Annotated in this window: 59 protein-coding genes and 1 tRNA gene (1 of these 60 only partly in view); 41 read left to right on the top strand and 19 right to left on the bottom strand. The window is 68.1% G+C overall.

Annotated elements, in window-relative coordinates; translation table 11 throughout:
• Positions 1-714 carry the 5' portion of a methyltransferase domain-containing protein gene (locus tag TPR58_RS13970; RefSeq protein ID WP_346247306.1) on the bottom strand. The gene continues 57 nt to the left of window position 1, outside the view, so the window shows 714 of its 771 coding nt (coding positions 1-714); the start codon lies at positions 712-714; its stop codon lies off the left edge, out of view.
• A 531-nt stretch (positions 715-1,245) separates the two neighbouring features.
• On the opposite strand from TPR58_RS13970, the gene TPR58_RS13965 reads away from it, so the two are divergent.
• Positions 1,246-1,656, top strand: coding sequence for a PRC-barrel domain-containing protein (locus TPR58_RS13965; protein WP_346247305.1), 411 nt, complete (start codon positions 1,246-1,248; stop codon positions 1,654-1,656).
• A gap of 50 nt (positions 1,657-1,706) precedes the next feature.
• Here the strand turns inward: TPR58_RS13965 and TPR58_RS13960 are convergent, their stop codons facing one another.
• From TPR58_RS13960 to TPR58_RS13950, 3 genes are all read right to left on the bottom strand, one after another.
• A complete protein-coding gene (locus TPR58_RS13960; RefSeq protein ID WP_346247304.1) occupies positions 1,707-2,057 on the bottom strand; it encodes a DUF3060 domain-containing protein in 351 nt (116 codons plus the stop codon).
• A gap of 101 nt (positions 2,058-2,158) precedes the next feature.
• A complete protein-coding gene (locus TPR58_RS13955) occupies positions 2,159-3,493 on the bottom strand; it encodes a sensor histidine kinase (protein ID WP_346247303.1) in 1,335 nt (444 codons plus the stop codon).
• Complete coding sequence (locus TPR58_RS13950) at positions 3,484-4,158, bottom strand: response regulator (protein ID WP_346247302.1); 675 nt, start codon at positions 4,156-4,158, stop codon at positions 3,484-3,486. Before TPR58_RS13950 ends, TPR58_RS13955 begins: the two co-directional genes overlap by 10 nt.
• Positions 4,159-4,263: 105 nt before the next feature.
• On the opposite strand from TPR58_RS13950, the gene TPR58_RS13945 reads away from it, so the two are divergent.
• From TPR58_RS13945 to TPR58_RS13935, 3 genes are all read left to right on the top strand, one after another.
• A complete protein-coding gene (locus TPR58_RS13945) occupies positions 4,264-4,965 on the top strand; it encodes a hypothetical protein (RefSeq protein WP_346247301.1) in 702 nt (233 codons plus the stop codon).
• Between the two features lie 75 nt (positions 4,966-5,040).
• A complete protein-coding gene (locus tag TPR58_RS13940) occupies positions 5,041-6,156 on the top strand; it encodes a helix-turn-helix domain-containing protein (protein ID WP_346247299.1) in 1,116 nt (371 codons plus the stop codon).
• Positions 6,157-6,199: 43 nt separating this feature from the next.
• Complete coding sequence (locus tag TPR58_RS13935; protein ID WP_346247297.1) at positions 6,200-7,648, top strand: S41 family peptidase; 1,449 nt, start codon at positions 6,200-6,202, stop codon at positions 7,646-7,648.
• Between the two features lie 207 nt (positions 7,649-7,855).
• Here the strand turns inward: TPR58_RS13935 and TPR58_RS13930 are convergent, their stop codons facing one another.
• Together TPR58_RS13930 and TPR58_RS13925 are read right to left on the bottom strand one after the other, a co-directional pair.
• Positions 7,856-8,455, bottom strand: a complete 600-nt coding sequence (locus TPR58_RS13930) for a DUF3558 family protein (RefSeq protein ID WP_346247296.1) — start codon at positions 8,453-8,455, stop codon at positions 7,856-7,858.
• Between the two features lie 132 nt (positions 8,456-8,587).
• Positions 8,588-8,674, bottom strand: a tRNA-Tyr gene (locus TPR58_RS13925).
• A 122-nt stretch (positions 8,675-8,796) separates the two neighbouring features.
• On the opposite strand from TPR58_RS13925, the gene TPR58_RS13920 reads away from it, so the two are divergent.
• From TPR58_RS13920 to TPR58_RS13910, 3 genes are read left to right on the top strand one after another with little or no spacing between them, the layout of a single operon-like run.
• The gene (locus TPR58_RS13920; protein WP_346247295.1) at positions 8,797-10,431 is read left to right on the top strand and encodes a M20/M25/M40 family metallo-hydrolase; all 1,635 of its coding nucleotides are present in this window, start codon (positions 8,797-8,799) and stop codon (positions 10,429-10,431) included.
• Positions 10,431-11,177 carry a 23S rRNA (guanosine(2251)-2'-O)-methyltransferase RlmB gene (gene rlmB, locus TPR58_RS13915; RefSeq protein ID WP_346247294.1) on the top strand — a complete coding sequence of 249 codons (747 nt, stop codon included), beginning with the start codon at positions 10,431-10,433 and terminating at the stop codon, positions 11,175-11,177. Before TPR58_RS13920 ends, rlmB begins: the two co-directional genes overlap by 1 nt.
• Positions 11,178-11,202: 25 nt before the next feature.
• Positions 11,203-11,952: a hypothetical protein gene (locus tag TPR58_RS13910; RefSeq protein ID WP_346247293.1), complete on the top strand. Its 750-nt coding sequence runs from the start codon at positions 11,203-11,205 to the stop codon at positions 11,950-11,952.
• 365 nt (positions 11,953-12,317) lie between these two features.
• Here the strand turns inward: TPR58_RS13910 and TPR58_RS13905 are convergent, their stop codons facing one another.
• A complete protein-coding gene (locus tag TPR58_RS13905) occupies positions 12,318-12,635 on the bottom strand; it encodes a 2Fe-2S iron-sulfur cluster-binding protein (protein ID WP_110152024.1) in 318 nt (105 codons plus the stop codon).
• A 63-nt stretch (positions 12,636-12,698) separates the two neighbouring features.
• Between TPR58_RS13905 and TPR58_RS13900 the strand changes: the two genes are divergently transcribed.
• Positions 12,699-13,322 (top strand): DNA-3-methyladenine glycosylase family protein, encoded by a 624-nt coding sequence (locus TPR58_RS13900; protein ID WP_346247292.1) that lies wholly within the window; start codon positions 12,699-12,701, stop codon positions 13,320-13,322.
• Positions 13,323-13,389: 67 nt separating this feature from the next.
• The gene (locus TPR58_RS13895) at positions 13,390-14,172 is read left to right on the top strand and encodes a TVP38/TMEM64 family protein (protein ID WP_346247291.1); all 783 of its coding nucleotides are present in this window, start codon (positions 13,390-13,392) and stop codon (positions 14,170-14,172) included.
• On the opposite strand, the gene TPR58_RS13890 is transcribed toward TPR58_RS13895, so the two are convergent.
• Entirely contained in the window at positions 14,064-14,942 is an 879-nt protein-coding gene (locus TPR58_RS13890) for an ROK family protein (protein WP_346247290.1), read from the bottom strand. The two genes, TPR58_RS13895 and TPR58_RS13890, sit on opposite strands and share 109 nt — an antisense overlap.
• A gap of 129 nt (positions 14,943-15,071) precedes the next feature.
• Between TPR58_RS13890 and TPR58_RS13885 the strand changes: the two genes are divergently transcribed.
• The 5 genes from TPR58_RS13885 (at position 15,072) to TPR58_RS13865 (ending at position 18,452) form a co-directional block, all read left to right on the top strand.
• The gene (locus tag TPR58_RS13885) at positions 15,072-16,577 is read left to right on the top strand and encodes a PAS domain-containing sensor histidine kinase (protein WP_346247289.1); all 1,506 of its coding nucleotides are present in this window, start codon (positions 15,072-15,074) and stop codon (positions 16,575-16,577) included.
• Positions 16,574-17,197, top strand: coding sequence for a response regulator transcription factor (locus TPR58_RS13880; RefSeq protein ID WP_346247288.1), 624 nt, complete (start codon positions 16,574-16,576; stop codon positions 17,195-17,197). Before TPR58_RS13885 ends, TPR58_RS13880 begins: the two co-directional genes overlap by 4 nt.
• Positions 17,194-17,496: a DUF3253 domain-containing protein gene (locus tag TPR58_RS13875; RefSeq protein ID WP_346247287.1), complete on the top strand. Its 303-nt coding sequence runs from the start codon at positions 17,194-17,196 to the stop codon at positions 17,494-17,496. Before TPR58_RS13880 ends, TPR58_RS13875 begins: the two co-directional genes overlap by 4 nt.
• Positions 17,497-17,877: a reverse transcriptase-like protein gene (locus tag TPR58_RS13870; RefSeq protein ID WP_346247285.1), complete on the top strand. Its 381-nt coding sequence runs from the start codon at positions 17,497-17,499 to the stop codon at positions 17,875-17,877. It abuts the gene before it with no gap.
• A 176-nt stretch (positions 17,878-18,053) separates the two neighbouring features.
• The gene (locus TPR58_RS13865; protein WP_346247284.1) at positions 18,054-18,452 is read left to right on the top strand and encodes a response regulator; all 399 of its coding nucleotides are present in this window, start codon (positions 18,054-18,056) and stop codon (positions 18,450-18,452) included.
• Between the two features lie 407 nt (positions 18,453-18,859).
• Here the strand turns inward: TPR58_RS13865 and ada are convergent, their stop codons facing one another.
• On the bottom strand, positions 18,860-19,900 hold the full coding sequence (ada, locus tag TPR58_RS13860; protein WP_346247283.1) for a bifunctional DNA-binding transcriptional regulator/O6-methylguanine-DNA methyltransferase Ada: 1,041 nt from the start codon (positions 19,898-19,900) through the stop codon (positions 18,860-18,862).
• Between the two features lie 49 nt (positions 19,901-19,949).
• The gene (locus TPR58_RS13855; protein WP_346247282.1) at positions 19,950-20,378 is read right to left on the bottom strand and encodes a VOC family protein; all 429 of its coding nucleotides are present in this window, start codon (positions 20,376-20,378) and stop codon (positions 19,950-19,952) included.
• 179 nt (positions 20,379-20,557) lie between these two features.
• Between TPR58_RS13855 and TPR58_RS13850 the strand changes: the two genes are divergently transcribed.
• Both TPR58_RS13850 and TPR58_RS13845 read left to right on the top strand, forming a co-directional pair.
• Complete coding sequence (locus tag TPR58_RS13850; protein WP_346247281.1) at positions 20,558-21,847, top strand: MFS transporter; 1,290 nt, start codon at positions 20,558-20,560, stop codon at positions 21,845-21,847.
• The gene (locus TPR58_RS13845) at positions 21,844-23,478 is read left to right on the top strand and encodes a glycoside hydrolase family 43 protein (RefSeq protein WP_346247280.1); all 1,635 of its coding nucleotides are present in this window, start codon (positions 21,844-21,846) and stop codon (positions 23,476-23,478) included. Before TPR58_RS13850 ends, TPR58_RS13845 begins: the two co-directional genes overlap by 4 nt.
• Positions 23,479-23,485: 7 nt before the next feature.
• Here the strand turns inward: TPR58_RS13845 and TPR58_RS13840 are convergent, their stop codons facing one another.
• Positions 23,486-23,863 carry a PilZ domain-containing protein gene (locus TPR58_RS13840; RefSeq protein ID WP_346247279.1) on the bottom strand — a complete coding sequence of 126 codons (378 nt, stop codon included), beginning with the start codon at positions 23,861-23,863 and terminating at the stop codon, positions 23,486-23,488.
• Between the two features lie 311 nt (positions 23,864-24,174).
• Here TPR58_RS13840 and TPR58_RS13835 point away from each other — a divergent pair, with 311 nt between their 5' ends.
• From TPR58_RS13835 to TPR58_RS13760, 16 genes are all read left to right on the top strand, one after another.
• Positions 24,175-25,815 carry a DEAD/DEAH box helicase gene (locus TPR58_RS13835; RefSeq protein WP_346247278.1) on the top strand — a complete coding sequence of 547 codons (1,641 nt, stop codon included), beginning with the start codon at positions 24,175-24,177 and terminating at the stop codon, positions 25,813-25,815.
• Positions 25,816-26,037: 222 nt separating this feature from the next.
• On the top strand, positions 26,038-26,664 hold the full coding sequence (locus tag TPR58_RS13830) for a response regulator transcription factor (RefSeq protein WP_346247277.1): 627 nt from the start codon (positions 26,038-26,040) through the stop codon (positions 26,662-26,664).
• A 110-nt stretch (positions 26,665-26,774) separates the two neighbouring features.
• Positions 26,775-27,380, top strand: a complete 606-nt coding sequence (locus tag TPR58_RS13825) for a hypothetical protein (protein ID WP_346247276.1) — start codon at positions 26,775-26,777, stop codon at positions 27,378-27,380.
• A 499-nt stretch (positions 27,381-27,879) separates the two neighbouring features.
• Positions 27,880-28,824, top strand: coding sequence for a hypothetical protein (locus TPR58_RS13820; protein WP_346247275.1), 945 nt, complete (start codon positions 27,880-27,882; stop codon positions 28,822-28,824).
• A 144-nt stretch (positions 28,825-28,968) separates the two neighbouring features.
• Positions 28,969-29,526 carry a hypothetical protein gene (locus tag TPR58_RS13815; RefSeq protein WP_346247274.1) on the top strand — a complete coding sequence of 186 codons (558 nt, stop codon included), beginning with the start codon at positions 28,969-28,971 and terminating at the stop codon, positions 29,524-29,526.
• 252 nt (positions 29,527-29,778) lie between these two features.
• Positions 29,779-30,336: a hypothetical protein gene (locus TPR58_RS13810; protein WP_346247273.1), complete on the top strand. Its 558-nt coding sequence runs from the start codon at positions 29,779-29,781 to the stop codon at positions 30,334-30,336.
• A gap of 346 nt (positions 30,337-30,682) precedes the next feature.
• A complete protein-coding gene (locus TPR58_RS13805; protein ID WP_346247272.1) occupies positions 30,683-31,240 on the top strand; it encodes a hypothetical protein in 558 nt (185 codons plus the stop codon).
• Positions 31,241-31,512: 272 nt separating this feature from the next.
• Entirely contained in the window at positions 31,513-32,070 is a 558-nt protein-coding gene (locus TPR58_RS13800; RefSeq protein ID WP_346247271.1) for a hypothetical protein, read from the top strand.
• Between the two features lie 68 nt (positions 32,071-32,138).
• Positions 32,139-32,297, top strand: a complete 159-nt coding sequence (locus TPR58_RS13795) for a hypothetical protein (protein ID WP_346247270.1) — start codon at positions 32,139-32,141, stop codon at positions 32,295-32,297.
• A 471-nt stretch (positions 32,298-32,768) separates the two neighbouring features.
• Positions 32,769-33,326 (top strand): hypothetical protein, encoded by a 558-nt coding sequence (locus tag TPR58_RS13790; protein ID WP_346247269.1) that lies wholly within the window; start codon positions 32,769-32,771, stop codon positions 33,324-33,326.
• Positions 33,327-33,378: 52 nt separating this feature from the next.
• Positions 33,379-33,552 (top strand): hypothetical protein, encoded by a 174-nt coding sequence (locus TPR58_RS13785; RefSeq protein ID WP_346247268.1) that lies wholly within the window; start codon positions 33,379-33,381, stop codon positions 33,550-33,552.
• Between the two features lie 150 nt (positions 33,553-33,702).
• Positions 33,703-34,461, top strand: coding sequence for a fimbrial biogenesis chaperone (locus tag TPR58_RS13780; RefSeq protein WP_346247267.1), 759 nt, complete (start codon positions 33,703-33,705; stop codon positions 34,459-34,461).
• Positions 34,462-34,482: 21 nt separating this feature from the next.
• Positions 34,483-36,966 (top strand): fimbria/pilus outer membrane usher protein, encoded by a 2,484-nt coding sequence (locus tag TPR58_RS13775; RefSeq protein WP_346247266.1) that lies wholly within the window; start codon positions 34,483-34,485, stop codon positions 36,964-36,966.
• A gap of 65 nt (positions 36,967-37,031) precedes the next feature.
• Positions 37,032-39,182 carry an ATP-binding protein gene (locus tag TPR58_RS13770; protein WP_346247265.1) on the top strand — a complete coding sequence of 717 codons (2,151 nt, stop codon included), beginning with the start codon at positions 37,032-37,034 and terminating at the stop codon, positions 39,180-39,182.
• Positions 39,179-39,547 carry a response regulator gene (locus TPR58_RS13765; RefSeq protein ID WP_346247264.1) on the top strand — a complete coding sequence of 123 codons (369 nt, stop codon included), beginning with the start codon at positions 39,179-39,181 and terminating at the stop codon, positions 39,545-39,547. Before TPR58_RS13770 ends, TPR58_RS13765 begins: the two co-directional genes overlap by 4 nt.
• Complete coding sequence (locus TPR58_RS13760) at positions 39,544-39,831, top strand: Hpt domain-containing protein (protein ID WP_346247263.1); 288 nt, start codon at positions 39,544-39,546, stop codon at positions 39,829-39,831. The genes TPR58_RS13765 and TPR58_RS13760 overlap by 4 nt, the downstream gene beginning before the upstream one ends.
• Before the next feature lie 4 nt (positions 39,832-39,835).
• Here TPR58_RS13760 and TPR58_RS13755 read toward each other — a convergent pair whose 3' ends face one another.
• The 5 genes from TPR58_RS13755 to TPR58_RS13735 are packed head-to-tail and all read right to left on the bottom strand — an operon-like array spanning position 39,836 to position 42,849.
• Positions 39,836-40,555 (bottom strand): OB-fold protein, encoded by a 720-nt coding sequence (locus tag TPR58_RS13755; protein ID WP_346247262.1) that lies wholly within the window; start codon positions 40,553-40,555, stop codon positions 39,836-39,838.
• 28 nt (positions 40,556-40,583) lie between these two features.
• Positions 40,584-41,228, bottom strand: a complete 645-nt coding sequence (locus TPR58_RS13750; protein WP_346247260.1) for a hypothetical protein — start codon at positions 41,226-41,228, stop codon at positions 40,584-40,586.
• A 43-nt stretch (positions 41,229-41,271) separates the two neighbouring features.
• Positions 41,272-41,892, bottom strand: coding sequence for a TetR/AcrR family transcriptional regulator (locus TPR58_RS13745; protein ID WP_346247259.1), 621 nt, complete (start codon positions 41,890-41,892; stop codon positions 41,272-41,274).
• 38 nt (positions 41,893-41,930) lie between these two features.
• Positions 41,931-42,407, bottom strand: a complete 477-nt coding sequence (locus tag TPR58_RS13740) for a DUF5991 domain-containing protein (protein ID WP_346247258.1) — start codon at positions 42,405-42,407, stop codon at positions 41,931-41,933.
• Positions 42,408-42,456: 49 nt separating this feature from the next.
• Complete coding sequence (locus TPR58_RS13735) at positions 42,457-42,849, bottom strand: hypothetical protein (protein WP_346247257.1); 393 nt, start codon at positions 42,847-42,849, stop codon at positions 42,457-42,459.
• A 184-nt stretch (positions 42,850-43,033) separates the two neighbouring features.
• Between TPR58_RS13735 and TPR58_RS13730 the strand changes: the two genes are divergently transcribed.
• Positions 43,034-43,318 (top strand): hypothetical protein, encoded by a 285-nt coding sequence (locus tag TPR58_RS13730; protein WP_346247256.1) that lies wholly within the window; start codon positions 43,034-43,036, stop codon positions 43,316-43,318.
• Positions 43,319-43,348: 30 nt separating this feature from the next.
• On the opposite strand, the gene TPR58_RS13725 is transcribed toward TPR58_RS13730, so the two are convergent.
• Positions 43,349-44,029, bottom strand: a complete 681-nt coding sequence (locus TPR58_RS13725; protein ID WP_346247255.1) for a dienelactone hydrolase family protein — start codon at positions 44,027-44,029, stop codon at positions 43,349-43,351.
• A 301-nt stretch (positions 44,030-44,330) separates the two neighbouring features.
• Here TPR58_RS13725 and TPR58_RS13720 point away from each other — a divergent pair, with 301 nt between their 5' ends.
• From TPR58_RS13720 to TPR58_RS13700, 5 genes are all read left to right on the top strand, one after another.
• Entirely contained in the window at positions 44,331-44,885 is a 555-nt protein-coding gene (locus tag TPR58_RS13720) for a F0F1 ATP synthase subunit delta (protein ID WP_346247254.1), read from the top strand.
• Between the two features lie 2 nt (positions 44,886-44,887).
• Complete coding sequence (atpA, locus tag TPR58_RS13715) at positions 44,888-46,417, top strand: F0F1 ATP synthase subunit alpha (RefSeq protein ID WP_346247253.1); 1,530 nt, start codon at positions 44,888-44,890, stop codon at positions 46,415-46,417.
• An 87-nt stretch (positions 46,418-46,504) separates the two neighbouring features.
• Positions 46,505-47,389 (top strand): F0F1 ATP synthase subunit gamma, encoded by an 885-nt coding sequence (locus TPR58_RS13710; protein WP_346247252.1) that lies wholly within the window; start codon positions 46,505-46,507, stop codon positions 47,387-47,389.
• Between the two features lie 25 nt (positions 47,390-47,414).
• On the top strand, positions 47,415-48,941 hold the full coding sequence (gene atpD, locus TPR58_RS13705; protein ID WP_346247251.1) for a F0F1 ATP synthase subunit beta: 1,527 nt from the start codon (positions 47,415-47,417) through the stop codon (positions 48,939-48,941).
• A 176-nt stretch (positions 48,942-49,117) separates the two neighbouring features.
• Positions 49,118-49,369, top strand: coding sequence for an ATP synthase F1 subunit epsilon (locus TPR58_RS13700; RefSeq protein WP_346247250.1), 252 nt, complete (start codon positions 49,118-49,120; stop codon positions 49,367-49,369).
• A gap of 92 nt (positions 49,370-49,461) precedes the next feature.
• Here the strand turns inward: TPR58_RS13700 and TPR58_RS13695 are convergent, their stop codons facing one another.
• Positions 49,462-49,941: a DUF6265 family protein gene (locus TPR58_RS13695; RefSeq protein WP_346247249.1), complete on the bottom strand. Its 480-nt coding sequence runs from the start codon at positions 49,939-49,941 to the stop codon at positions 49,462-49,464.
• A gap of 197 nt (positions 49,942-50,138) precedes the next feature.
• Between TPR58_RS13695 and TPR58_RS13690 the strand changes: the two genes are divergently transcribed.
• Positions 50,139-51,623 carry a hypothetical protein gene (locus TPR58_RS13690; protein ID WP_346247248.1) on the top strand — a complete coding sequence of 495 codons (1,485 nt, stop codon included), beginning with the start codon at positions 50,139-50,141 and terminating at the stop codon, positions 51,621-51,623.
• 66 nt (positions 51,624-51,689) lie between these two features.
• On the top strand, positions 51,690-53,231 hold the full coding sequence (locus TPR58_RS13685) for a TadA family conjugal transfer-associated ATPase (protein WP_346247247.1): 1,542 nt from the start codon (positions 51,690-51,692) through the stop codon (positions 53,229-53,231).
• 10 nt (positions 53,232-53,241) lie between these two features.
• On the opposite strand, the gene TPR58_RS13680 is transcribed toward TPR58_RS13685, so the two are convergent.
• Positions 53,242-53,403 carry a hypothetical protein gene (locus tag TPR58_RS13680; RefSeq protein ID WP_346247246.1) on the bottom strand — a complete coding sequence of 54 codons (162 nt, stop codon included), beginning with the start codon at positions 53,401-53,403 and terminating at the stop codon, positions 53,242-53,244.
• A gap of 80 nt (positions 53,404-53,483) precedes the next feature.
• On the opposite strand from TPR58_RS13680, the gene TPR58_RS13675 reads away from it, so the two are divergent.
• The gene (locus TPR58_RS13675) at positions 53,484-54,296 is read left to right on the top strand and encodes a class I SAM-dependent methyltransferase (RefSeq protein ID WP_428835718.1); all 813 of its coding nucleotides are present in this window, start codon (positions 53,484-53,486) and stop codon (positions 54,294-54,296) included.
• Positions 54,297-54,444 lie beyond the last annotated feature (148 nt).

The following is a 54,444-nucleotide window of genomic DNA, read 5'->3' as shown; positions in this document are numbered from 1 at the left end:
TAAAACGCCATCATAGCGCGTACCATCGATGGTGAAGCCGATCTCGACGCCGTGCAGCCGCGCGTCGCGGAAGGGGCGGTCGTCTAGGGTGCCGGTGATCGCGCTGTAGCGTTGTTCGATCGTCAGACGCGACACGGTCCCGTCGGCGCGGGTCAGGCGCCAGTCGCCGCCGGCGGTCGCGGGGATGGTCCACAGATAGACCTGGCGCTCGGCGATCGAACGCGCGACGTCGGGCGGCCAGTCGCCCATGTCGAAGGCGTGGCTGACGACGCGCGCGCCGGGACGCAGTTCGTTCAGAAGCTTGGGCTTCAGCTTCTCGTTCACATCGGGCAGCAGATACAGCGTCACGACATCGGCATCGCGTAGCGACACGGTGAACAGGTCGGCGCGCAGGAAGCGGGCGCGGGCGGACTGATCGGCGATCTGCGCCAGGCTGCGCGCGCGCGTCACCAGCCGGTGATCGATCTCGACGCCGAGCGCGGTCGCGCCGCGCCGGGCGGCCGCGATCGGGATGCGGCCGTCGCCCGACCCCAGGTCGACCAGCCGCTCGCCCGCCTTCAGCTCGGCGAGGTCGAGCATGCCGGCGACCACCTCGGGCGGGGTCGGGACATAGGGGACGTCCAGGTCCTGCGCGGTAGCCCGCGCGACCATGGGCAGCAGCGCCGCGCCTGCCGCGCCGAGCAGGAAGGCGCGTCGATCGTGTCCATCCACCATGATTGCGACTGTGACGGGCGCGCCGCCGAGGCACAAGCGGGGTGGCGCCGGGACATCCAATTGGTATCATACGGTCCGCCCCACCACCCCCGTCACCCGGGCTGAAATGCCGGGGTCCACCCATCCTCCATCCCGGAGCCGATGGTGCGCGCGTCGGCTGCCCCGCGGCGGCGCATGCGTTCGAAGCCTCGCGTCCGGGATGTGCTGCACGGTGGACCCCGGCATTTCAGCCGGGGTGACGGGCAAGTCCGGGGATTGGTGTCGAAACACCGCCAGCTTTTCAGGCCTTCGTGTCTTCGTGTGAGACTTCCTGAAGTGACCGCATGTGGAAGCCGGGCCTGGGGAGCACACAAAGACACGAAGGCACAAAGGGAAGCCAGCCGGGGTGACGAGTGGTCGTGCGGGTGTCCAGTCACTCACCACCATGCGCCACGCGGAACATCGGCACCGTTCCGGCGTCTATCCCTGGATGACGAGAGTTGCGTTCGGCGAACGCGTCCCGTCCATGCCATCGAACCAGGATCAACGATCATGAGCGACGCCATTTCCGACACCAGCGATACCGCAGCTGCAGTGCCCGCGGCCGATCTGCCCAATCTGCTGATCGCATCGAACAAGATCGACGGGACCAAGGTGGCGACGCGGGACGGCGACTCCCTGGGGTCGGTGTACAGCTTCATGATCAACAAGCGCACCGGCGGGGCGACCTATGCCGTGCTGCGGCTGGGCGGGTTCCTGGGCATGGGCAAGAGCTATTACCCGCTGCCGTTCGAGATGCTGTCCTACGACCCCGCGACCGATCGCTATGTCGTGACGATCGACCGCCGCCTGCTGGAAGGCGGGCCGAGCTGGGCGAACAATCCGCCCGAATTCAACCAGGCCTATGCCGACCGCGTGTCCAACTATTATGGCGTCGCGCCGGTCGACCTGTCGCTGAGTTGAGCGCGACGGGCAAGGGGGCGGCGATGCCCTGCCCCCTTGCCCGGCGCCGATCAGCGCAGTTGCGAGATGCGGTTGCCCGCGCCGACGATCGAGGTGCGCGGCTTTGCGGTGCCCGGCGCGCGCCAGCGGATCTGGTTCCCCGCGCCTTCGACCCGGATCGAGGATGCCGCGGCCAGTTCGACGGTGATCCGGTTGCTGGCGCCGCTGACGGTCAGACGGGTGCAGTCGCCGGTGATGGTCAGCGTGTTGCTGGCACCCTCGACGCTGACCGCGCCGCCGTCGCAATCAAGCTCGGACTCCTCGCCCGCGCCGGTGAACACGGTCTGCGCCTGGGCGGGCAGCGCGAGAAAAACTGCCGCCGCGCCAAGGCCTCCCAGCACGACGTTCCGCAAATTGAGCATAGGTCCCTCTTCCTCGTTACGCACTCGCAAGGATACGCGGAACGAGGGGACGGGGTTCCTTCACATCGGTGAACCGACAGGCGCCAGCGCCGTGCCGAAGCCTATTCGTCGCGCTCCGCCGCGATCGGCAGCCGGACCGTCGCCATCAGTCCGCCGCCCTCGGCGCGGGCAAGCGTCAGCCCGCCGCGATACAGTTCCGACAATTCGCGTGCGATCGCCAGGCCGAAGCCATGCCCCTCGCCGCGCTCGTCCAGCCGAACCCCGGGCTGGATCGCGCGCGCCATCTGGTCGGGCGCGATGCCGGGGCCGTCATCGGTGACGGCGATCGACACCTCGGCACCGATTCGCGCGGCGGTGACCGCCACCTTCCCCTCGGCATGGCGCACCGCATTTTCGAGGAGGTTGCCGACGATCTCGTCGAAATCGGCCGGATCGACCGCGACCGCCAGGCTCGGCGCGACCGTCGTTGCGATGTCGACCGGCGGACCGGCGTTCAGTCGCGACACGGTTCGTGCCAGATCGGCCACCGCCGGCGCGACCAGGACGCGCGCGTGGCGATCGGTGACGCGTTCGCGCGCGCGCGACAGATGGTGGCGGATCGTCGCGTCGATCCGCTCGACCTGACGGGCATGTTCCGGGTGATCGCGCAGCTCGATCGCCAGCGTGGCGACCGGCGTCTTCAGTGCGTGAGCCAGATTTGCGGCGGAGGCCCGTGCGGTTTCGAGCGCGGCCTGGTTATCGCGGCCCAGCGCGTTGAGTTCCTGGGCCAGCGGCTGCAATTCGGCGGGCTGATCCTCGGGCACCGCACGCATGCGCCCGGCGCGGATATCGGCGACCGCATCGCGCAGCGCGCGCAGCGGGCGCAGGCCATAGCGGATCTGGACCAGCGCCGCCGCCGCGAGCAGCAGCGACAGGAGCGCGAGCAGGCCGAGCAGCGGCACCGCGGCCTCGCGGATCGGGCGCTGGATCACCGAATTGGGTGCGGACGCGCTGAGCGTCACGGCGCCGGCGGGTGTCGACAGCGTCACCTGGCGGGCATGGACCGGGGTGCCGTCCGCCTCGCTGCCCTCGCGCGGGCGCGGCGGGCCGCCGCGATCCCCGCGTTCGCCATGCGGTCCCGGCGGGCCGAGCTCCAATGCCGGGAAATCGGCCGAGCCCAGGGTGCGATCGGGCGTCACGATCTGCCAGCGCCAGCCGGGCCCCGCCTCCAGCGCACCGCGAAGCCCGTCAAGCCGGGTGCGGTCGATGCTGCCATCGTCGCCGACCGCGGTCGCGAGCAGCGCGATCTGGGCGTCGAGACGCCGGTCGACGCCCTGGGTCACCACCCGCCCCAGCACCGCGGCGATCAGGAAACCGGCGACGAGCAGCGCGACGAGCGTCGCCACCGCCGACAGCGCGAGCATCCGCCCGCGGATCGATCCCGGCATCAGCCGCATGCCGCCTCGCCCGCGGTCAGCCGGTAGCCGCGACCGCGCACCGTCTCGATCAGGCTGGCGCCGATCTTCTTGCGCAATCGGCCGACGATCACCTCGAGGCTGTTCGAGTCGGTATCGGCATCGCCTTCATAGACGCGCTCGAGCAGCGCCAGCCGCTCGATCACCATCTCCTTCGCCAGGATCAGCGCGGACAGGACGCGCCATTCCAGCGCGGTCAGGCGCAGCGGGAAGCCGTCCAGCTCGAACTGGCCGCTCTGGCTGTCGAAGGACAGCGGGCCGCAGTCGATCCGGGTCGCGGCATGGCCGGCCGAGCGGCGGACGATCGCGCGCAGCCGCATCACCAGTTCCTCGACCCGGAACGGCTTGGTCAGGAAATCGTCGGCGCCCGCCTTGAACCCCGCAACCTTGTCGGACCAGGCATCGCGCGCGGTCAGGATCAGCACCGGCAGCGGCCGATCGGCATCGCGCCATGCCTTCAGCACCGACAGCCCGTCCATCTGGGGCAGGCCCAGGTCGAGCACGGCGGCGTCATAGCTTTCGGTGTCGCCCAGATGCGCGGCATCGACACCGTTGGTCGCCAGGTCGACGGCGAAGTTCTCGCCGCGCAGCGCCTTGGCGATCGACTGGCCGAGATCGGCATCATCTTCAACGAGCAGGATCCGCATGGGCCGTCGCTACCTTTCCCACCTAAACCGAATCTGAACCGCCGGGTTCAGCGTGCCGTGGGTGCGACTCGCTAGAACAGCATCATCAACCCAAGGAGTATGACAATGTCCCGGCTGAACGAACGACTCACCAATATGTCCAAGGGCGCACGCATCGCCGCCGCCGCAATGCTGCTGGCCGCCGGCGCGGCAGGCGGTGCCGGCGCCGCATCGTTGACCCGCCCCTCGATCGAGATGGCGCCGACCAATGCGACGCCGATCGCCAAGCTGGCCGACAGCAGCGGCATCGTGACGGTCAAGGGGCGGATCGCCGAACTCTATGGCGACCGCGCCGTGATCGCCGACGGCAGCGGCCGGACGATGGTCGACCTGGGCCGCGAGGGCAGCGCGCGCGTGGCGGTCGGCAACGACGTGCAGGTGCAGGGCCGCTATGACGATGGCCAGCTGCGCGCATCCTATCTGGTCGGCCCGAACGGGCAGGTCGAGGCGATCGGGCCGGGCCCGCGCGGCCCCGGCGGTCCTGGCGGTCCTGGCGGTCCGAAGGGTCCCGGCCCCGACGGTCCTGGTGGCCCCGGTGGCCCCGGTGGCCCAGGTGGTCCCGGCGCCTGCCCGCCGCCCCCGCCGCCGCCGGCACCCGGCACCGATGTCCCGCCGGCGCCTGGCGCGCCGGGCGCGCCCGCCCCGGGTGTCGTCCCGCCGCCGGCCCCGGGCACGGCACCGGCTGCGCCCCAGGGTGCCCCGGTCCCCGCACCGGCTGCGGGCCAGCCTGCCCCCCAGACAGCGCCCGCCGCGCGCACCGCACGCTGACGAACAGGGGCGGCCCGTCTTCGGACGGGCCGCCCGCCCCCGGTCCCCGAACCCTGCGGCGGGCAAGGAAGGGGGTTGGACGGTCTGGTGTTCGGGTGGCGCACGGCAGTGTTCAGCATGGCGATCGCCCAGTTGCTGGCGATCGCCATCGCCTTGACCCGGCCGATCGCCAACCGCACCGCCAATCGCACGCTGGCCGCCTTGCTGGTGGTGCTGGCCGGGATCGTCACCCCCTGGGCGATCGGTTTCGCCGGCTTTTACGACCGGTGGCAGTGGCTGACCTTCGCACCCTTTGCCATCACCCTCGCGGTCGGCCCGCTGCTCTGGCTCTATGGCCATGCGCTGATCGAGGGCAGCTGGCCGCGGCGGGGCTGGCGCCATCTGGTCCCAGCGATGGCACAATTGCTGTTCCTGACCGCCGGCTTCCTGTTGCCGCTGCCGCTCAAGTCGGATTGGGCATCTGTCGCATTGCCGCCCTATGGCATCGTCACTAATCTGGGCACCGTGATCGGACTGGTGCTGTACGGCGCCGCCGGGCTTCGGCTCCTCGCCCGCTACCGCGTCCGCCTGGCAGAGCAGCGCAGCGACGATGGCCGCTTCGCCTCGCGCTGGCTCAGCCGGTCGATCGGCGCGACCCTCGTGCTGGTGCCGGTCTGGGCGGGCTATGCGCTGTACGATGCGATCCAGCCGCTGGGCTATCTCCGGCTGATGGGGCTTCATCTCGCGATCGCGGGCTTCGCGCTGTATCTGGCGATCGAGGGCTGGCGCCATGCCGCGCTGCCCTTTCCGCGGCTGGCGGAGGCCCCGGCCGAGCCCGAGCCCGTGCCGCTGCGCGACTGGCGCGCGCTGGGCGAACAATGGGCCGAGCAGACCCGCGCCGCGGGCTGGGCGTCGGACCCGGAACTGACGCTGGCGCGGCTGGCGCGGCATCTGGGCACCAACAGCAGCTATCTCTCGCGCGCCCTGAACGAGGGGCTGGGCCTGGGCTTCTCCGCCTTTGTCAACCAGCTGCGCAGCGCGACCGTGGCCGAGGCGTTGAAGGCCGGCGATCGCCGCGACCTGCTCGAACTGGCGTTCGATGCGGGCTTCGCGTCCAAGGCGAGCTTCAACCGCGCCTTCCGTGCCGAATATGGCATGAGCCCGAGCGCCTATCGCCGCGCCTCAGAAGCGGAATCATCGCCCGACGCGTGAATTTGAGGCGCGCCGCCCGGGCGGTCGCGGCAAGCGCAGCGCCATGAACCGACGACACGCCATGGCCGCCATGACCGCCTGGGCAGCCCTGCCCGCCGCCGCCCCCGCGGCCACTGCCGTCACGGCCGGCGACCTGCGCGACGACATCGCCATCCTCCGCCAGGCGCTGGCGCTGCATCCGGGCCTCTATCGCTATGCGTCGCCGCGCGAGGTGGCGGAGCGGATCGACCGGCTGGAGCAGGTCTTCCTCGCCGCGCGCTCGATCGAGGCGCGCTATCTGGCGCTCTCGCGCTTCCTCGCCACGATCCGTTGCGGCCACAGCTATTGCAACTTCTTCAACCAGTCCGACGCGGCGGCGCGGACGCTGTTCGACCGGCCGACGCGGCTGCCCTTCCGGTTCGAGTGGATCGGCGGGCGGATGATCGTGACCGACGCGTCCGCAGCCGACCTGCCCGCTGGCAGCGAGGTCGTGACGGTCAACGGCCTGCCCGCCGGCCGGATGCTGGAGGCGCTGATCGGCTATGCCCGGGCGGACGGGCATAATGATGCCAAGCGGATCGCGCTGCTCGGCGTGTCGGGCAGCGACCGGATCGAATATTTCGACGTGTTCCACGGCCTGGTGTTCGGGGCGCCGCGGGACGGCGTGCATCGGCTCGACGTGCGGATGCCCGACGGGCGCGAGCGGACGGTTGCGGCACCGGCGATCGGCCTCGCCCAGCGGCAGGCGCGAATGGCGATTCCCGCCGAGCGCGGCGATCGTCCGGCCTGGACCTGGTCGATGGGCGCCGACGGCATCGCCGTGCTGACCATGCCGGACTGGGCATTGTACGACAGCGCATGGGACTGGCGCGCTTGGCTGGACGAACGGCTCGGCACGCTTGGCGGGGCGCGCGGCCTGATCGTGGATCTTCGGGCGAACGAGGGGGGGCTGGATTGCGGCGACGCGCTGCTCGCCCGGCTGAGCGACCAGCCGATCGTCGATCCGCGCGAACGGCGGCTCGTCCGATTTACCCGCACGCCCGAGGCGATCCGGCCCCATCTCGACACCTGGGATCACAGCTTCCACAGCCTGGGCGTCGGTGCCCGGCCGGTCGGCAACGGGTTTCTCCAGCTGGTCGGCGATCGCGGCGAGGACGTGATCGCGCCCGTCGGGCCACGCATCACCGTGCCGGTGGCGGCGCTGATCGGTCCGGTCAACAGTTCGGCGACCTTCCAGTTCGCGCAGAAGGCCAGGCGCACGGGGCTGGTGCGGCTGTTCGGCGAGACCAGCGGCGGCAACCGGCGCGGCATCAACGGCGGCTGCTTCTTCTTCGTCCGGCTGCCGGCCAGCGGGATCGAGTTCGACCTGCCGCTGATCGGCTATTTTCCGCCCGGCCTGCCGCCCGATGCGGGGATCGAGCCCGACGTGCGGGTCCTGCGCAGCGCCGCCGACATCGCCGCGGGCCGCGATCCCGCGCGGGAGGCGGCGGCGGCCTGGATTCGGCGGGCGTGATCCGGTGGGTGGGTTTGCGCGCCGCACACACCAACGCTCGCGGGAGGGTGCGGGGGGGGGGGCAAGCGCGCCTGTCCCACTCACACCCGTTCGCCCTGAGCTTGTCGAAGGGCACCTGTCCCCACGGGCCGAATCTCGCGTGGGCAGGCGGGCTTCGACAGGCTCAGCCCGAACGGGGATGAAGGCAGGCACGGTTTCCCGCGCCCCTCACGGCAGCTTCGCCAGCACCCTCTCCGCGACCTTCTGGGCGATGGCGCGCTTTTCGTCCTTCCCGACCAGCGGATAGCCCGAATGGCTGGCGGGATCGTGCATCAGCGGGGGCACGACCTCGACAAAGGCGTCGCCCTTGCGGACCGACAGGGTGGTGTTCATGCCCCAGGCCGCCTCGTCGCCCAGTTTCGGCACGGCGGTCTTGTCCTTCTTCGTCAGCACCGCGACGTCGGCGCCCGCGCCGCCCTTGTCCGCGACCGATGCGCCCATGCCGCCCAGCACCTCGGCGGTGCGGTGGACGACCTGCATCTGCTTGGCGCCGCCGCTGGCCATCACGGTCAGCTGCACCCCGTCATCGGGATCGCTGTGATAGGTGCAGACCTGGCCGTCGCGGCTGGTGCGCTTGACCGTGTCAGTAGTGATCGCGCTCATCTCCTGCGCGCTGATCAGGCTGCACGGATCGATTCCGGCAGCTTCGGCCGCGGCCGTTTCGCCCTGTTCCGCCGCGCCGCCCGCCGCAGCATCATTGCCGCCGCCACCGCCACATCCCGCCAGCATCAGCGCCACCGCGACGCCCGCCACGCTCATCATTCGCATTGTCCGCCTCCCATGATCTCGCATCGGGAAGAAAGACGACAAACCGGTGCGAAACCGGACAGACGCCAATAGAATGGGGGGAAATGGCGGGAAGTTCAGCGTCTTGCGAAGAACTTCCCGAGCGGGCTTGCGTGGTGGACAGGGCTGGATTCGAACCAGCGTACGGGAAACCCGGGCAGATTTACAGTCTGCTGCCTTTAACCACTCGGCCACCTGTCCGTAGGCAGGCCCGCTCGGGGAGCGGGTCCATTGCCGATCCGAACCCGACCTGTCAACGCCTTGCGCGCAGCATTCGCGCCGCATAGCGTCACTTTCATCCAATCTCCGAGAAAAGAGGCACCATGCGCGCGCCGACACCCCATGCCTTCTCCCTTGCCGTCGCCCTGTCGCTGGTCGCCGCCGCGCCGCTATCGGCGCAGACCACGCCCGCTCCGGCGCCTGCGCCTGCGGCCGCTCCAGCCGCCAACGGCCCGATCGACCGGATCATCGCCGAGGGCACGCAGAAGTCGGAAGTGATGCGCTTTGCCGCGCACCTGACCGACCGGATCGGATCGCGGCTGACCAACTCGCCCGGCATGCGCCAGGCCGAGGCCTGGACCCAGGACCAGTTCCGCGCGCTGGGCCTGACCAATGTCCACAAGGAAGGGTTCGATTTCGGCCGCGGCTGGTGGGTCGAGCGCGCCAGCGTGCGCATGGTCAGCCCGCGACCGATCCAGCTGACCGCGATCCCGATCGCGTGGACGCCGGCCACCCAGGGCACGCTGACCGCCCCGGTGATCGTCGCGCCGATCCGCAGCGCGGACGATTTCGCCGCATGGCACGGCAAGCTGAAGGGCCGCATCGTCCTGCTGAGCGCGCCGGGCGAAGGCAGCGAGCCGCGCACGCCCGCCTTTCGCCGCTGGACCGAGGAAGAGTTGCAGGCCTTCGACACGTTCCGGCCCGAGCGCTACGACCCCGACGGCACGCGCCGCGAGCTTGCGAAGCTCGACTTCCCCCGCCAGCTCGACGCGTTCCTGAAGGCCGAGGGCGCGGTCGCCACGGCGACCCAGTCGGTGCGCGACGGCAAGCTGCTGCACGGCAGCGCCTATCGCTTTGCCCGGGGCGACACGCCCAGCCTGCCCGGCGTCGAGATCGCAGCGGAAGATTATCGCCGGCTGGCGCGGCTGGCCGCGGCGGGCGACGCGCCGGTGCTCGAGATCCAGTCCGACACCCGCTATGACGACAGCGACGTGAAGGCGTACAATGTCATCGCCGACATCGCGGGAAGCGACCGGTCGGGCGCCTATGTCATGGCCGGTGCGCATCTCGACAGCTGGGCGGCGGGCGACGGCGCGGTCGACAATGCTGCAGGCGTGGCGATGGTCATCGAAGCGGCGCGCATCCTGTCGAAGATGCCCAAGCCAAAGCGCACGATCCGTTTCGCGCTGTGGAACGGCGAGGAGCAGGGCCTGCTCGGATCGCTCGATTATGTCGAGCGCCACATCGCCACCCGGCCGACGCCCAATCCGCCGCGCACCGGCCTGGCGCGCTTCATCGGCTGGGACCTCGACTGGCCGATCAAGCCATTGCCGGACCATGCGAAGCTGGTCGCCTATTTCAACCTCGACAATGGCTCCGGCCGGGTGCGCGGCATCAATGCCGAAGGCAACACCGCCGCGGTGCCGATCTTCAAGCAATGGTTCGCCCCCTTCGCATCGATGGACGCGACGATGGTGGCCAACCGCAAGGTGGGCGGCACCGACCATCTGTTCTTCAGCGCGGTCGGCGTGCCTGCCTTCCAGTTTATTCAGGACCCGCTGGACTATGGCAGCCGCCTGCACCACACGAGCATCGACACCTATGATCACCTGAAGGCCGGCGACATGCAGCAGGGCGCGACGATCCTGGCGGCGTTCCTGTGGAATGCAGCCAATTCGGATGCGCCGCTGCCGCGCCAGCCGATCCCCACCGAACCCAAGACGGAGACACCGAAATAATGGCACGCCGCGGACATCGCCCGAGCCAGGCCCCCAGCAACCGGCCGCGCTTCTACGGCCGGCATGCGGTCTATGCCGCGCTCGACAATCCCGAGCGCAGGGTGCGCAAGATCTGGGGCACCCACGAGGCGCTGGGCGAGATCGTGCTGCCGGCCGACATCCCGGTGACCTATGCCAATGCCGCCGACCTGGGCCGGCTCGTCCCCAACGATGCGCCGCACCAGGGGCTGGTGATCGAGGTCGATCCGCTGGAGGACATCTGGCTGGCCGACCTGCTGGCGCAGGGCGAGGGCGACCAGCGCCCGTTGCTCGTGCTCGACCAGGTCACCGACCCGCACAATGTCGGCGCGATCCTGCGATCGGCGGCGGCATTCGATGCGCTGGGCATCGTCACCCAGGACCGGCACTCGCCGCCCGAATCGGGCAGCCTTGCGCGATCCGCCTCGGGCACGCTGGAAACCGTGCCCTGGGTGCGGGTGGTGAACCTGGCCCGCGCGCTGGAGGAGATTGCCGAGGCCGGCTTCTGGCGGATCGGCCTGACCGGCCATGCCGACAAGACGCTTGCCGAGACGATGGGCAGCGAGCGGATCGCGCTGGTGCTCGGTGCCGAAGGCGAAGGCATGCGCCAGAATACCGAGGCGCATTGCGACCTGCTGGCGAAGCTGCCGATCAGTTCCAAGGTCGAGAGCCTGAACGTCTCCAACGCGACCGCGATCGGGCTGTACGCGATCACCACGCGCGGCTGACACTTACATAAAGGGACTTTGAGCGATGATGCACTGGATCCGGAATCTCGCGCTGCTGATCGCCGCGCCGCTGATCCTCACCGGCTGCCTGTTCACGCCGGGGCAGTTCGTCTCGACGCTGACGATTGGCAAGGACCGCAGCTTCACCTTCACCTACAAGGGCGAGGTGCTTGCCATCGACCTGGAAGGCATGAGCGACGGCCTGGGCGGGATGGCCGAGGGCGATACGGTCAAGGACGCCGCCGACGCCGATAGCACCGACGACGACGTCAAGCCCGGCGATGCACCCCAGGAAAGTCCGGCCGAGAAGGCGCAGGAGACCGCCGAGAAGAAGGCGAAGCGCGATGCCCAGCTGCGCGAGATCGCGACCCAGCTGGCCAAGGAGCCGGGCTATAACAGCGTCCAGTATCTCGGCGACAACAAGTTCGTCGTGGACTATTCGATCTCGGGCACGCTGACGCACAATTTCGTCTATCCGTTCAACCAGGATGCGGCGATGGTCCTGCCCTGGATCGCGATCGAACTGCGCGGCAAGGACACGATCCGCGTCAAGGCGCCCGGTTTCGCCAAGCAGGAAAATGTGGGCGGCGAGATGACCGGCAGCCGCGAGAGCAAGGCCAGCGGCACCTTCACGCTGACCACCGACGCCGAGATCGTCAGCCAGAACAACGAGGACGGTTCGAAGACCGCCGGCGGCAAGCGCGTGATCCAGTGGAACGTGACGCCGATCAGCAAGGAAGCGCCAACCGCGGTCCTGCGCCTCAACGCCCGCTGAGGGCGGAGGGTCGGACTGCCGGCGATCGATGGGCGCGGGGGTGGTGCGAGGGCGCTGCCCTGGCGACCGCCCTCCCCGCTCGGGCTGAGCTTGTCCAAGCCCGGATTTCGGTCTGCATGCCTACCTGACCCGTGGCGTCAGGTTGAAGGCGGGCTTTGCTCGCACAAAGACACGAAGGCACAAAGAAAGTAGTTTTGCGCTGACGCAGACCTGCTCTCCTCCCGCTCGCGGGAGGGGGAGGTTCGCTGAGGGTCGCGCAGCGCCCTTCGACGAGCTCAGGGCGAACGGGGCGTGGGTTAGGCGCGCCCGTTGACCGTTCGGGCTATCGAAGCGCGTGCACCGTGGGCCGACACGCGCGCTCCCGATCAATCCTCGGCGGCGATCGTCACGCGCAGCCCGTCGAGGTCGGGGCCGAACGGGATCTGGCACGAGAGACGCGAGCGATCGTCGCGCTCCGACGAACTGTCGAGCAGGTCGTTCTCGTCCTCGCTCATCGGCGGCAGTTTGGCCGCAAATTCCGGATCGACATGGACGTGACAGGTGGCGCAGGAGCAGCAGCCGCCGCACAGGGCCAGCAACTCGTCGAAGCCGTTGTCGCGGATCACTTCCATTACCGAAAGCCCCGATTCCCCCGTGACTTCGCGCTCTTCACCTTCCCGGGTCACGACGATAAGCTTCGGCATGGTCTTCTCCTGTTCGACCGGTCCCATGCCGCCGATCCGGCTTCAATTCAAGGCGGACGCCCGATGGGACTGAGCAAGGATGCGATCCGAAGCGGGCTGGACGCGCTCGCCGCGCGCGAACCCGCCTTTGCCCGCGCGATCGAACGCGCCGGCTATCCCGAGCCGCGGATCCGCGATCGCGGCCATGCCACCCTGTTGCGCACGATCATCGGCCAGCAGGTGAGCGTGGCGGCGGCGCAGTCGATCTGGGTGCGGATGGAAGCGGCGTTCGGCAGCCTGGAGGACCCCGCCGGGATCGCCGCGGCAACGCCCGAGGAACTGCGCGCCCTGGGCCTGTCGCGACAAAAGGCAGCCTATGCGCACAGCCTGGCGGAGGAAGTGTCGAGCAGGCGACTGGATTTCGACGCGCTGCCCGCGGACGACGAGGACGCGATCGCCGCGCTGACCCGGATCAAGGGCATCGGCCGCTGGTCCGCCGAAATCTACCTGCTGTTCGCGGAAGGGCGGCCCGACATCTGGCCCGCCGGCGACCTGGCGGTGCAGATCGAGGTCGGCAGGATCCTGGGCCAGGAGGCGCGGCCCAGCGAGAAGCTGACCCGCGACCTGGCCGAGCCCTGGCGACCCTATCGCGGTGCGGCGGCGATCCTTGCCTGGCACCATTACCGCGTCGACATGGACGTGATCTGATCGCGCGCGACGGACCAGCGCGATCGCGCTGGCAAATCGTCATGATCCGCCGTTAATGGCCACCGAGATGACGCGGAAGATCTGGATCCTGCTGGCCGCCGCGACCGTCGCGGGCGCGGTTTTCGCCCTTGGCCTGCACAAGCTGGTGTCGTTCGACACGCTCAAGTCGAACCATGCCGCGCTGATCGCCAGCTATCGCGCCGATCCGCTGCCCTTCGCGCTGGGCTTCGTCCTGCTTCTGGCGAGCGCGCTGGCGCTGTGCATCCCGGGGTCGCTGGCGACGCTGGGCATCGCCGGCGGCGCGATCTTCGGCCTGGCCCTGGGCGCGCCGCTGGTGCTGCTGGGGGTCGTGCTGGGCGATTCGATCGCCTTCCTGCTGGCGCGATACCTGCTGCGCGACTGGGTGCGTGCGCGCTTCGGGGCGCAGTTCGACCGGATCGATCGCGGGTTCAACCGCCACGGGGCGCTGTATCTCCTGTCGCTGCGGCTGGCGGCGATCATCCCCTTCTTCGTCGTCAACCTGACCATGGGGCTGACGCGGATGCGGCTGGCGGTGTTCGCGCCGGTCAGCTTTGTCGGGCTGGTCCCCGCCACGCTGCTGCACGTCGCGATCGGCACCGAACTGGGCGAGCTCTCGGATCCCGGCGACATCCTGTCCTGGCCGCTGCTGCTCGCCTTCGTGGCGCTGGGCCTGTCGCCGCTGTTCTTCCGGTTCGTGCTGGGCCGAAGGCTGTTCGCCGATCAGCGGTCCAGTGCGGACAATCCCATCGCGATCGCACCCATCGGTCCCGCCATATCGCCCAATCCGGGCGGACCGACCGCGATTCCGAGCCCGCCGAACGCACCGTAACCGGCGATGCTTTCGTCCAGCGCCTTGCGGATGCGGGGGAACAGATGCTGGCGCGAAGCGATGACTCCTCCTCCGATCGAGATGCGTTGCGGGGCAAATCCGGTGACGAGGTTATGAAGGAGCCCGACGAGGTCGTGCACGAACAGGTCCCATTCCGGCCCGTCCTGCGGCAACGCCTCTCCCGTGATTCCGAAGCGCGCCGCCAGCGCGGGGCCGGAGATCAGACCCTCGACGCAATCCCGGTGGAACGTGCACGCGCCGGCAAAGCCGTCGCCGCGGCGGCGGGGGATCCGCATATGCCCCGCCTCGGCATGCGCGACGCCCTGGACCGGACGACCGCCGACGATGGTCCCCACCCCCACGCCCGTGCCGATGGTGATATAGATATGGGTCGACATGCCGCGCGCCGCGCCCCATCGCGCCTCGGCCAGCGCGGCGCCGTTGACGTCGGTCTGGATCGCCAGCGGCTTGCCATAGCGATCGGCAAAGCGGCGCGAGACGTCGACGCCGGTCCAGCCCGGCTTGGTGGTGGCGGTCAGCGCGCCATAGGCGGCATGATCCGGATCGAGTTCGAGCGGACCGAAGCTCGCGACCCCGATCGCATCGAACGACCAGCGATCCAGCGCAGCCTCGAGCGCCGCCAGCGTTTCGGCCGGCGTGGTCGTCGGCACCGTCAGCCGGTCGCGGACATCGCCCGGCCCGCTCGCCAGCAGCGCCACGCATTTGGTGCCGCCCAGTTCAAGACCGGCGATGAGGGGAGGGTGCGCCATGCCCTTCGCTAACCCGTTCGCCGGGGCACGAAAAGCCGTCCCGGAAACACCCTTACTGGAAAAACGGCCGCATACCCGCCACAAGCGCCTTCCGGGCCAGCTTGCCCGCGACCATGAGCGCGAGATCCAATGAGAAAACGGACCAGCGACGACGATGCCGCGCTGACCCTGTTCGTCGAGGGGGATGCGGACCGCGCGCTGTTCGTGCTGGACGATGCCGGAATCGTGATGACGTGGAATGCCGGCGCCCAGCTGACCACCGGCTGGCTTGCGGCGGATATCGTCGGCAAGTCGGCCGAACTGATCTATCCCGACAGCGAGCGCGAGGCGGGCCAGCTTCGCACCGACATGCAGGTCGCCGAGAAGCGCGGGCGGCTGAGAAACGAGGCGTGGCGGCTGCGCAAGGACGGCACCGAGTTCCTGGCCGATTTCCGCATCACCGTCATGCCCGGGGCGTTCGGATCGCTTCCCCGGTTCGGCGTGGCGATGAGCGACATCACCGACCGCAAGGCGAGCGAACGGGCGCTGGAGCGCAGCGCGCTCCATCTGCGGTCGATCCTTGCCGCGGTGCCCGACGCGATGATCGTCATCGACGAACGCGGCATGATCCTGTCCTTCTCCGCCGCGGCGATCGCGCTGTTCGGATATCCGGAGCCGGAGGTGCTCGGCCGCAACATCGGCATGCTGATCCCCCAGCCCGACCGGATCATGCTGGACGGCAATGCGGTGAGCGGCGAGAAGCTGCTCGCCTGCGCGGGCAGGATCGTGCGCGGATTGCGCCGCGACGGCACCGAATTCCCGATCGAACTGCAGATGGGCGAGGCGGATACCGAAGGGCATCGCATCTTCACCGCCTTCATCCGCGACCTGACCGATCGCCAGCGCGCGGAGCTGAAGCTGGAGGAACTCCAGTCCGATCTGATCCATGTCGCGCGCCTGTCCGCCATGGGGACGATGGCGTCGACCCTGGCGCATGAGCTCAACCAGCCGCTGACCGCGATCGCCAATTATCTCGAGGCCGGCCGCGACCTGTTGAAGCGCGACCATCTCAGCCCCGAACTGGAGGCGATGCTGCACGAGGCCGTCGAGGAATCGGCGCGCGAAGCGCTGCGCGCCGGCGGCATCGTCCGCCGGCTGCGCGACTTCGTGTCGCGCGGCGAGGTCGACAAGCATGTCGAGGACCTGCCGCGGATGATCGACGAGGCCAGCCGCCTGGCGTTGATCGGCGCGCGCGAGCGGGGCGTCTCGGCGGACTTCATCATCAACACCCGTGTCGGCCTGGTGCTGGTCGACCGGATCCAGATCCAGCAGGTGCTGGTCAACCTGATCCGCAACGCGGTGGAGGCGATGGCCGACAGCCCGGTGCGCGAACTGGTGATCGCGGCGCGTCCCGCGGCCAACAACATGGTCCGCGTCTCGGTATCCGATACCGGGTCGGGGATCGATCCGCGCGTCGGCGAGAGGTTGTTCCAGGCCTTTGCCACCGGCAAGGAGGACGGCATGGGCCTTGGCCTGTCGATCTGCCGCACGATCATCGAGGCGCATGGCGGGCGGATCTGGGCCGAACCGCGGATGGGCGGCGGGACGATCTTTCAATTCACCATCATGGGTGCCAAAACAGAGGACCTGGAATGACCGAGCACCGCCTGATCCATATCGTCGACGACGAGGAGACGATCCGCAAATCGGCAAGCTTCATGCTCAGCACGTCGGGCTTCGAGGTCGAGAGCTATGAGGACGGCGTGGCGTTTCTGGAGGCCGCCTCGACCGCGAAGCCGGGCTGCATCCTGCTCGACGTCCGCATGCCGCAGATGGGCGGGCTCGAGGTCCAGGCCGAACTGAACCGGCGCGGGATCGACCTGCCGGTGATCGTACTGACCGGCCATGGCGACATCTCCACCGCGGTCGCGGCGATGAAGGGTGGCGCGGTCGACTTCATCGAGAAGCCGTTCGAAAAGGCGAAGCTGCTCGACGCGATCGACCGCGCCTTCGAACGGCTCGACCAGATCGGGGAGGCGACATCGGGCGAGCATGAGGCGCGCAACCGCCTTTCCGTCCTCACCGGCCGCGAGGTCGATGTGCTGCGCGGGCTGGTGCGCGGCCACCCCAACAAGACGATCGCGTTCGACCTGGGCATCAGCCCGCGCACCGTCGAGGTGCATCGCGCGAACCTGATGGCCAAGCTGGGGGTGCGAAGCCTTTCGGAAGCGCTGCGGATCGCCTTTGCCGCGAGACTGGAGGACGACGAGGAATGACCGGAGCGGCCGGCAGCGATGGCGCGCCGGCCGGAGACAGGGCGCGGATCCTCACCCTGGCGCTGCTGGACGCACGCGCCGAAGACGCGACGATCTGTCCCAGCGAGGTTGCCCGGGCGCTCACCACAGGCGCCAAGGACGAGAGCATGTGGCGCAATGCGATGCCGGCGGTTCATGCGGCAGTGGACGCGCTGGTCAACGAAGGTCGCGTTCAGCTCAGCTGGAAGGGCAACCTGCTGGCTGCACGAGGTGGCCCTTATCGCATCGGCCGGGCCCGCGGCACCGATACTCGCCGATAGATGGCCGATCGGCTCAAGATCTTCTTCGATGGCGGCAGCCGCCCGATGCCGGGCGGCATGGAAATCGCGATCGTCGCCTGCGGCATCCCGACGCTTCGGCTCGGCCTGGGGGCGGGCAGCAGCATGGATGCCGAATGGCTGGCGCTGATCGAGGCGATGGCCGAGGCGGTCCGCCGGAATGCGCCCGACACGCTGCTGCTCGGCGACGCCGCCGCGGTGATCGCCCAGGCCAATGGCACCGTCCGCTGCCCCGCCTCGTGCCGCGCCCATCTGGACCGCTTCCACGCCCTGCCCCGCCCCGCCGGCCGCCTGACGATACGCCATATCGGACGCGGCCAGAACCTGGCCGGCATCGCGCTGGCGAGGCTGCACGGGCGCTAGAAGGCGCCGGTGTCGGCGACCACCTGCCCGAGTGCCCATCGCCCTGGCGTGGGCGGGGCGGCCGGGTCAGCAGTAGAATTACTGATTTCAATTGAAGCCCGAGCGATCGCTTTCCTAGGACCATCACGTAACGACTTGCCTCCGGCTTTGCGTCAGGTTCCGCCGCGGAGATGCAGATGGCAACCCTCGATCCCCAGACGGCGCAACCGGAGCGCCCGCGCATCCTTCTCGTCGAGGAGGATGACGGCGTGCGGCGTTCGACGCACCTGATGCTCCAGGCTCAGGGATTCGATGTCCGTTCGTTCGCGACGCCCGAGGGGCTGATCGCCGATGCGGCGCTCCATGACTCGGAATGGCTGATCGCCGATTACCGGCTCGCCGATAGTGACGGGCTGCAGTTGCTGGCCGCGCTGCGCCGGCTCGACTGGGGTGGCCGCGCGCTGCTGATCACCGCCTTCTCGTCGATCGTGCTGCGCGAGGCGGCGGCCGCCTGCGGGTATGAAGGCGTGATCGAGAAGCCCGTGCGTCCGCACGACCTGTTCGCGCTGCTGGGATCGCCCGCCCTTCCCGAATGACGGAAACGCGGCGTCGGTGGCCCGCCAGTATCGCGGCGCGATCGACTCGCAATTCGGGACAAAAAACTTCTTGCCCGGCCATTGAACCGGGACGGCGCAGAACACATTTGTCTGTTGCCGCCCGCGACCCTCCCCCCCCCCAGCGGGCGGCACCCCCTTCCAGATCGATTATCGCAACAGGCTCGGCGTCCCAGTTCGGGCTGAGGCTGTCGACGCCTGTTTACGCATGTCTGTCGCAAGGCGCCCTTCGACGAGCTCAGGGCGAACGGGTTAGAGGGGGAGTTCTCTCTCCGTTCGGGCTGAGCCTGTCGAAGCCCGCTTGCACCGCGACCGGCACGCCTGTGGTCAAGCGCCCTTCGACACGCGCAGGGCGAAGGGTGGCGCCAGCGCGCCCGGACCGCCCATCCTCAATCCCCGGCGGCCTCGCGCTTCAGCAGGGCGCGCTTGCGGTCGAGGCCATAGGCATAGCCGCCGATGCCGCCGTCCGCGCGCAATGCCCGGTGGCACGGCACCAGGACCGCGACCGGATTGGCACCGCAGGCCGTTCCGACAGCGCGCACTGCCCGCGCCTTGCCTGCGGTCGCCGCGATCTGGGCATAGCTGCGGCTTTCGCCGGGCGGGATTGCGCGCAGCGCCTGCCACACCGCTTCCTGGAACGCGGTGCCGCGCACGTCGATCGGCAAGTCGTGATCGCGTCCCGGCGACTCCACCTCGCGCACGACCCGCGCGGCCAGTTCGGCCAGGGCTGCACCGCCCTCGACGATCTCCGCCGCGGGGAAGCGCCGCGCGAGCGCGAAACGATCCTCGTCGAAGGCGACGCGGCACAATCCCTTGTCGGTCGCAGCGATCAGCAGCGGGCCCAGGCTGGTCTCCGCCACCGTCCAGCGGATCGTCACCCCCGCCCCGCCCCGTTTCCAGGCCGACGGGGTCATGCCCAGCCGGGCATTGGCGGTTTCGTAGAAGCGGCTGGGCGCCGAATAGCCCGCCTCGTAGATCGCGCTCGTCACGCTGTCGTCGCCGGCCAGCGCCTGCGCCGCGCGCGTGGCCTTCAGGCCGCGGACGTAGGCGGCGGGGGTTACCCCGGTCGCCCGCTTGAACAACCGGTGGAAATGATGCGGCGCATAGCCGACCGACTCGGCCAGCGCTTCCAGCCCGATCGGATCCGCGGCTGCCTCCAGCAGCGCAACCGCGCGGGCGACGGCGATGCGGTCGCGGCCGACCTCGTCGGGCTTGCAGCGCAGGCAGGCGCGGAACCCGGCGGCGCGGGCCGACGCCGCATCGGGGTGAAAGACGACATTCTCGCGCCGGGGCCGCCGCGCCGGGCAGCTGGGCTTGCAATAGATGCCGGTGGTCAGGACGGCGCCGACGACGCGACCGTCGAATGCGCGATTGCGCGCCTCGAACGCGGCCCAGGCTTCGTCGTCGGAAAGGCGATGCTGAAGTTCCATGCCGTCCATCTAGGCCCCGCCGTCCGCAACCGCACCCCGCAGCTTGCGGTCAAACCATGCGCGATCCGGTCGGCGCCTGGAAGCACAGCAGATAGCCGTCGGGATCGTGCAGCCAGATCTGGCGCATGCCGTGGCCGCTATCCTCGGGCGCGGTAACCTCGAGCCCGCGGGCGCGCAGCGACAGATGCGCCGCCTCGATATCGACGCAGCCGAAGTACAGGCCGGTATCGGCATGCGCCGACTGGCGCCATGCCTCGCGCGTCGGCGGCCGGTCGCCCACGTCGTAGCCGGTGTTCAGCATCAGGTTGGCAGGGCCCAGCCGCAGCCAGCACCATTGGAAATAGCGCCCCTCGGGCGCCTCGACCTCGGCCGAGGCCTGGACCACTTCGAAGCCGAGCAGTTCGCAATAGAAGCGCACCGAGGCGGGCATGTCGAAGACCTGGATCAACGGACACAGCCCGGTCACCTGCAGCGGCATCGTCGCTCTCCCTTCACCCCAGTGTCGCCTGACCGGGCGGGCCGCGCAATCCCGATCGGGATCGCAAGACCGTAAAAGCGTGAGGCCCGGACGAACGTTCCAACCGCATTGCAATTAACTCCGACAACAGTAACGTTACCGCTAACAAGGCCTGGATCGGACCGGGCGGGGAGAGGTGGATGACGTTCTGGCAACGCACACGGGCGCTGCGATGGTGGATCATCGTGATCGTCATGCTGGGCACGGTCGTGAACTATCTGACCCGCAACACGCTGGGCTTCGCCGCGCCGATCATGCTGAAGGACCTCGGCATCAGCGAACGCGAATATGCCTGGGTCATCAACGTGTTCCAGGCCGGGATCATGATGCAGCCGCTGGTCGGCTATATCCTCGACCGGATCGGATTGCGCTACGGTTTCGCGATCTTCGCCACCGCCTGGGGCCTGATCACCATGGCGCACGGCGCCGTGTCGACCTGGCAGGGGCTGGCGGTGGTGCGCGGCGCGCTGGGCTTCGCCGAGGGGACGGCGCACACCGGCGGGCTGAAGGTCGTGTCCGAATGGTTTCCGGCCAGGGAGCGCGGCATCGCCGGCGGCATCTACAATATGGGCGCGTCGCTGGGCGCGGCCGCGGCGCCGCTGCTGGTGCTGTGGGCGTCGTCGGTCTGGAACTGGCGGGGGGCGTTCGTCATCGCCGGCGCCATCGCGCTGCTGTGGGTACTGCTGTGGCTGGCCTTTTTCCACCCGCTGGACCGCCACCCTTCGGTGTCGGACGAGGAGCGCGACTATATCCGCGCCGGACAGGAGAGCCATGTCCAGGCGACCGGCAATGGGCCCTCGATCCTGTCCATCCTGGCGCAGCGCAATTTCTGGGGCATCGCCCTGCCGCGGATGCTCGCCGATCCGGTCTGGGGCACGCTGACCTTCTGGCTGCCGCTCTATCTCACCTCGCGCGGGTTCAGCCTGGGCGAGACGGCATTGTCGACCTTCCTGCCCTTCCTGGCGGGCGAGCTGGGCTGCCTGTTCGGCCCGACCGTGACCTTCTGGCTCCAGAAAAAGGGCGTGAACCTGGTCAACGCACGGCGCTGGACCTTCACCCTGGGCGCGGTGCTGATGATGGGCATGGCATTTGTCGGATCGGTGGAAAGCGCGGTCGCCGCGGTGATCCTGCTCAGCCTTGGCGGTTTCGCCCACCAGACGCTGTCGGTGACCTGCATCACCCTGGCCAGCGACCTGTTCCGCAAGGACGAGCTGGGCACGGTCGCGGGCATGGCGGGCTTCTGCGCCAATCTGGGCGTGGCGCTATTCTCGACCGCCATGGGCCTGCTGGTCAAGAAGATCGGCTATGATCCGTTCTTCATCGCGCTTGCCGTGCTCGACCTGATCGCCGCAGCCATCCTGTGGACGCTCATCCGGGCGCCGCGCGACACCAGGGGCATCCAGCCCGTATCGGAGCTGCCCGCCGCATGATCCGCAACCCGATCCTTCCCGGATTCAATCCCGATCCGTCGATCTGCCGGGTGGGCGACGATTATTACATCGCCACCTCGACCTTCGAATGGTTTCCCGGAGTCCAGATCCATCACAGCCGCGACCTGGTCCATTGGCGGCTGCTCGCGCGGCCGCTGGTGCGGGCAAGCCAGCTTGACATGCGCGGCGATCCCGACAGCTGCGGCGTGTGGGCGCCGTGCCTCAGCCATGACGGGGCGCGCTTCCACCTGATCTATACCGATGTGAAGCGATACGGCCGCACCACCATGGGCGGGGCGTCGGGCGCCAGCCTGCGCGATTTCCACAATTACCTGGTCACCGCCGACCGGATCGACGGCGACTGGTCCGACCCGGTCCACCTGAATTCCAGCGGCTTCGATCCGTCGCTGTTCCATGACGAGGACGGGCGGAAATATTTCCTGAACCAGCTGTGGGACCATCGGCCCGGCCGCAACCGCTTCGCCGGGATCGTCCTGCAGGAATATGATCCGAAGGAGCAGCGGCTGACCGGCGAGCGGCACCTGATCTTCCCCGGAACCGCGCTCGGCCTGACCGAGGCGCCGCATCTGTATCGCCGCGACGGCTGGTACCACCTGATCGTGGCCGAGGGCGGGACCGGGTGGAACCATGCGGTAACGATGGCGCGCAGCCGCGACCTGCTGGGCCCGTACGAGGTCCACCCCGACGGCCCGGTGCTGACCAGCCGCGACCGGCCCGACGCGCCGCTGATGCGTGCCGGCCATGCCGACCTGGTCGAGACGCCCGACGGCGAGACCTATATGGCCTATCTGTGCGGACGGCCGCTGCCCAATCGCGGGCGGTGCGTGCTGGGACGCGAGACCGCGATCCAGCCGATGCGCTGGGGCGAGGACGGCTGGCTGCGGACGATCGACGGCGATGCGATGCCGGTCGCCAAGGCCCCTGCCCCGGCCCTGCCGACGCATCCCTGGCCGGAGGTGCCGCCGCGCGCCGACTTTGACGACGCGGCGCTGCCGATCGACTTCCAGTGGCTGCGCACGCCCGATCCCGATGCGATCTTCAGCCTGGCCGCGCGGCCGGGGCACCTGCGCCTGCACGGCCGCGAGACGATCGGCAGCCTGTTCACCCAAGCACTCGTCGCGCGGCGCCAGCAGGCGTTTCACTATTCCGCCCGCTGCAGGATGGATTTCGCCCCGCACCATTTCCAGCAGGCCGCCGGACTGGTCGCCTATTATAACGGGTCCAAGTTCCACTATCTGCACGTCAGCCATGACGAGACTGTCGGGCGCCACATCCGGGTGATGTCGGCGCTGCCCGACAGCCCGCAGGCGGACGCCTTCACCGTCCCGGTACCCATCCCCGACGGGCCGATCGAGCTGCGTGCGGAGGTCGACGAGGAACGGCTGCGCTTCGCATGGCGAATCGGCGACGGGGACTGGCAGTGGCTGCCCGAACGGTTCGACGCCTCGATCCTGTCGGACGAGGCGACGGCGCCGGGCGCGCCGAACTTCACCGGCGCATTCATCGGCATGGCGTGCCAGGACATGTCGGGTGCCGGGCTCCACGCCGATTTCGACTGGTTCGACTATCGCGAGCGCGACTATGCGCCCGACCCGGAGGGGCTGCCCTGACGCGCCGCTAGCGCTCCTGCTCCGCCCTGGCCCGGCGCAGGAGCGCCGCCTCCAGTTCGGCCATGACATGCTTCTGGCCGCGGAACGCCTTGGCCATCTGCTCGGTCGCCAGCGGTTCGCGGAACCGGCAGCCATGGCAGCTTTCGTCGATCCAGATGACCTCCGCCTCGCGCAGGCCCGATCCCGCAAGGCCGATCGACACGATCGTCCCCAGCGGCACGTCGAAATCGCCGACGAACGAGAAGCCGGTGCGGGAGAAATCGATGACGATCACGTCGAACGGCTCGCCGTCCAGCCGGCGCACGGTGCTGGCGGCATTGACCGGATGACGCACGTCCGATCGGCGGTCGCCATGTCCCACAAGTTCCAGCCTCGCCACCAGCATCGTCGACCGCCCTGCCGTTTTCACCGGCGCTAGCGATCAGGGGTTAACGAAGTGCTGAGGGAGCGTTCGGAGATGCGCGTGTCCGCGCATTGCAGCACCGGCCCGCTCCCCACCTTTCGTCGCTCGTCTTGACTTAGGACATCGTCGCTGCCATATCGCGGCGCATCGAGGCATCATGCAGCGTGATCGGCGGTTTCCGCCTGGCTCTGCCTCGGTCCATTTTCCAGGCTTCCCATATCACGCGGGGCGTCATTCTTGACCCCGCTTTCGCGCGTCGATTCGACGTGCGCGAGCCGCATAAAGGTTTTCCAATGCAGTTTTCCGAACTCGGCCTCTCGCAGACCGTTCTCTCGGCGCTCGTCGCCAAGGGCTATGACACCGCTACCCCGATCCAGGCACAGGCTATTCCGCCGCTGCTCGAGGGGGCCGACCTGCTCGGCATCGCCCAGACCGGCACCGGCAAGACCGCGGCATTCATGCTGCCGTCGATCGACCGCCTGATCGCATCGGGCAAGCGTCCCCAGCCGCGCGGTTGCCGCATGCTGGTGCTGGCGCCGACCCGCGAGCTGGCCAGCCAGATCGCCGAGAGCGCGCGCCAATATTCGGCGGGCACCAAGCTGAGCGTCGCCACCGTCTTCGGCGGCACCTCGATCGCGAAGAACAAGACCGATCTCGCCCGCGGCGTCGACATCCTGGTCGCCACGCCGGGCCGCCTGGTCGACCTGATCGACCAGTGCTGGGCGATCCTGCTGGGCATCGAGATCTTCGTGCTCGACGAGGCCGACCAGATGATGGACCTCGGCTTCATCCACGCGTTGCGCCGTATCGTCCGCGAGCTGCCGAGCAAGCGTCAGTCGCTGTTCTTCTCGGCCACCATGCCCAAGACGATCCGCGAGCTGGCCAGCCAGTTCCTGCGGTCGGACCCGGTCGAGGTGAAGGTGGCGCCGGTCGCCACCACCGCCGAGCGCGTCGACCAGTCGGTGACGTTCGTCACCCAGCAGGAGAAGCAGTCGCTGCTGACGATCCAGCTGCGCACGCTCGACATCGATCGCGCGCTGGTATTCACCCGCACCAAGCACGGCGCCGACCGCGTCGTGAAGCTGCTGGCGGGCAACGGCATCGCGTCGAACGCGATCCACGGCAACAAGTCGCAGCCGCAGCGCGAGCGTGCGCTGGGCGAGTTCCGCGCGGGCAAGGTGAAGATCCTGGTCGCGACCGACATCGCCGCGCGCGGCATCGACGTGTCGGGCGTCAGCCACGTCTTCAACTTCGAGCTGCCGAACGTGCCGGAGCAATATGTCCACCGCATCGGCCGCACCGCGCGCGCCGGCGCCGACGGCATCGCCATCAGCTATTGCGCCGATGACGAGCGGCCGTACCTGAAGGACATCGAGAAGCTGACGCGCCAGAAGGTGTCGGTGGTTCCGCTGCCCGAGGGCTTCGTCAACGAAGCGGCGAAGATCAAGTCGACCCGCGCGCCCGTCGCGATGGGCCGCGACGAGCAGAATGGCCGCAACGGCCGCTCGATGCAGGGCCAGCGCCCCGGCGGCGGCCGCGGCCAGCCGCCGCGCAAGCCGCGCCCGCAGTTCGAGGCGCGTCCGGCCGGCGAGCGCCGCGACGACAGCCGCCGCGAGGCACCGCGTGGCGACGCCCGCCCCGACAACCGCCAGCAGAACGCGCCGCGCCGCGCCGACGCACCGCGTTCGGATCAGCCGCGTCGCGCCGAAGGCGGTGCCGGTCGCAATGACTGGAGCCGTCTCGACGGGTCGGCGCGCGCCGATGCGCCCCGGGGCGACCAGCCCCGCCGCGCCGACGCGCCGCGTGGCGATCGTCCGCAGGGCGAGCAGCCGCAGCGCGATTATGCCCGCAAGAACAAGTGGCAGGGCCGCCCGTCACAGGGCCCCGGCGGCAATGGCGGCGGTCGCCGGACCAGCGCCGGCCGGTCACGCTGATCGATCCAGTATAATGAAAAAGGAAAGGGTCGGAGCATTCTCCGGCCCTTTTCGTTTATGGTTCGACGAGCACCCGAGATGTTCACGAATTTGAGGGCCTGATGGCACCTCCGATCGCCAATTCGGGGACAGTCGACTTGTGCCTTGCGTGCGCTTATCTGGCCGAATCCGGCGTCCGGTGATAGTGAATGCCCCCTCAATCAAACCAATAACAGGGTCCATATGGCTAGAATGCTCGTCGCGGAGGACGATCCGCTCACCCTCGCTGGCATCGAAATCCTGCTCGACAAGACCAATTTCGAGATCGTCGCCAAGGTGAACAGCGGCGCCGCCGCGCTCGAGATTCTGGCCAGCGCGCGGCCGGACATGCTGATCCTCGACAACTCGATGCCCGAGCGGACCGGGCTCGACGTCCTCCGCACGCTGCGCAATCGCGGCGACAATCGCCCGGTGATCCTGCTGACGGGCAGCCTGAACGACCTGATCACCAAGGAGGCGATGCAGCTTGGCGTGAACGGGATCGTCATCAAGTCGACTGCGCCGCGCGACCTGCTGGTCTGCCTGGAAACGGTCGCGCAGGGCCGCCGCTGGCTCGATCAGGAAGTGATGCAGCGGGCTATGGATCTGGCGATGTCGCCCGACCTGTCAACCGACCCGCTCGATGGGCTGAGCTCGCGCGAGCGTGCGGTCGCCGCGCTGGTCCAGCGCGGATTGCGCAACAAGGAGATCGCCGACGAGCTCGGCCTGACCGAAGGGACGGTCAAGGTCCATCTCCACAAGGTGTTCGACAAGCTGGGCGTGCGCAGCCGGACCGACCTGATCCTGCTCGCGCAGGAGCGCGGCGCCTAGCTATATCCAGGTCTATATCGAAAGAGATAGACGCTTTGGACCAATGGTTAAGCATGGTTCTTGCCTTGGGTTGAATGTCCCCCGGACCGGTCCGGATGCATCTACCCTTCATGATCCGGTCGCGTGTTTTCCTGCTGATGCTGGTGGTGGCGTTCCTCGCCGTCGTCCAGCCGGCACGCGCCCAGGTCACTGCCTATGCTGCCGGCCAGGGTGCCGTGAACAGCATCGACGTCTCGGTCGAGGTCCGCGCATCGGTTCGTAGCCGCTGCGGCTTCGCCGCGGGTGGCGCGCCGGCCGGTTCGATCGACCAGGCCGATTTCGACCAGAGCGGCTTCACCCGCGATTTCGCCATTCAGCTCAACTGCACCGGTGCGTCACGGATCGCGGTGTCGTCGGTCAATGGCGGCATGACCACCGCCACCGCCGGCGCCACCGGCTATGCGACCAAGGCGCCGTATCAGGTCGACCTGAAGATGGTTGCCGACAACGGCACCAGTTCCACCGCGAACTGCCAGGCTGCAACTTTGTCGTCGGGCGGCAGTTGCACATTTGCCGGCACTGCAGGAAGCTCGACCGGACTTCGACTCGGCGGCGCCTCGACTCGCGCCAACGGGTCTTATCTGCGCGTTAGTGCACCTGCCTATAGCGGCGCATCGCCGCTAGTAGCGGGACGCTATACGGACACCTTGACTGTCACCGTCAGCGTCGCGCCATGAAAATAAGGAAATTTTTACGATGACAGGGAGCAAATTCCCGGGTTATTCATTCCTTTGCCATGGCTCGGAGATTCACACTCCCGATTCTAACTTGGCCCGACCCCCGGCTAGTGGCGTCGGCGATAGTCTTTACATTAACTTTATTCGTTACGCCTGCGAAAGCACAGACGGTTGGAGAGGTCGGCGTGGCCGGTCAGGTCTCGCCGCGTTGCTGGGTCGTCGTGGGCAGGACGCAGTCCGGGATCTCGGCGGAACCCAGCGCCATGTGCAATCATGGCAGCCCGACGACGCGCGCGAGCCGGCGTGCGCCGCCGACCGAGGTCACGCTTGCCGCGGTGGAAACCAGCACGGGCCTGGAAGAACTACCGGCTCGCGCCGTGCAGGAGATCGTCGTATCCCCTCGCCTATGAGGTTCGGTACGGCAGCGATTCCACTCATCGGTGTGCTCGCGGCGCTTGCGCCTGCTTTTCCTGCATCAGCGCAAACGCAGATTTCCGCAGTGTGCGGCGTCACCGGCGACGCGACCGCGCCGGCAAGCATCACCTACGACCCCTTCTCTCCGTCCGGGCTGTCCGAAGTGACGATCCCGCTGGTGCTGCGGCGCAACCGCGGCATCTTTACCGGACGCACCAACGAAGTCAGCGTGGTGCTGACCGCACCGGCGGGAACGCCCCCGCTCGACATCACCTATCGCGGATACAAGGTCCTCTATCCCGAAGGGGCGACGGCGGGTCGCCCGCGCGCGCTCGACTCGCGCGACAATGGCGCGGGTGCGGCGGGCGAGATCCGCTATGATTTCGGCGGCCTGTTCGCCTCCGACCTGTCGACCCCGCTGAACCTGCGGGTGACGGTTCCGCCCGGCACCGACCTGTCGGCGGGCGAGCCGATCGTGCTCGACCTTCAATATATCTGTTCGGGCGAAGGCGGCCTGTTCAGCCTGCCGGTGCCCGTGCGCGACGCGGGCTCGCTGCGCATCAACGTCAACACGGTCAGCGCGCTCCAGGCCTATTATGCCGGGTCGGTGCTCGACTTCGGCGAGATCGGCGACGCGACGACGACCGCGGTCCAGGCGGCGCCGGATCGCTATACCACCTCCGCCGGCAACACGCTGCGGGTGCGCAGCTCGGGTCCGTTCGAAGTGCGCATGCGCTCGCAGAACGACTTCAAGCTGACCTATCGCGGCGGCAACCTGGGCGATACGGCGCAGACGATCCGCTACAGTGCGCGGTTCCTGGGGCGCGACGTCGCGTCGAACGCCGCGTCCACGCCGCGCACCTGCGCGCGGGCCGGCATCGCCGGCGAGGCGGGCATGCTGCCGCTGCGGGCCACGCTGCAGGAAGGCGGCGCCTCGAAGACGCCGGCACCGGACTATGCCGATACGCTCATCATCACCTTCACCCCGATCGTCACCGCGTCGTCTGCGGTCAATTGCGCGGGGCTTTGAGGGGCAGCCTGATCCGAAGGATATAGCCCGGCGATTCCGAAGATAGCGCTCTTTTCGCCGCCCGCCAGATGGGCCGGCGGCAGTCTCCAGCGCATAGCGCCGAGATGGGGTGGACAGCCCATCAGGACTATCTGGAGACACGACATGAAGAAGCTGGTTCTTGCTGCGCTCGTTGTCGGCTCGGCCTTCGCGGCGGCTCCCGCCTTTGCCCAGGCCAGCGGCTCGGTCGATGTCAGCGGCACCGTTTCGGCGCGCTGCTCGGCGATCACCCCGATCAACGGCAGCATCACCCTGGGTGAACTCGCCAAGTCCGACGGTACCGTCGATCCCGCCTTTTCGAGCAATACCGGCGGCCTGACCCGCAACTTCACCATCAAGTGCAACGGCGCCAACCCGAAGGTCTCGGTCGATGCCAAGCCGCTGGTGAATGCTGCATCGGGTCCGTCGCCGAACGGCTACACCAGCACCGTCCACTATACCGCGACGGTCGTCGCGCTGGGTGCGGGCGGCGGATCGACCAGCGTCTCGGACCAGTCGCTCAGCAGCGGCGCGACCTCGGGCCAGATCGGTGACCGCCTCGCTGCGGTGTCGAACAACCTCTCGCTGACGGTCGGCAGCGGCCTGACCACCGACTCCAACGCGATGCTCGACGCGGGCGCCTATGCCGGCAAGGTCGAGATCACGGTCGCCCCGGCCGCCTGATTCCCCCTGGCCCCGGCGACCGTCTTCGGCAGGTCCTCGCAGCAGCGAGGGCCTGCCGAATTGATTCCGGGCGGTGTCGATGCGTCCGGCAGGTCGCGTGTCCGGCGACCCGGCTATAGCTTTGGATATAGTTGCTTGTTCCTGAAGTTAGCCTCGTTTTCGCCACCCGCTAAATGTGTCGCCTCCAGTCTCCGGTGCATATCGAACTCGTCGGGGCGGACAGGCCCCAAACGAAATTCCTGGAGATACGACATGAAGAAGCTGGTTCTTTCCGCCCTGGTCCTCGGTTCGGCTTTCGCGGCTGCTCCCGCCTTCGCCCAGGCGAGCGGTTCGGTCGACGTCAGCGGCACCGTGTCGGCACGCTGCTCGGCCGTCACCCCGATCAGCGGCAGCATCACGCTGGGCGAACTTGCCAAGGCAGACGGCACCATCGACGCCGCATTCTCGAGCAACACCGGCGGCCTGACCCGCAACTTCACCATCAAGTGCAACGGCGCCAACCCGAAGGTCTCGGTCGATGCCAAGCCGCTGGTGAACGCAGCGTCGAACAATGCGCCGAACGGCTACACCAACACCGTCCACTACACCGCGACCGTCGTGGCACTGGGCGCCAAGGGTGGCTCGACCAGCATCGCCGACCAGTCGATCAGCACCGGCGCGACCTCGAGCCCGCTCAACGATCGCCTCGCTTCGGTCTCGAACAACATCGCCCTGACCGTCGGTGCCGGCGTGACCACCGACTCCAACGCAATGCTCGACGCGGGCGCCTATGCCGGTAAGGTAGAGATCACGGTCGCCCCGGCTGCATGATTTCCCGATCGGTCTAACGTCCCGGCAGGCCCTTCCGCACGGAAGGGCCTGCCGAACCGATTCCATCGTCCTTGCGTTCGCCCATATGCGCGGACGCCGGGCAGCGCGATGTAATCGACACCGGTGCGCCAGCTCGCTGGAGGCGTGATCCGATCGTCGAGGTCGCGCCATGCACCTGCGCGCGACGCGGGGCGGCGAGCAAGCCGACTATCGCTTCCGATATAGGCAATCATGCTCGAAGTTAGCCGTGTTTTAGCCGGGCGCTAAATGGGGCGACGCCGATCTCCGGGGCATATCGAACGCGTCGGGGCTGACAGGCCCCAACCGAAATTCCTGGAGAAACGACATGAAGAAGCTGGTTCTTTCCGCCCTGGTTCTCGGTTCGGCTTTCGCGGCTGCTCCCGCCTTTGCGCAGGCCAGCGGCTCGGTCGACGTCAGCGGCACCGTGTCGGCACGCTGCTCGGCCGTCGCCCCGATCAGCGGCAGCATCACGCTGGGCGAACTCGCCAAGGCAGACGGCACCGTCGATCCGGCCTTCGCCAGCAACACCGGTGGCCTGAGCCGCAGCTTCACGATCAAGTGCAACGGCGCCAACCCCAAGGTCTCGGTCGACGCCAAGCCGCTGGTGAACGCGGCATCGGGCACGTCGCCCAACGGCTACACCAACACCGTCCACTATACCGCGACAGTCGCGGCACTGGGCGCAAAGGGCGGCACCACCAACATCGCCGACCAGTCGATCAGCACCGGCGCCACCTCGGGCCAGATCGGCGATCGCCTCGCCTCGGTCTCGAACAACATCACGCTGACCGTCGGTGCCGGCCAGACCACCGACTCGACGGCGATGCTCGACGCCGGCGCCTATGCCGGCAAGGTCGAGATCACGGTCGCACCGGCTGCCTGATCCCTCGGCGCCAGCGACCGTCTCCGGCAGGTCCTCGCGACAGCGAGGGCCTGCCGGATTGATTCCGGCGATGGTCCGGCAGCTGCGCCGACCGCCTTTGGCCGATGGGCTGCCCGGTCTCAATCAAGCGTCACTATAGCTTTCGATATAGCTGCTTGCTCCTGAAGTTATCCTCGTTTTCGCCACCCGCTAAATGTGGCGACACGGATCTCCGGTGCATAGCGAACTCGTCGGGGCGGACAGGCCCCAAACGAAATTCCTGGAGATACGACATGAAGAAGCTGGTTCTTTCCGCCCTGGTCCTCGGTTCGGCTTTCGCTGCTGCCCCCGCCTTCGCCCAGGCGAGCGGTTCGGTCGACGTCAGCGGCACCGTGTCGGCACGCTGCTCGGCCGTCACCCCGATCAGCGGCAGCATCACGCTGGGCGAACTCGCCAAGGCGGACGGCACCGTCGACCCGGCTTTCGCCGGCAACACCGGCGGCCTGAGCCGCAGCTTCACGATCAAGTGCAACGGCGCGAACCCGAAGGTCTCGGTCGACGCCAAGCCGCTGGTGAACGCATCCTCGACCAACTCGCCGAATGGCTACACCAACACGGTCCATTACACCGCGACCGTCGCGGCACTGGGCGCCAAGGGCGGCACCACCAACATCGCCGACCAGTCGATCGCCACCGGCGCGACCTCGGGCCAGATCGGCGACCGTCTCGCTTCGGTGTCGAACAACATCACGCTGACCGTCGGCGCCGGCCAGACCACCGACGCGACCGCGATGCTCGACGCAGGCGCCTATGCCGGCAAGGTCGAGATCACGGTCGCTCCGGCCGCCTGATCCACCAGTCATTGATCGTACCGGCAGGCCCTCCCCGTTTCGGGAGGGTCTGCCGAGCCGTCTGTGCCATGATCCCCCGCGACACCCACGCCCTGGCAGCCGAACTTCGGGCCTGCGCCGAACGCGCATCGGATCAGGAGCGCGCAGACCTGCTCCTGCTCGTCGCCGGTTACGAGCTGCTGGCCGACGCAGCCGATCCCGAGCGCGGTCCCGACCCGTCGGCATGACCCGGCGCGGACGCATTTCGCACCTCGCTCGTTCCTTATCCGGACCGCCCCGCAGTTGAGTCTGCCACGACGCGCGGCGCTCCCCTCAAAGGCTGCCGGCGCGGCGCCCCGTCGACCTCGGGAGCCATTCGGCCGGTCAAGACGTTATCCCATCGACAGAGGCTGAACGATCGGGGCGACGACTTGCCTGATTCGGCGAACATCATCCATCGACTTGCCCGGAGCCGGGAGGTGATGGACTTCGCCACCGGCTATGCGCGCCGGTACCTCGCCAAGGCCGGCGTCGGCCCTCCCCTCAACCCGCAGATCCAGGCCTCGATGCCGGGCAGACTTGCTATATCGTCGGATATAGGTCGTTATGCTCGAAGTTAGCCTGCTTTTGACCGCACGCTAAATGGGGTGGCACCGAACTCCAGTGCATATCGAACTCGTCAGGGCGAACAGCCCCAAACGAATTCTCGGAGAAACGACATGAAGAAGCTGGTTCTTTCCGCCCTGGTCCTCGGTTCCGCTTTCGCTGCTGTTCCCGCCTTCGCGCAGGCCAGCGGTTCGGTCGACGTCAGCGGCACCGTCTCGGGACGCTGCCTGGCCGTCACCCCGATCAGCGGCAGCATCACCCTGGGCGAACTCGCCAAGGCCGACGGCACCGTCGATCCGGCCTTTGCCGGCAACACCGGTGGCCTGAGCCGCAGCTTCACGATCAAGTGCAACGGCGCGAACCCGAAGGTCTCGGTCGATGCCAAGCCGCTGGTCAACGCAGCATCGAACAACGCCCCCAACGGCTATACCAACACCGTCCACTACACCGCGACCGTCGCAGCGCTGGGCGCCAAGGGCGGCACGACCAGCATCGCCGATCAGTCGATCAGCAACGGTGCGACTTCGGGCCAGATCGGCGATCGCCTCGCCTCGGTCTCGAACAACATCACGCTGACCGTCGGCGCCGGCCAGACCGCCGACTCGACCGCAATCCTCGACGCCGGCGCCTATGCCGGCAAGGTCGAGATCACGGTTGCTCCGGCAGCCTGATCCAGCGTTCCTGCAGGGCCCCGAACCGGGCCCTGCCGGAACCGCCTGACCGATGGATCCCCGCGACCCCCTTGTCCTTGCTGCCGAGCTTCGAGCCTGCGCCGAAATTGCATCTGACGAGGATCGCGCCGACCTGCTGTTCCTGGCCGACGAATATGAGCGGCTTGCCGAACTATCCGATGACGAAGACATGGGCGGACCGCTGAACGTGTCGCTGCCCAAGTAAGAAAAAGCCGCTGCGAATTCGCCGATCGATCGCAGCGGCAGCCTTCGTGTTATTCCTGCCTTGGCGCGGACACCGCATCGGTCCATCACTTGCTTTGATCCCGACCGGCGATATGGCGCCAGGTCAGTGGGATAGGCTCAGGAGAGGCTTGTGAAGTTGCAGCGCAGAACGTTCGTCACAGCATTGGTCGCCTCGGCGGCCATTCTCGGCCTGGCGACCGCCGCCTATGCGATGACCGTGCAGCCGGTGGTGATCGACCTGACCACCTCGGGCCGCGGCATGAGCCAGGTCATCACGGTCGAGAACACCTTCGACAAGCCGCTTCCCGTCGAGCTCCGCATCGAGGCGCTCGACCTGACCGCCGACGGCGTCAGCCCGACCGGGCGCGACACCGGCGAGCTCGCCGTGTTCCCGCCCCAGGCGCTGATCCAGCCCGGCCAGCGCCAGAATTTCCGCGTGCAATATGTCGGCGACCCCGCGATGCCGCACAGCAAGCATTATTTCATCACCGTTGCCCAGCTGCCGGTGCAGACGACCGACACGACGTCGAACATCCAGCTGCTCTATAATTTCCAGGTGCTGGTCAGCGTGTCGCCCGACGGCGTGAAGCCGGCACTGACGGTCGCCTCGGCAGAGATCGGCAAGGATGCCGACGGCAATCCCGCACCGGTCGTCACCATCACCAACAAGTCCGTCGCACACGGCTATCTGTCGCGCGGACGGGTGCGCATCACCCAGTTCGCCCCCGATGGCCGCCAGGTCTTCACCAGGCAGTTCACCGGCGCCGACCTCCAGCAGACCATCGGCTATGGCCTGGTCGGCGGGGGCCAGACGCGCCGGATCACGCTGCCCGCGCGCCTGCCCCAGCCCGATGGCCGGGTCGAGGTGCAGTACACACCCGAGGGCTAAACCATCCCCTCCTGGCTGAAATTGACCGTCGCCACCTCGGCGCTGATGCTCGGCTCGTGCCTGGCGTCGGTGCCGGCGGCCGCGCAGACGACCGACCCGACCCAGGCGCGGGTGGTGATCGATCCCGATGCGAACGCGTCGGGGATCAATCCCACCGGCCGGGCGATCGTGCTGACCGCGCCGGTGATGGATGGCCAGACCTATCTCGGCGACGCGACCGTGACGCTCGACACCGACGGGCGCGCCAGCTTCGCCGCCGCGCGGCTGCTCGCGCTGCTCGAGCCGCGCATCTCGGCGACGCTGATCACGACGCTGCGCACCCGCCTGACCGCGCAGGGCAAGCTGGAGCGCGCCGACCTGCAGGGCGTCGGCGTCACGATCCGCTACGACCCGCAGGCGCTGCAGGTGACGCTGGATGTCGCCGCGACCAGCCGGGCAAGCCGCTCGCTGGTGCTCAGCGACACGCTCTCGCGCGGCCCCGTCACCTATACCGCCCCGGCCGGGCTCAGCGCCTATCTCAACATCCGCGGTTCGGTCGACTGGGTCCAGCAGGGCCCGGACAACGGCGTCGCCGCCCCGGTCACCTTCCTCGACGGCGCAATCCGCGCCGGCGGCGTCGTGCTGGAGGGCGAGGCCAACTGGCAGGCGGGCGCGGCCGGCGTCGATTTCCAGCGCCGCGGGACGCGACTGATCTACGACGATCGCGGCAATCTGGTGCGCTGGACCGCCGGCGACCTCCAGACGCTTGCCCGCGGTTTCCAGTCGGCACCGGAGATTGCCGGCCTGTCGGTGTCGCGCTTCTACTCGCTGCTCGATCCGCAGACGATCATCCGCCCGCGCGGCACGCGCAGCTTCCAGCTCGATCGCCGATCGACGATCGAGGTGCGCGTCAACGACCAGCTCGTCCGCCGGCTCGAACTCGATCCCGGCACGTTCGACCTGCGCGACTTTCCCTTCACCCAGGGGGCGAACGACGTCCGGCTGACGATCACCGACGACGCCGGGCGGGTCCAGTCGTTCGACTTCAACATCTTTCTCGACCAGTCGCAGCTGGCCTCGGGCCTCAGCGAATTCGGCCTCTATCTCGGCAGCCGCGCGCCGCTGGGCGCCCGGGGGCCGATCTATACCGACGACCTGGCGTTCAGCGGCTTCTATCGCCGCGGCGTCAGCGACCGGCTGACGCTGGGCGCCAATGCCCAGGCCGACGGCAACGGCTGGATGGGCGGGGTCGAGACCGTCGTCGCCACGCCGGTCGGATCGTTCGGCGGCTTCGCCTCCGCCTCGCACGTCAACGGCGTCGGCTCGGGCTGGGCGTCGATCCTGACCTTTCAGCGCACGATCACCCGTTCGGCCGATCGCGCCGATGCGCTGTCCTTCTCGCTCGAGACGCGGACCCGCAACTTCTCGCCGATCGGCGCCGGCCAGCCGTTCAATCCCTATGGCATCATCGTCGGCGCCAGCTACAACAGCGCGCTGACCGAGACGATCTATGCCGGTATCGACGCGCGCTATTCGAAGGGGCGCGACGGCGAACCCGATGTGCGCAGCATCCGGGCGACGGGCGGCTGGCGGCCGCTGCCCCAGCTCAGCTTCACCAGCGACCTGACCTATGAGCGCGACGGCCGTGGCGGGCGCTTCACCGCGTTCCTGTCGCTGACCTATCGCCTCGATCGCTCGTCGAGCCTGCGGTCCGATTTCGACAGCCGCAACAATCGCGGCCGCCTGACCTACCAGACCTATCATGGCACCGGCACCGGCGCGTATAATTTCAGTGCCGATATCGAGCGCAGCGACATCGGCGCGGGCGCCAATGCCAGCGGCGTCTATTACGCCAACCGCGCCGAGCTGGGCTTCAGCCATTTCGGAACGTTCGACCGCGATCTCGGCCGCTCGACCGGCCAGCGGACATCGCTGCGCTTCGGCACCGCGCTGGCGATGGCCGATGGCAGCTTCACCGTTGGCCGGCCGATCAACGACGCCTTCGCGATCGTCCGTCCGCACCCCTCGCTGAAGGGCGCGGACATCCTGGTCGATGCCGTGGGGACCACGTCCGCCGCGAATACCGGCGCGCTGGGTACCGCGCTTCAGCCCAGCCTGAGCAGCTACAGCGAACGCAACGTCCTGGTCACCGCGCCCGACGCGCCGCTGGGCGCCAATCTGGGTGAGGGATCGTTCCGCCTGTTGCCGCCCTATCGCGGCGGATACCGGCTGACGGTCGGCTCGGACTATATGGTCAGCGTGGTCGGGCGACTGCTCGGCCCGACGGGCGATCCGATCGCGCTGGTGGCGGGCACCGCGACCGAAGAGGCGCACCCCGAGCGCGAGCCGGTGCCCCTGTTCACCAATTCGGCCGGTCGCTTCGGCGTCACCGGGCTCGCCCCGGGCCGCTGGCGGATCACGCTGGTCGACCTCGACAAGACCAGTTTCGACCTGGTGATCGCCAAGGACGCGCAGGCAACCGTCGCCATCGGCGATCTCCGCCCGCGCGCCGCGGCGGAAAAATAGTCCACTCAGGTTGGTTTCGCCGCCCGTCGATGCGATAGGGCGCGCAGATCAGGAAGACAGTCGCAGTGACGCAAACGAACGCCCAGCCTCCCCGTTTCCGCTTTACCCGCTGGGTGGTGGTCGCGGCTGCGGTTTTCGTGCCGCTGATCATGCTGATCCTGACGCTGGTCGTCATCAGCGGGTTCGGCGAAACCGCCGTCCTTCGCCACGAAATCATCCGCTCCTATGAATCCCGGGCCGACCTGCGGACCATCCTGTTGCTTCACCAGGATCTCGAGACCAGCCAGCGCGGGTTCCTGATCACCGGCGACGAGCGGTTCCTGACGCCCTATGCCAACGCGCTGAACCGCATCGACCCGGCATTCGAGTCGCTGCAACAGCATCTTCCGACCGGTGACCGCTATCGCGACGACCTGGCCGAGATGCTGCGGATCTCGCACGAGAAGCGGGACTCGGTCGCCCGCTCGATCGCGCTGGGCCGCAAGGGCGACCGCGCCGGGGAGCAGCGCCTCGTCGTGCAGGGCAAGGTGCTGATGGATCGGCTCCGCCTGCTGATCAACCGGGTCGAGCAGTCCGAACGCATCGGGCTGGAACAGGTGACCACGGTGTTCGAACGGACCCGCATCAAGGTGCGCGACCGGACCTACGGGCTGCTGGCGATGCTGGTGATCCTGCTGACCCTTGCCGCCATGCTGACGGCGCGAAGCCATTTCGCGCGCGAGCGTTTCCGCCGCCAGTCCGACGACCTGGCCGCACGCCAGCGCGCGATCTTCGCCAGCGGCATGGACGGGCTGATCGTGCTGAACGGCAGCGGCAGCATCGAAAGCCTCAATCCGGCGGCATCCAGGATGTTCGGCTATGAACCCGGCGCGCTGTTGCGGCGGGACATCGGCCTGCTGCTCGACGTGGCGCCGGATCGCGGCGAGGTCGAAAGCTTCCTCTCGCGCCTCGACGCCAATCGCGACGGCCTTCCCGGCGAAGTGCAGGAGGTGGTCGGCCGCCGGCGCGACCAGACGGTGTTTCCGGTCGAGGTCGCGATCAGCGTGGTGCCGCTGGCCAAGGCATCCCTGTTCCTGGCGGTCTGCCGCGACCTGAGCGAACGGCGCGAAGTCGAGCAGATCAAGAGCGATTTCGTGGCGACCGTCAGCCACGAACTGCGCACCCCGCTGACCTCGATCGCCGGCTCGCTGGGCCTGATCACCGGCGGCGCGGCGGGTCCGATTCCGGCCAAGGCGCTGCGGCTGATCCAGATCGCCCAGAGCAATTCGGCGCGGCTGGTCCGCCTGATCAACGACATCCTCGACATCGAGAAGATCGAGGCCGGACGGATGGTGTTCGACATCAAGCCGGTGTCGCTCGACCATATCCTTCGCCGTGCGGTGCGCGACAATGCCGGCTTTGCCAGCGAATATGGCGTCCAGGTCGCGCTCGATCCCCCGCCCGAATGCAGCGAAGTGCTGGCGGACGAGGACCGGCTGAACCAGGTCATCACCAACCTGTTGTCGAACGCGGCGAAATTCTCTCCGCGGGGCGGCACCGTCCGGGTGAAGGTGACCGAACTCAACCACCGGTTCCGGATCAGCGTTTCCGACGACGGCGAGGGCATTCCGGAGGCGTTTCGCGAACGCATCTTCACCAAGTTCGCCCAGGCCGACAATTCGGACACGCGCCAGAAGGGCGGTACCGGCCTGGGGCTCAGCATCGTTCGCGAGATCGTCGCCCGCCTGGGCGGCAATGTCCGGTTCGAAAGCGAAGTCGGGCGCGGGACCACCTTCCATGTCGACCTGCCCGCAGCACGGCGCGAAGCTGCGCCTGTGACGCAGGAAGAGCCCAGCCGCGACCGGACCGGCCAGCCCGCCATTCTTCACCTGGACGACGATCCCGACATGCTGCGCGTCGTCTCCGGCGCATTTGACGGCCGGGCCGAGATCTACTCGACGCCCAGCGTGGTCGAGGCACGCGCGGCGATGCGCAACCATCGCTTCGACGCCGCCATTCTCGACATCGGCCTGGCCGATGGCAGCGGGCTGGAACTGGTGCCGCTGCTACGCGCTCAGGATCGGTCGATCCCGATCGCCGTCTTCACCGCGCAGCAGGTCGATGGCTCGGCGATCGATGGCGTCGATCTGGTGATCGTCAAGTCGCGCACCGGACTCGATCAGCTTCTCGACGAATTGCTGGCGCAGGTGACCGCCCGGCAGGAAGGCAGGCAATGACGATCCGCATCCTCTACGTCGACGACGAGGCCGACATCCGCGAAGTGGCCGCGATGTCGCTGGAACTCGATCCCGAGCTGGAAGTCCGCACCTGCGCATCGGGTGCGGAGGCGCTGGAACAGGCCGGGGAATGGCGTCCGGACCTGATCCTGCTCGATGTGATGATGCCCGGCATGGACGGGCCGACGGTCTTCACGCACCTTCGCGAGGACCCGGCGACCGCGACGATCCCGGTGGTCTTCATCACCGCCCGGACCCAGGCCTATGAAGTCCGCGCCTTCCACGACCTGGGCGCGCGCGGCGTGCTGGCCAAGCCGTTCGATCCGATGAGCCTGTCGATCCGCGTGCGCGAATTCATCGAATGACCAGCTTCGAGGAACGTCTGGGCGCCATCCGTCTCCGCTTCATCGAGCAGGCGGGACTCGATGCCGACGCGATCGAGCGCAGTCTCGACGAAGGGGCGTGGAAATCGGTACGGGATCTTGGCCATGGCATCGCCGGGCGCGCCGGCATGTTCGGGTTCGACGACCTCACCGACTCTGCGCGACAGCTGGAACGCGCGATCGACGGGGCGCAGCCGACCGATCACCTCCATGCGCTGGCGCGCGCGCTGATCGCCGATCTGCGCGGACTCCCCCGCCCCGACTAAACCCTCATCGCGGCGTGCAGTCGCGCAGCATCGTCGTGCCCGCAAGCGTGGCGACGCGGCCGCACGATAACGTGACCGACGCCCCCTTCGACAGCGCTGAGATGTCGTCGCGGGCGGCCGTCGCCAGCGTCGCGATGACGAAGTTGAACCGCGTCCGCCCCTCCAGCGACAGCGAGGGCGCGGCACCCGGCGTCAGCGAGGCGACGGTGCCGGTGACGGTCACCGCGCCGGGATAGCGCGCTTTCGCCCCCTGCGGATCGCTCGCGAAGGCGGCGTCCAGCGTGGCGGCGGTCGTCTCGCCGCTCGATGCGGTCTCCGGTTGCGGGTCTTCATCGGCCGCTCCGGCCTCGGCGGCGGGTTCACCGGCTTCCGCAGCAACGGCGGTCGAGGCGGTCTGGTCGGCGCTTTGCTTCGGCACCGCACCGCCATCATCGCGCTTCTCCGCCGCCGCCTGTCGTTCGGCAATCGGCTTGGCTGCGTCGCGCTGACTCCAGAGTTGCACCCCGATGACCGCCAGCGCCACGACGATCATCGCCGGCAGGATCCACCCGCCCCAGCGCGAGCCCGACCGGGCGCGCTGCGCGCCTGGCGGCGGTGACGGCGGGCCGGCCGGCGCGTCGATCCGGGCGAACGGGTCGTCGGCATCGGCGATCGCCTGCCCGCAGACCGGACAGAAGCGTGCATCGGCCGGGAGCGCGGCGCCACATCGAGTGCATTTGACCATGTCATGCCTCCTTGTCGAAAGCGGTGCGTCAGGGAATTTCGGACAGGATATCGAACAGCCGGGTGAGCACGCGGCGACCGCTCCACCATTCGATGAGGAGCACGACGCCCAAGCCGGCGATCAATCCGGCCAGCAGGGCGGTGCCCTGGTTCCGGCCGATCAGCGCATTGTATGCCAGCACCGCCGCGCCGATGCCCGCGATCAGTTCGACCAGCGCGAAGCCGATCAGGAACAGGCACCCTGCGGGCCTGGCGGGTGGACGCGGCGCGGCTCCGCCGGCGGGGCGTTGCGGCGCGCGGCGCGGCTGCGGTCGCGCGGGTGAGACCGGCGTGCGGTCGGCGAAATCGCGCGCCGGCGCCCGCATTCCCCAGCGCAGCGAGCGATAGAGCGCGAACACGATCAGGATCAGCAGGCCGCCCATCAGCACGAACCCCCCGGCCTCGTCGCCTTCGGGGAACCAGGCCGCGGTCACCATCGCCGCCGCCACCACGCACAGCATGAAGGCGGCGGTGTGGAACAGGAAGCTCCATCCCGCGCGCCGGACATAGCGGTCGCGCTCGGCCGTCGTGACGGGCAGCGCCGCCCCCTTGCCGTTGACGCGATAGGCATATCCGTCCGCATGCGGCTCGAACTGCATCGCCATGAACGTGCCGAGGATCGAGATGAAGCCCATCGATATCTCCCTTGAGGCGCAACGCGCATGTCGCGCGTGCGGTTCACTCGCGCGGTGGGCCCGCCCCGCCGGCGCCGGATCGCACCGCGGCCAGGCTTTCCCGGACCCGCGCCAGCGCGACGCCTTCGATGTCGCGCTGGCCCATCGCCGCCCAGGATCCGCTGACCTGGAAGGCGCAATGCCCGTGGACCGTCGCCACCAGCGACCGGGCAAGCGTGCCGATCGCGTCGTCGGCCGGGCGGCCGAGCGCATGTGCCACCTCCCGGACCACGATCCGGGTCAGCCGCCCGCGAACCTCCGACTGTTCGGCCGGCGTCGCCTCCGCCACCCCGACATGTTCGTAGATCGCCGACCAGCGAAACGGGTTGGCCCGGGCGAAGGCGAAATAGGCCTCGACCAGCGCGGCGATCCGGTCGGTGTCGGCCTCGGCCAGCCGCGCCTCGAGCGCATCTGCCCACAGGTCGAAGGTCCGCGTGTTGATCGCGGTGACCAGCCCGTCGACATTGCCGAAGACATTGTGAATCGTCCCGATCGTGTAGCCGACGCGCTTGGCCACTTCCCGGGCGGAGAAGCCTGACAGCCCGGCTTCGGCCATCAGCGTCTCCCCCGCCTCGAGGATGAGGTCGCGCAGTTCCGCGCGGCTGTGATCGGATCGTCTTCCCATGTCTCGTCAGCTGCTCGCGGTCTGGATCAGGGGGATACTCATCGGACGCGGCGGAACAGCGTGCCGCTGCGCGGGGTCGTCCGGTTCGACGGGGTCAGTGCCTGGAGCGAGGTGGCGATTCCCCGCTTGCCCCGGCTCAGGGTGAACAGCGTCTGGCCCGGTGCCCAGCTGTCGCCCGGGAAATTCTCGGCACCGAAGCGGCGAAACTTCACCGTCAGCGTCGCTCCGTTCGGCACCGCGGTGCACTGGATGCGCCGGTTGGTCTGGAACCCCTGGCCGTTCAACATGCACCGGGTCGGCCCGGCGCGGGGCCCGATCGTCAGCGTATAGGTGATGAAGGCGGTGATGCTGTCGCTCGGGGTCGTGCCGCCGTGGCGGCCGACATCCTCTTCCCAGACATAGCGCCCGTTCCAGCCGCCCGCCTGGGCGGCTGCGGGAGTCGCGACGGCGGGAATCGCGGCCGCGGCAAGGATCGCCGCCCCGATCATCAGGGCGTTTCCGGTTGGCTTCTTCACGGTGCGTCTCCTTTTCCAATGACGCGTGGGGTTCGGGCTCGGGGCCCGATCAGCGGCGCAGCGGAACGCGCCCGCCGAGCGGGGTGATCGCGAATTCGGCGCCGCCGCGCGGCGACGGCCACATCGCGACCTGGAAGCGCTGCGCCGCGGCGCAGGCATTGATCGTCCAGATCTCGAAATGCCCGCCCAGCGTAGTCGCGGGCCTGGTCGGCTGGCGCGGCGCATAGCTGCGCGACATCACCTGCATATGCGCCGACGAGATCGTCGCGCAGCCGGCGCTGCGCCTCGAATAGCCGGCGATGGTTCGCATCAGGTCGCCGGCCAGCTTCGGTGTCGCCAGCGTGCGCCCGGTCAGCGTGACCTGGGGCGATGCCGCAGCCGGCGGGCTTGCGACGAGTGCGGCGGCCGCGATCATCGCGGCGATGACGGGAATGCGCTTCATGTCTGACCCTCCATGACAGACAGGCGCAATGCCCGCCGGTCACGAACGATCAATTGATCGACGTTCAATTATAATCAATTGATCATCGATCAATTGTGCCGTCTCTGCGGCAGGTCGAGCGATTTCGCCACGGGCAGGCATCCAATCGATCGGTCGTCCGTTCGGGTCTTGGAGGAGAATGCGCATGGAAATCATCAAGTTGCCGCCCGGCGAGCTGGCGTCGGAGGACACCGACTGCATCAAGATCAACGCCCTGCCCGACGGCGGCTACTCTCTGGTCGCATCCGCGCTGATGGCGTGCGGCGACGGTGACGAACTCGAATCGGTCGCGCTGGTCGGCAGCGAACCCTATGCCAGCTATGAGGACGCCGAAGCAGCCGGCCTCGCCTGGGCGGAGGCGCACTGCGTGGCCACGATCCATGTCGAGACGGGCGGCAGCCCCGAGCCGGTCAGGCCCGCGACGCGCTGAGGCGCGCCGGGCACGGCACGGCCGGTCTCCTCAGTCGTCGCCCTCGTTCGCCCGGAACAGGGCAAGCGTCCGTTCGCGCGCCAGGGCGGCGCTCGGCGCGTCATAGTCGTCGCGCTGGTCGCAGTTGAAGCCGTGGCCGGCATCATAGAGGAAGATCTCGGTCATCGGCAGGTCCTGCGCGATCAGCGCCTCGACCCCGTCCAGCGGAATGCCGTGATCGTGCCGCCCGAAATGACAGACCGTCTGGCATTCGGGCCGCTCGTTCGATCCCGGCACCAGGCTCCCATAATAACTCGATGCCGCGGCGACGCCCCGCATTCGCGTGGCGGCGAACCAGGCCAGCGACCCGCCATAGCAATAGCCGACGACGAATACCGGCCCTTTGCCCGCCAGCGCGTCGACGCAGCGCTGCACATCGTCCTGCGACTGGCCGAAGGGATGCTCCTCGCGCGCCAGCCGGACGCCCTGCGCCCGGCCCTCCTTGTCGTAGCCGACCTCGAATCCCGGTGCCTCGCGATCGAACAGCGCCGGCGACAGCACCTCATAGCCATCCGCGGCATAGCCCTCGCACACCGAGCGGATATGCGCGTTCACGCCGAAAATCTCCTGGATCACCACCAGCCCGCCGCGCCGCCGGCCCTCGGGCTCGACATGATAGACCTGGATCTCGGCGCCGTCGGCCATGATCATCGGTTGAAAACTGCCGGTCATCGCGCGACTCCGAAACTAGTGGACCTCGGCGATCCTAGGCCGGCCATCAATACTCGACCAGACGTGCGACGATGATCGGTTCTCCGAACGAGGCGCTTCAGCCGGTTGCTGCGCCGCCATCGTCGCGATACCCCGGATCGACAGCCCGCACGGGTGCCGTCCGCTCGCTCCCCGACTCGGGTTGCATCCCAACACTTGCGATGCTAACCGCGCCGCGACCCTAGAAGGGCGCCCCCAATCAACCGGGGTGCAGCCCCTTCCGATGGGGCCAATTCCTGCTCCCTATGAGGAATCGACACGCGTGGAGAATTCCGGCGGTATCCAGGCCAGCCTAAGCGGACGCTACGCCACCGCTCTGTTCGAACTCGCTCGCGAGTCGAAAGCGCTTCCGGCGGTCGAGCAGAGCCTCGCCACCGTTCGCGCCGCTCTGAACGAATCGGCGGATTTCAAGGCGCTGACGACCAGCCCGCTGATCAGCCGTAACGACGCCGCGCGCGCGATCGCCGCGACCTCGTCGGTGATGAAGCTCGACACCGTCACCACCAGCTTCCTGGGCGTGCTGGCGTCGAACCGCCGGCTGAACCAGCTGCCGCAGATCATCCGCGCCTTCCGCAGCCTGGCCGCAAACTATCGCGGCGAGACCACGGCAGAGGTGGTCTCGGCGCATCCGCTGACCGCAGACCAGGTCGACGCGCTGAAGCAGCAGCTTCGCACGCGCATCGGCCGTGACGTCGCCGTCGACCTGTCGGTCGACCCCTCGCTCCTGGGCGGCCTGGTCGTGAAGATCGGCAGCCAGATGATCGATTCCTCGATCAAGACCCGTCTCAATTCCCTCGCGCACGCGATGAAAGGCTGAAAATGGATATCCGCGCCGCAGAAATCTCGAAGGTCATCAAGGACCAGATCGCCAATTTCGGAACCGAGGCACAGGTCTCGGAAACCGGCCAGGTGCTCAGCGTCGGTGACGGCATCGCGCGCATCCACGGCCTCGACAACGTCCAGGCGGGCGAAATGGTCGAGTTCGCGAATGGCGTGCAGGGCATGGCGCTGAACCTCGAGGCCGACAATGTCGGCGTCGTGATCTTCGGTTCCGACTCCGAAATCCGCGAAGGCGACACCGTCAAGCGTACCGGCACCATCGTGGACGTTCCGGTCGGCAAGGGCCTGCTCGGCCGCGTGGTCGACGGCCTGGGCAACCCGATCGACGGCAAGGGCCCGATCGTGTCCGACCAGCGCTCGCGCGTCGAAGTGAAGGCGCCGGGCATCATCCCGCGCAAGTCGGTGCACGAGCCGATGCAGACCGGCCTCAAGGCGCTCGACGCGCTGGTGCCCGTCGGCCGTGGCCAGCGCGAGCTGATCATCGGCGATCGCCAGACCGGCAAGTCCGCCGTCGCCATCGACACCTTCATCAACCAGAAGGACGTCAACAAGGGCGACGACGAGAGCAAGAAGCTCTACTGCATCTACGTCGCCGTCGGCCAGAAGCGCTCGACCGTCGCCCAGCTGGTGCGCACGCTCGAAGAGAATGGCGCGATGGAATATTCGATCGTGGTCGCCGCGACCGCATCGGAGCCGGCTCCGTTGCAGTTCCTCGCACCCTATACCGGCTGCGCGATGGGCGAGTATTTCCGCGACAACGGCATGCACGCCGTGATCGTCTATGACGATCTGTCGAAGCAGGCGGTCGCCTATCGCCAGATGTCGCTGCTGCTGCGCCGTCCGCCGGGCCGCGAAGCCTATCCGGGCGACGTGTTCTATCTCCACTCGCGCCTGCTCGAGCGCGCGGCGAAGATGAACGACGCCAACGGCAACGGCTCGCTGACCGCGCTGCCGATCATCGAGACCCAGGCGGGCGACGTTTCGGCGTACATCCCGACCAACGTGATCTCGATCACCGACGGCCAGATCTTCCTCGAGACCGACCTGTTCTTCGCGGGTATCCGTCCGGCCATCAACGTCGGCCTGTCGGTGTCGCGCGTCGGCTCCGCCGCGCAGACCAAGGCGATGAAGAAGGTCGCGGGCTCGATCAAGCTCGAGCTGGCCCAGTATCGCGAAATGGCTGCGTTCGCGCAGTTCGGCTCGGACCTGGACGCATCGACTCAGAAGCTGCTGAACCGCGGCGCGCGCCTGACCGAGCTGCTGAAGCAGGCCCAGTTCTCGCCGATGCCGTTCGAGGAGCAGGTTGCCTCGATCTTCGCGGGCACCCAGGGCTTCCTCGACGCGATCGCGGCTTCGGACGTGGTGCGCTACGAGCAGGCGATGCTCGCCGATCTGCGCGCCAACCATGCCGGCGTGCTGACCGCGATCCGCGACAGCAAGGACCTTTCGGACGACACCCGCGCGCAGCTCAAGGGCGCGCTGGAATCGTTCGCCAAGACCTTCGCATAATCAACTTTGACGTCGCCCCGGCTTCGGCCGGGGCCTCTTCCGATCAGGAGGTGCCGGCGGGGCCGGCACGGCGGGGACAGGAAAAGAATGGCGAGCCTTAAGGCCCTCAAGATCCGCATCGGCTCGGTGAAGTCGACGCAGAAGATCACCAAGGCGATGAAGATGGTCGCCGCCGCGAAGCTGCGCCGCGCGCAGGAAGCGGCCGAGGCCGGGCGTCCCTATGCCCAGCGTCTCGAAGCGGTGGTCGCGTCGCTTGCATCGAAGGTGACGGTCAGCGAATCGTCGCCGAAGCTGCTGGCAGGCACCGGCAAGGACCAGGTTCACCTCCTGGTGGTCGCGACCAGCGACAAGGGTCTGGCCGGCGCGTTCAACACCAACATCGCCCGCCTGGCCCGCCGCCATGCGCAGGAGCTGCTGGCGCAGGGCAAGACGGTCAAGATCTACACGATCGGCCGCAAGGGCCGGAACGTGCTGAACCGCCAGTTCCGCGAGCTGCTGGTGCACGGCATCGAGCCGGGCGACCTGGGCAAGCTGACCTTCCTCGACGCGCGCGGCTATGCCGACGACCTGATCGCCCGCTATAATGCCGGCGAGTTCGACATCGCGACGTTGTTCTATTCGAACTTCAAGTCGGTGCTGACCCAGGAGCCGACCGCGCAGCAGATCATCCCCGTGGCCATTCCCGCGGTGGAAGGCACGATCGCCGGCGGCGCCGACGCTGCGGTCGAATATGAGCCGGACGAGGAAGGCATCCTCGCCAACCTGCTGCCGACCAATGTCGCGATCCAGCTGTACCGGGCGATGCGCGAGAACGCCGCGTCCGAGCAGGGATCGAAGATGACGGCGATGGACAACGCGACGCGCAACGCGGGCGACCTGATCAACAAGCTGACCATCCAGTACAACCGCACCCGCCAGGCCGCGATCACGACGGAACTGGTGGAAATCATTTCGGGCGCCGAAGCGCTCTAAGTCCGTTCGAAGCAAGGAAGAGAACATGGCATCCGAAGCCCCGACCGCCGAGAAGCCCGCGCGCAAGCCGCGCGCCGTCAAGCCGACCGCCGACGCAACCGGCACCCTGCCCGCGACGACCAACAATGTCGGCCGCATCAGCCAGGTGATCGGCGCCGTCGTCGACGTCAGCTTCGACGGTGAACTGCCGGCGATCCTTTCGGCGCTCGAGACCGACAACAACGGCAACAAGCTGGTGCTCGAAGTCGCGCAGCACCTGGGCGAGAGCACGGTCCGCACGATCGCGATGGACGCGACCGAGGGCCTGACCCGCGGCCAGACCGTGACCGACACCGGCTCGCAGATCCGCGTGCCCGTCGGCCCGAAGACGCTCGGCCGCATCATGAACGTCATCGGTGAGCCGATCGACGAGCGCGGCCCGATCGGTGCCGAGAGCAGCGCGCCGATCCACGCAGCCGCGCCTGCCTTTGTCGACCAGTCAACCGAGAGCGCGATCCTGGTCACCGGCATCAAGGTCATCGATCTGCTCGCGCCTTACGCAAAGGGCGGCAAGATCGGCCTGTTCGGCGGCGCCGGTGTGGGCAAGACCGTGCTCATCCAGGAGCTGATCAACAACATCGCCAAGGGCCATGGCGGCACCTCGGTGTTCGCCGGCGTGGGCGAGCGTACCCGCGAGGGCAACGATCTCTATCACGAGTTCCTCGACGCGAACGTGATCGCCAAGGATGCCGACGGCAATCCGACCAGCGAGGGTTCGAAGGTCGCGCTGGTGTTCGGCCAGATGAACGAGCCGCCGGGCGCACGTGCGCGCGTCGCGCTGTCGGGCCTGACGATCGCCGAATATTTCCGCGACGTCGAAGGCCAGGACGTGCTGTTCTTCGTCGACAACATCTTCCGCTTCACCCAGGCGGGCGCGGAAGTGTCGGCACTGCTGGGCCGCATTCCGTCGGCGGTGGGTTATCAGCCGACCCTGTCGACCGACATGGGCGCGCTGCAGGAGCGCATCACCTCGACGAACAAGGGCTCGATCACCTCGGTGCAGGCCGTGTACGTTCCCGCGGACGATCTTACCGATCCGGCGCCGGCAACGTCGTTCGCCCACCTCGATGCGACGACCGTTCTCAACCGCGCCATCTCGGAGCTGGGCATCTACCCGGCGGTCGATCCGCTCGACTCCACGTCGCGCGTGCTGACCCCGGCGATCGTCGGCCAGGAGCATTACGACACCGCCCGCCGCGTCCAGGAGACGCTGCAGAAGTACAAGGCGCTGCAGGACATCATCGCGATCCTGGGCATGGACGAGCTTTCCGAAGAGGATAAGATCACCGTCACCCGCGCCCGCAAGATCCAGCGCTTCCTGTCGCAGCCGTTCCACGTCGCCGAGGTCTTCACCGGCATCGCGGGCAAGTTCGTCGCGATCGAGGACACGGTGAAGTCGTTCAAGGCCGTCGTCGACGGCGAGTACGACCATCTGCCGGAATCGGCCTTCTACATGGTCGGCGGCATCGACGAAGCCGTCGCCAAGGCGAAGAAGCTGGCCGAAGAGGCGTAAGCAATGCTCCTTCTCCCCTTGTGGGAGAAGGATACGAAGGCTTGGCAGCGTGCTGCCTAGCCGGAGTTGGATGAGGGGGACGGCGCGCAACCGCGAAAGTCCCCCTCACCCTCCCACCGCCAAGGCGGTGGGCCCCTCCCTCTCCCACAAGGGGAGAGGGGTTTAGGACAAGACCCATGCTGCACTTCGAACTCGTCACCCCCGAACGTCTCGTCCGCTCCGAGGACGTGTACATGGTCGTCGTTCCCGGCACCGAAGGCGATTTCGGCGTGCTCGAAGGCCATGCGCCGCTGATGTCGACGATCCGCGACGGCGAATTGTCGATCTATCGCACCCAGGGCGCCGCGCCGGAGACGATCCGGATCGAGGGCGGCTTTGCCGAGGTGAATGCCAAGGGCCTGACCGTCCTGGCAGAAACCGCCGCCTGAAGACCCGCGGGCCCGGCCCGCACTCGGCACCCCGCCGATATCGACGCCGCCGGCTCACCCCGGCGGCGTTGTCGTATCCCGGATCGGTCGATTCAGCGGGGCTGGCGAACGAAGCGCCACCGATTGGGCTTGGTGCCGTCCTTCAGTGCGATCTCGGCGACCAGCTCATCGCCCTCCCGCCAGTAGCGAACCTGCTGCGGATAATCATGGCCCTCATTGACGAAGCGGATCCCGGCACCATCGGCCGCGCCCTTGAAGGCGGTCGGCGGCCGACCGTTCAACTGCGCGGAGAAGACCGGCACCCCGTTCTCCATCACGATCCGCATATATTCGAAGCTTCGGGTACTCCCCTGCCGCAGCTCGTGCGACGCGCCGAGCATCATGCCTCCGGCCGGCCTGCTCCAATGTTCGCAGGTCCGGTTGTCCGCGGGGCCGGCGGTGCACCAGTCGCCTGCCATCCAGCCGGGAAGCGCAGTCCCCTCCTGCTCATATTCCTGCCCCGGCGCTGCGCCGCCCAGCATGATCGCGCCGGCCGCCAGCGCGATCCCATATCCGATTCCTCGTCCGATCATGTCGTCCCCCAATGCAATCACGCAACCACGGACGATCTTCGTCCTCGAACAGCTAACGTCAATCACAACCGTCGGCATCGCGCCGAAGCGGCCCAGCCTTACGCCCCTGTTAACCCTGTTCGGGCACAGGGTGGATCATGGCCACGCTCGCGCTCCCCGTCCCTCGCCCGCGCTCCCGCATCGCACCTGCGCCACTCATGCTGGCGGGTATCACCTTGATGGCCGCCGCCTTCGCGCTGCGCGCGGCGCAGTTCGGCAACCCGATCAACGGGCTGGACGAGCAATATTATCTGCTGGTGGGCGACCGCATGTGGCAGGGCCTGCTCCCCTATGTCGATCTGTGGGACCGCAAGCCCTTCGGCCTGTTCCTGATCTTCGCCGGCATCCGGCTGCTGCCGGGAGACGGGGTGATCGCGGCGCAGGTCGTGGCAACCATGTTCGCCGCCGCCACCGCGCTGGTCGCGACGCTGATCGCGCGGCGCAGGACCGGCTGGGCGCCCGCCACGATGGCCGGTATCCTCTATCTCGGCGCGATCAACGAACTCTGGGGCGAGACCAGCCAGACGCCGGTCTTCTATAACCTGTTCGTCGCGCTTGCCGCGCTGCTGGTATTGCGCGCCACGGACGCGCCATTGTCGCCGCGGGGCCGGCGGCTCGGCATCGCAGCGATGCTGCTGGCGGGGCTGGCGCTCCAGGTGAAGACGATCGCGCTGTTCGAGGGCGCGTTTCTCGGTTGCTGGCTGCTGGCCGCCGCCTGGCGCACCGGCGCGCGGCCGCCCGCCCTCCTGGCCTTCACACTTCGCCTGGCACTTGCCGGCGCCGCGCCCACGCTGGCGGTGATGGCGCTCTACCTGGCGCTCGGACATTTCGACGGCTGGTGGCAGGCGAATATCCTCTCGGTGATCGCCAAGGGCGCACCGGTCGATCCAGGCGCACACCGGCGGCTGATCGAGAGCCTCGTTCTGGCGGCGCCCTTGCTCGCGCTTGCACTGCTCGGCCTCTGGGCGGGAACGCAGCGCTTCGCACGCTGGTCCGGTGAGATCCTGTTCCTGATCGGCTGGGGTTGGGTCACCGCGATCCAGTTCTTCGTGATCGGCGGCTTCTGGCCGCATTACGCCCTGCCGCTGGCGCTTTCCTGCGCCGTGCTCGCTGCCAGCGGCTTCGCGCTGCCGCGCCTGGGCCCCGCGCTGTTTGCCGGCGCGCTTGCCTGGCCGCTGTGGCACGCGGTGATGATCAACCCGGCGATCGCGCGCAGCGATCGCGCCGCCGCCGCCCGCGTCGTCGCCGCGATCCCGCCCCAGGTTCGCGACCAGTGCATGTTCGTCTATGAGGGGCCGGTCGCCTATTATCTGCTTGCCGGGGGATGCACCGTGACCCCCTGGTCGTTCAGCGCCCATCTGCGCTCCGCGGTGGAGGCGCCGACGCTGGGCGTCGACCCGGTCGGCGCCCTGCGCGCCGCGCTTGACAGTCGCCCCGCCGCCATCCTCACCATCGCCAACTCGCAGTGGAACGACCGCTTCGCCGCCAACGACCGGCTGATCGCGCAGGTGCTGGCGCGCGACTATGTCCGCGCCGCCGCCCTGCCCAATCGCGACTATGGTCCGGCCGAGACGATCCTGGTCTGGCGCCGCCGCGACCTGCCCGCGACGCCGGTCGAGCCGGGGCCTGCACCGCGTGGTTAGGCAAATCTAAAACCTTGCCCCCTACCCCGTCAGTCTGACGATTTTCCCGAGGATGATGATCTTCTCATGAGCGCTTTTGGTCGACGCGGTGGTTTGAATGGCAGCGCGACGGGCCGGCCGGCCTTTGGCGTCGCCAAGCCGATGCAGGGCGGCGGCGTGACCCGCCCGATCGAGCCGCAACCGATGGGCGGCGACCAGTTTCCGCCCCTGCCGCTGCCCGCCGCCGTGCCGGCCGAACCCGACGCGCAGCCATCGACCCAGGCACAGGCAACCGGGGAGGCGATGCAGCGCCTCGCCGACCGCCAGGCGGCTTCGGGCGAGGCAGGGAATTCGCGGGTCGAGGGGTTCGAGGCTTCGGTCCACCGGATCAAGGAACAGGTTCTTCCGCGCCTGCTCGAACGGGTCGATCCCGAAGCGGCGGCGACGCTGAGCAAGGACGAGCTTGCCGAGGAATTCCGCCCGATCATCGGCGAGGTGCTCGCCGAGCTCAAGCTGACCCTCAACCGGCGCGAGCAGTTCGCGCTGGAAAAGGTGCTGGTCGACGAGCTGCTGGGCCTGGGACCGCTCGAGGAGCTGCTGGCCGACAGCGCCATCAGCGACATCATGGTCAACGGGCCCGAGCAGACCTTCATCGAGCGCAAGGGCAGGCTCGAACTCGCCAATATCCAGTTTCGCGACGAGGAGCATCTGTTCCAGATCGCCCAGCGCATCTGCAACTCGGTGGGCCGCCGCGTCGATCAGACCACGCCGCTGGCCGACGCCCGCCTGAAGGACGGCAGCCGCGTCAACGTGATCGTGCCGCCGCTGTCGCTGCGCGGCACCGCCATCTCGATCCGCAAATTCTCGGCCAAGCCGATCACCCTCGACATGATGGCGCAGGGCGGATCGATGAGCCAGAAGATGGCCACCGCGCTGAAGGTGGCGGGCGCCAGCCGGTTCAACATCGTGATCTCTGGCGGCACCGGTTCGGGCAAGACGACGATGCTCAACGCGCTGTCGAAGATGATCGACCCGGGCGAGCGCGTGCTGACGATCGAGGACGCGGCCGAGCTTCGATTGCAGCAGCCGCACTGGCTCCCGCTGGAAACACGCCCGCCCAATCTGGAGGGTCAGGGCGAGATCTCGATCCGCGACCTGGTGAAGAACGCGCTGCGCATGCGGCCGGACCGCATCATCCTGGGCGAAATCCGCGGCAGCGAGTGTTTCGACATGCTTGCCGCGATGAACACCGGCCATGACGGATCGATGTGCACCCTCCACTCCAACAGCCCGCGCGAGGCGCTGGCGCGCATGGAGAACATGGTGATGATGTCCGACATCAAGGTGCCGAAGGAAGCGATCAGCCGCCAGATCGCCGACTCGGTCGACCTCATCATCCAGGTGAAGCGCCTGCGCGACGGCTCGCGCCGCGTGACCAACGTCACCGAGGTGATCGGCATGGAAGGCCCGGTGATCGTCACCCAGGAACTGTTCAAGTTCGAATATCTGGACGAGAGCGCCGACGGCAAGATCATCGGCGAATATCGCTCGATGGGCCTGCGGCCCTATACGCTGGACAAGGCCAAGCAATATGGGTTCGACCAGGCGCTGCTCGAGGCGTGCCTGTAGGAGGAGAGCCTCAAAATCCCTTCGCGGCCAGCGCCAGCAGGATCACCGTGGCCAGCAGCGCCAGGATCTGGATCAGCGGCCAGGGCATGAAACCGGCATCGTCCAGGTTCCTGCGGCGGTTGCGCCGGCGGTCGGCGAAGCCGCTGACCAGCACCATCGCCGCCGTCCCCACGGCAAAGATCCATAAATTCGGTTGCATCCCGCCCGCTCGCTGCTCACACTTCCGGCTTCACAGATAAGCATGGAGAGATCGTGCGCCAGCCCCTGTTCGTCACGGCAATCGCCGCGACTGCCTTTGCCCTGATCGCGGCAACGAACCTTCCCCAAGCGAGCGACGCGATCAAGGCTGCGATTGCCGCGCCCACGCGCACGCCTGCCAACCTGGCCCGCGACCAATATCGCCATCCGGCCGAGACCCTGGCGTTCTTCGGGGTCAAGCCGACCGACACGGTCGTCGAGATCTGGCCCGGCGGCGGCTGGTACACCGAGATCCTCGCGCCGCTGACCAAGGGCAAGGGGACCTATTATGCCGCCGCGCCCTGGCCGGACGGCAGCAAGCGCGTCGTGGCGATGCAGGAAAAGGACGCCGCAACCTATGGCGCGGTCAAGCTGGCGGCCTTCCCGTGGAGCGAAGGCCAGCCCAAGGTTCCGGACGGCAGCGCCGATGTCGTGATGACCTTCCGCAACGTCCACAACTGGCGGATGGGCTATCAGCGTCCCGACAAGGCCGATTATTCGGCCGAGGCCTTCGCCCAGATCTTCGCGATGCTGAAGAAGGGCGGCACGCTGGGCGTCGTCGACCACCGCCTGCCCGAGGGTGCCAGCGCCGAGCGCGAGCGCAACAGCGGCTATATCAAGGTGTCGACCATCCGCCGGCTGGCCGAAGGTGCCGGGTTCCAGTTCGTCGGCGCGTCCGAGGTGAACGCCAATCCGAAGGACACGGCCGACTGGGCCAATGGCGTCTGGACGCTGCCGCCGACCTATGCGCTGAAGGATGTCGACCGCGAGAAATACGCCGCGATCGGCGAGAGCGACCGCATGACGCTGAAGTTCCGCAAGCCCTGAACCAGCCCGGGCGCCGCCGCGGGGACCGTCCCCGCGGCGGCGCTAAGAGACCGTTTGAGAATGCGCCTATCGGCGCATTGCGGCACCGGCCCGCTCCCCCACCCGACCGCCCATAGAATACTGCCGTTGGGTGGTCGGGTGGGGGAGC

The sequence above is a fragment of the Sphingomonas rustica genome, assembly GCF_039652585.1.
GTDB lineage: Bacteria > Pseudomonadota > Alphaproteobacteria > Sphingomonadales > Sphingomonadaceae > Sphingomonas > Sphingomonas rustica.
The sequence above is the reverse complement of the archived record's forward strand: the minus strand, read 5'-3'. Positions and strand labels throughout refer to the sequence as shown.

Coding starts and splice junctions, on each gene's coding strand:
- TPR58_RS13965 (WP_346247305.1), top strand. CDS start 1,246: ATGAGCGACGCCATTTCCGACACCAGCGATACCGCAGCTGCAGTGCCC.
- TPR58_RS13960 (WP_346247304.1), bottom strand. CDS start 2,057: ATGCTCAATTTGCGGAACGTCGTGCTGGGAGGCCTTGGCGCGGCGGCA.
- TPR58_RS13955 (WP_346247303.1), bottom strand. CDS start 3,493: ATGCGGCTGATGCCGGGATCGATCCGCGGGCGGATGCTCGCGCTGTCG.
- TPR58_RS13950 (WP_346247302.1), bottom strand. CDS start 4,158: ATGCGGATCCTGCTCGTTGAAGATGATGCCGATCTCGGCCAGTCGATC.
- TPR58_RS13945 (WP_346247301.1), top strand. CDS start 4,264: ATGTCCCGGCTGAACGAACGACTCACCAATATGTCCAAGGGCGCACGC.
- TPR58_RS13935 (WP_346247297.1), top strand. CDS start 6,200: ATGAACCGACGACACGCCATGGCCGCCATGACCGCCTGGGCAGCCCTG.
- TPR58_RS13930 (WP_346247296.1), bottom strand. CDS start 8,455: ATGCGAATGATGAGCGTGGCGGGCGTCGCGGTGGCGCTGATGCTGGCG.
- TPR58_RS13920 (WP_346247295.1), top strand. CDS start 8,797: ATGCGCGCGCCGACACCCCATGCCTTCTCCCTTGCCGTCGCCCTGTCG.
- rlmB (WP_346247294.1), top strand. CDS start 10,431: ATGGCACGCCGCGGACATCGCCCGAGCCAGGCCCCCAGCAACCGGCCG.
- TPR58_RS13910 (WP_346247293.1), top strand. CDS start 11,203: ATGATGCACTGGATCCGGAATCTCGCGCTGCTGATCGCCGCGCCGCTG.
- TPR58_RS13905 (WP_110152024.1), bottom strand. CDS start 12,635: ATGCCGAAGCTTATCGTCGTGACCCGGGAAGGTGAAGAGCGCGAAGTC.
- TPR58_RS13900 (WP_346247292.1), top strand. CDS start 12,699: ATGGGACTGAGCAAGGATGCGATCCGAAGCGGGCTGGACGCGCTCGCC.
- TPR58_RS13895 (WP_346247291.1), top strand. CDS start 13,390: ATGACGCGGAAGATCTGGATCCTGCTGGCCGCCGCGACCGTCGCGGGC.
- TPR58_RS13890 (WP_346247290.1), bottom strand. CDS start 14,942: ATGGCGCACCCTCCCCTCATCGCCGGTCTTGAACTGGGCGGCACCAAA.
- TPR58_RS13885 (WP_346247289.1), top strand. CDS start 15,072: ATGAGAAAACGGACCAGCGACGACGATGCCGCGCTGACCCTGTTCGTC.
- TPR58_RS13880 (WP_346247288.1), top strand. CDS start 16,574: ATGACCGAGCACCGCCTGATCCATATCGTCGACGACGAGGAGACGATC.
- TPR58_RS13875 (WP_346247287.1), top strand. CDS start 17,194: ATGACCGGAGCGGCCGGCAGCGATGGCGCGCCGGCCGGAGACAGGGCG.
- TPR58_RS13870 (WP_346247285.1), top strand. CDS start 17,497: ATGGCCGATCGGCTCAAGATCTTCTTCGATGGCGGCAGCCGCCCGATG.
- TPR58_RS13865 (WP_346247284.1), top strand. CDS start 18,054: ATGGCAACCCTCGATCCCCAGACGGCGCAACCGGAGCGCCCGCGCATC.
- ada (WP_346247283.1), bottom strand. CDS start 19,900: ATGGAACTTCAGCATCGCCTTTCCGACGACGAAGCCTGGGCCGCGTTC.
- TPR58_RS13855 (WP_346247282.1), bottom strand. CDS start 20,378: ATGCCGCTGCAGGTGACCGGGCTGTGTCCGTTGATCCAGGTCTTCGAC.
- TPR58_RS13850 (WP_346247281.1), top strand. CDS start 20,558: ATGACGTTCTGGCAACGCACACGGGCGCTGCGATGGTGGATCATCGTG.
- TPR58_RS13845 (WP_346247280.1), top strand. CDS start 21,844: ATGATCCGCAACCCGATCCTTCCCGGATTCAATCCCGATCCGTCGATC.
- TPR58_RS13840 (WP_346247279.1), bottom strand. CDS start 23,863: ATGCTGGTGGCGAGGCTGGAACTTGTGGGACATGGCGACCGCCGATCG.
- TPR58_RS13835 (WP_346247278.1), top strand. CDS start 24,175: ATGCAGTTTTCCGAACTCGGCCTCTCGCAGACCGTTCTCTCGGCGCTC.
- TPR58_RS13830 (WP_346247277.1), top strand. CDS start 26,038: ATGGCTAGAATGCTCGTCGCGGAGGACGATCCGCTCACCCTCGCTGGC.
- TPR58_RS13825 (WP_346247276.1), top strand. CDS start 26,775: ATGATCCGGTCGCGTGTTTTCCTGCTGATGCTGGTGGTGGCGTTCCTC.
- TPR58_RS13815 (WP_346247274.1), top strand. CDS start 28,969: ATGAAGAAGCTGGTTCTTGCTGCGCTCGTTGTCGGCTCGGCCTTCGCG.
- TPR58_RS13810 (WP_346247273.1), top strand. CDS start 29,779: ATGAAGAAGCTGGTTCTTTCCGCCCTGGTCCTCGGTTCGGCTTTCGCG.
- TPR58_RS13805 (WP_346247272.1), top strand. CDS start 30,683: ATGAAGAAGCTGGTTCTTTCCGCCCTGGTTCTCGGTTCGGCTTTCGCG.
- TPR58_RS13800 (WP_346247271.1), top strand. CDS start 31,513: ATGAAGAAGCTGGTTCTTTCCGCCCTGGTCCTCGGTTCGGCTTTCGCT.
- TPR58_RS13795 (WP_346247270.1), top strand. CDS start 32,139: ATGATCCCCCGCGACACCCACGCCCTGGCAGCCGAACTTCGGGCCTGC.
- TPR58_RS13790 (WP_346247269.1), top strand. CDS start 32,769: ATGAAGAAGCTGGTTCTTTCCGCCCTGGTCCTCGGTTCCGCTTTCGCT.
- TPR58_RS13785 (WP_346247268.1), top strand. CDS start 33,379: ATGGATCCCCGCGACCCCCTTGTCCTTGCTGCCGAGCTTCGAGCCTGC.
- TPR58_RS13765 (WP_346247264.1), top strand. CDS start 39,179: ATGACGATCCGCATCCTCTACGTCGACGACGAGGCCGACATCCGCGAA.
- TPR58_RS13760 (WP_346247263.1), top strand. CDS start 39,544: ATGACCAGCTTCGAGGAACGTCTGGGCGCCATCCGTCTCCGCTTCATC.
- TPR58_RS13755 (WP_346247262.1), bottom strand. CDS start 40,555: ATGGTCAAATGCACTCGATGTGGCGCCGCGCTCCCGGCCGATGCACGC.
- TPR58_RS13750 (WP_346247260.1), bottom strand. CDS start 41,228: ATGGGCTTCATCTCGATCCTCGGCACGTTCATGGCGATGCAGTTCGAG.
- TPR58_RS13745 (WP_346247259.1), bottom strand. CDS start 41,892: ATGGGAAGACGATCCGATCACAGCCGCGCGGAACTGCGCGACCTCATC.
- TPR58_RS13735 (WP_346247257.1), bottom strand. CDS start 42,849: ATGAAGCGCATTCCCGTCATCGCCGCGATGATCGCGGCCGCCGCACTC.
- TPR58_RS13730 (WP_346247256.1), top strand. CDS start 43,034: ATGGAAATCATCAAGTTGCCGCCCGGCGAGCTGGCGTCGGAGGACACC.
- TPR58_RS13725 (WP_346247255.1), bottom strand. CDS start 44,029: ATGACCGGCAGTTTTCAACCGATGATCATGGCCGACGGCGCCGAGATC.
- atpA (WP_346247253.1), top strand. CDS start 44,888: ATGGATATCCGCGCCGCAGAAATCTCGAAGGTCATCAAGGACCAGATC.
- TPR58_RS13710 (WP_346247252.1), top strand. CDS start 46,505: ATGGCGAGCCTTAAGGCCCTCAAGATCCGCATCGGCTCGGTGAAGTCG.
- atpD (WP_346247251.1), top strand. CDS start 47,415: ATGGCATCCGAAGCCCCGACCGCCGAGAAGCCCGCGCGCAAGCCGCGC.
- TPR58_RS13700 (WP_346247250.1), top strand. CDS start 49,118: ATGCTGCACTTCGAACTCGTCACCCCCGAACGTCTCGTCCGCTCCGAG.
- TPR58_RS13695 (WP_346247249.1), bottom strand. CDS start 49,941: ATGATCGGACGAGGAATCGGATATGGGATCGCGCTGGCGGCCGGCGCG.
- TPR58_RS13690 (WP_346247248.1), top strand. CDS start 50,139: ATGCTGGCGGGTATCACCTTGATGGCCGCCGCCTTCGCGCTGCGCGCG.
- TPR58_RS13685 (WP_346247247.1), top strand. CDS start 51,690: ATGAGCGCTTTTGGTCGACGCGGTGGTTTGAATGGCAGCGCGACGGGC.